The sequence below is a fragment of the Arthrobacter hankyongi genome, assembly GCF_022012395.1.
Lineage (GTDB): Bacteria > Actinomycetota > Actinomycetes > Actinomycetales > Micrococcaceae > Crystallibacter > Crystallibacter hankyongi.
The window spans coordinates 1-55,377 of the sequence record NZ_JAKLTQ010000029.1 but is presented as its reverse complement, the minus strand read 5'-3'; the positions used below and the strand labels follow the sequence as shown (position 1 = coordinate 55,377).

Sequence of the window (55,377 nt, the reverse complement as noted above, 5' to 3'; positions counted from 1 at the left end):
GTTCGTATCGCTTCGCCCTTGCATCAGCACCGGATAGTTTCCGGCCGGGCCGAACCCGTGCCGCTGGCAGGCATGCAAGGAATCTAGGAAGGGCAGGTAGCCGGTTGGGGCCACTTGGGTTAAGCGGAGGTAAGCGCCCCCCTACGTTCTGTTGACAGGCCTTGATTTCTTCCGTGGTGGTGACTAATGACACCTGAATGCAGCGGCGTGTCCTCTTGCTGCCAGGGGCTGTCCGAAACTATGGCCGCGGGCGTACCCTTGCGCTATGATCTGCAGCTTTGGAGGCTGATTGTCATGATCCGTCGACGTTCACGCTGGCTCGCAGCCGCCGTCGTTCCGTTGGCCGTAGGCGCGGGTGCCCTCACTTGGACCGTCCAGGCCAGCGCTGCCCAGGACCTGCCGGCGAAGTCCGCCGAGGAGGTTCTGTCGATGGCGCTGGGCAGCGACGTCAAGACGTTTTCGGGGGCGCTTGAGCAATCCTCGGAATTGGGCCTGCCCGAACTGCCGGATACCGGTCCGGCAGCCGATGTCGGCGTGGCCACGGCGCTGGACCTGTTCACCGGAACGCACACGGCCCGCGTCTTCGTGGACGGTCCGGACAAGGCCCGCCTGCAGGTGATGGACAGGCTGGCCGAGCGGGACGTGATCCGCCAGGGCCGGAGTGTCTGGTTCTACAGTTCACGGGACAATACCGCGGCCCACCTGTCACTGCCGGAACGCACCGGCCCCGGTGCCGGATCCCCGGAGGAATTCGGCCAGCCGGACGCGGTGCAGACTCCGGACCAGTTGGCGCGGCGCCTGCTGTCCGCCGTGGATTCGAGCACCCAGGTCACCGTCGGTCCGGAGACCGAGGTAGCGGACCGTGCGGCCTACGAGCTGGTGCTCGATCCGCGCAGTTCGGCGACCTTGGTGGATTCGGTGACGATCGCCGTGGACGCCCAGACCGGAATGCCCCTGAGCGTCCAGGTGCAGGCGCGCAACCAGCAGAAGCCTGCCTTTACCCTCGCGTTTACCGAGCTGCAGCTGCAGACCCCGTCGGCCGAACTGTTTACCTTTACGCCGCCGCCGGGCGCCAGCGTGCAGGAACGCACCCTGCAGGCACCTGCCCGCGAGGGCAAGGCCCCGGGCGCCGTGCCATCCCAGCAGGACAGCGGCTACACGGTAGCCGGCGAGGGCTGGGACGCCGTCGTCGCGCTGCCCGCCGGCAGCGTGCCGGCAGACGTGGCCGGATCCGAGCTTCTCCGGCAGGCGACGTACGCCGTTCCCAACGGCCGCGCCATGACCACCGCATTGGTGTCCGTCCTGCTGACCAACGACGGACGGGTCTTCGCTGGCTCGGTGCCGCTCGAACGGCTGCAGGCCGCAGCCGAGGCCCGGTGACAGCCGGCGCCCCGACTGCCGGACTGGCGATCGAAACCCGGGGGCTCACCAAGCGCTTCGGGCGGCAGACCGCCGTCGACGGCATCAGCCTGGCGGTGCCGCGGGGAAGTGTGTTTGGGTTCCTTGGCCCCAACGGTTCCGGCAAGACCACCACCATCCGGATGCTGCTGGGGCTGGCCCGGGCAACCGGCGGACGTATCCGGGTGCTGGGCCAGGACATGCCGCACAGCTGGCAGGACGTGTTGCCGCGGGTCGGCGCCCTGGTCGAGGGGCCGGCCTTCTACCCCTTTCTCTCCGGCACCGCGAACCTGCAACGGCTCGACGCCGCGGACGGGCGCGCGCCGTCGTCCACCCGGAGCGCACGGGCGGGCGAGGCGCTCGAACGCGTCGGCCTGACGCATGCCGCCGGCAAGAAGGTCCGGGCCTACTCGCTGGGCATGAAGCAGCGCCTGGGCATCGCCGGCGCCCTGATGCTGCCCCGCGAACTGTTGGTCCTGGACGAGCCGACCAACGGACTGGACCCGCAGGGCACCCGGGAGGTCCGCAGCCTGGTCCGTTCGCTGGCCGCCGGGGGCACCACGGTTTTCGTCTCCAGCCACCTGCTGGCCGAGGTCGAACAGATCTGCACGCATGCGGCCGTGATGAGCGCCGGACGGCTCGTGGCGCAGGGCAGCCTGGACGAACTGCGCGCCGCGGGCCGCCGGCAGGTGCGGATCCAAACGCCGGACGGCGACGCGGCCCGCCGGGTCCTCCTGGATCTCGGACTGGCCCCGGAACCGGGCCCGGGCAATGGCGCTCCGGTCACCGCCCCGCTGGACTACCACCTGGCGCCGGAGCGGATAGTCGCCGCGCTGGTGGCCGCGGACGTGAGGGTGCGCGGATTCTCGGTGGAGGCTACCAGCCTCGAGGAACGCTTCGTGGCGCTGACCGGGGAGGGCTTTGATGTTGCGCATTGATCCAGACACCACGGGGCGCGGACCGCGTACGACGGCGGTGCGCCGCGGCACGGCGGGCTGGGCGCTGCTGGGTTCGGAACTGAAGGTGCTGTTCCGCCGCAGCCGAACCTGGGCCATGCTGCTGGCGCTGGCCGCGATCCCGGTGCTGATTGCCGTCGTCGTGAAAATCGCCTCCTCGGGGCCGGATCCGGGCGAGGGGCCGCCGTTTCTGGACCGGGTGTCCCAAAACGGGCTGTTCGCCGCAGTCACCGGACTGGTGGTATCCATCCCGCTGTTCCTGCCGCTGACCGTCGGGGTCGTCGCCGGGGACACCATTGCCGGGGAAGCCGGCCTCGGCACACTCAGGTATCTGCTGGCGGCTCCGGCCGGGAGGCTGCGGCTGTTGGCAGTCAAATATGCCGGTGCTGCGGTGTTTTGCCTCGCGGCGACGGTGTCCGTGGTGGCTGCCGGCATCGGGATCGGTGCAGCCCTGTTTCCGGTGGGGCCGGTGACGCTGCTCTCCGGGGATACGATCACCCCCGGTGAATCGCTGCTGCGGCTGCTGCTCGTCGCCGGCTACGTCAGCGTGTCACTGTTGGGGCTCAGCGCCGTCGGACTGTTTATCTCCACGCTCACGGTGGTGCCGGTAGGTGCGATGGCCGCCACGGTGGTGCTGTCCATAGTCGCCCAGGTGCTGGACAGCCTGCCGCAGCTGGAGTGGCTGCATCCGTGGCTGTTCAGCCACTACTGGCTGGGTTTCGCTGACCTGCTGCGCCAACCGGTGGAATGGGGCTCGTTCGTGGATAATGCGCTGTTGCAGGCGGGTTACCTGGCGGTTTTCGGAGCACTGGCCTACGCCAGGTTTGCCCGGAAGGACATCCTGACCTGACCCACGGTCACGGCGTCGTTTCGAAGGACTCCGCCCGCGATTCCAGGATGCTTTCGGCCGCCTGGATGGCTTCCGCATAGCCGTCCCAGTAGTCCTTGCCGCCGTCATCCGCGCCGCCCTTCGCATCAGCGATTTCGGTGGCGGCGTCGCGCAGCACCTGGGCGGCCATGGACGGACCTCCGGCAGCCAGGGCCGCGCGGGCCCGGGCCTGGTAAGTGCCCCGCACCGCCATCCCGTCCGGCCCGTCCAGATTGTCCCAGTCTGCCGCATGACCGGCAGACGCATACAGCGCCTTAGCGGCCGCGTCGATGGCTTGCTCGGGGATCATCCCTCCAGCATGGGTGGGCACGCCCTGTCACTGCAACCTGTGCCGGTGGACTGAAGCGCCGGTAGGAGCGAGCGGGGGCCGGCGTCCATGATTTCAATGATGCAGCCTGGGCCAGCGCTTACGGCTTCTTTCGGCCGTTGGCGGCCGGTGCCGGTGGACCTTGTCTGCACGCGGGAGGGGATCGTGAAGAACCCAGTAGACAAGCAGCCATGCGGCAACGGCGATGACTGCCAATAGCAGCAGGGTGATGATCATGAAGATCACATCCATGGCTGCCCCGCTTCAGTGTTGTCGGCGGAGCTTGATCCGTCGTCGGCAGGTACCCGGAGAGTAAGGGAAACGGCCCGGACGACCATGCGCACAGCCTGGCCGCATAACTGCTCCTTCCATTCTCCGCCCGCTTTCCGGCAACCGGGAAGCGTCCGGCAAAATTGCCGTAGGCCAGCACGGCAACCGAACCCGGCCTCAGGCTCGACGACGGGGGAGCCCCGGTCCAGGCGCAATTGCCGTGACCGGTACGGAGGTGGGCGGGAGGCTCCGGCTTGTCTCAGGGCCGGAGCCTCCCTGTCTTGGCATGCCGCCCTCCGGATGAAGGGGGAAGGAGGACGGGATACAGGCGCGGCACTTGGGGGATGGTGCGCCTGCTGCCGGGCTTGAGTCTGCCATTAAAACGAAGTGCTTGGAAATCGGCTGCGACAGGGTGGGAAATCACCGAAGATGGCGTCTGACCTGCGGCTTTGATGGTCCGGCAGTCTGACCCGGGACGTTTGACAGGGGAAAGGATGATAGACCGTGGCGGTGTCGATCAACATATGCCGCTTAAAAGCTGAGCGGCCCTGACTGGACGTTCCGCAGTCAGAGCCGCCTACTCTGCGCCCCGGACAGGAATCGAACCTGCGACCAAGAGATTAGAAGGCTCCTGCTCTATCCGCTGAGCTACCGAGGCATATGGGCCTTGAGGCCGATTCACTGTCAGATTACTGTCAACTTCTCGGCCGACAGCTTCTGACAGCGGCTGCGGACTGTCGGTTTTCTGTCAGTCCGCAGGGCTCAAAATCCACGATTACTCTATCAAGTCATCGAGCGCACTGGATGCGGCGAATAGCGATTCCTCGAACAAATCCGCGTACGTGTCGAGGGTCATCGTTGCCGAGGCGTGGCCGGCAATACGCTGGGCCAGCTTCACATCTTTGGTCCGGTGCAGGATCAGACTTACCGCTGTATGCCTCAAATCATGGAAGGTCGGAGCCGGATCCATTCCCTCGGTCGCAGGACGCAGGACGCGGGCCGCAAAGTTGGAGTGGTGCAGGCGTCCCGGTGCATGGCCGTCCGGTGTGTAGTTGCCAGACTGGAACAGCAGTCCATCTTTGCGCGGCCTGGCCTGGAACACCATGTCGGCCACCTTGGCGGGAACGGGCACAGTGCGCTTCTCACCGTTCTTGGTATTTGGTGAAGGACTGTTGGTGTCACCTGCCTTCCAGGAGCGCACTACGTCCAATAGGTAGCCGTCCGGCATCTTACGGATGTCGGAAGCTCGCAAGGCAGTGACCTCGCCCCAACGAAGTCCGGTCGTCCCGGCCAGCATGACGAGGTCCGACCAGGGGGCGCAGCGTTCTGCGAGGGCCTGCAACTCCGGCATCGTCAGATAGGCGCGTCGCTTCTCGACCGGGGCCTTGGGTATGTATCCGGCGCGGCCCGTGGCATCCTTGGCCGGATTCTTCGGCAGCAGCTCCAGATACACCGCGTGATTCATCAGCCGACCGAACATCTGGGCGACGCGGCGGCGTGTATTGGCGCCGGTCTGTTTGCCGTTTCCTATCTCCAACTCGGTCACCCATTTGGCTACGCCGCGCGGGTTCACCTTCGCCAAGGGCGTGAATGCCCAATGGGGCTCAATGTGCTTGTGCCAGTTCTTGCGGTAGTTGTCCTCTGTGCTGGCCGCAATGGGTTTGCCGCGCAGGCCCTGCGTTGTGAGGAGCTGCATCCAACTGGCGTACAGCTCGCCAATTGTCATCTTCTCGGCTTCGCGGGGATTGATGTAGGTGCCGGCGTTAATCGTTGCCCGTTCGCCCGCTTCGTAGGCTTCGGCTTCGCTCTTGAGCCGAAACGCCTTGCGCTTGCGTCCACCGCCCGGAAGCTGGAAGTCAGCCACCCAGGGCTTTTGAGCCGAACCGATTCCTGCGGATGTACGCTTCTTGCGCGAGTCGTAGACCGTCACCTCCGCAGCATAGCAGGAGCAAAATGTTGACAGGGTTGATGCTGTCAGACATCCTCCCCTGAATTGCTGCATCGCCTGTGCTGATGATGCTTGATGCCGCGGGCAGGAATTACATGGCGCCGGCGCCATGTCCACATTCATGCTCCTCGTACGGGGTTTCGGTCCTGTGCTTCGTTCCCGCGCCTCGCGGCGCAGATATTTCCGTTACCGAAGTCGGGCAAAATTTTTTTTCTGTCGACTACTCGGACGGCATCAACAACATGTACGCTCTATTTAAATCCGGAGCGATCAACCCGATCCGCGGGGAGTGATAGAACTTCAAGAGGGTAATTTTTTAATGAGCAATCTGTTTTCAGCAATTCATAGATGCCGCGCAGCGACCGCTATGTGGCTAACATGAATTGGCGAACGAGGTTCAATAAATTGAAAGAATTGGAACAGCAATACATCAGCCGGAAAGACGCGGCCAAGTACCTTGGGATGTCTGAAAAGTGGTTGGCCCAGACAGGACGTTACCTGGTGCCCCACTACAAGTTCGGCGGTTCCTGCCAGTACAAACTGTCAGACCTTGATAACTGGGCACGCCAGCAGCGGGTGATGCGGTAGGGGAGTGGGCCGGCCGCGACCAAATCGGCAGGTACCCTGCGGTGCGCGAGAAATCCTGTCGCACTGGGAGGTCGAAGAAGCCGCCCGGCACTGGCTAAAGTTGGCCGTGCACCGGGCAGCCTCGTGGAATCCTGCCACCAGCTATGACGAGCAGGAGTACATCGACGCTGTAGATGCTTCGGCCGTGAAACCGAAGGTCAAGAGGTCCATTATCGCCACCGCTAAGGCGGCAGACCGCACCGGCGTCACCACCATCGACCGGGCAATGATCGCAGCGGAAGTCGGCTACCGCGACCCGGACATCATCGCCGACCACCGGCATGAGCGGAGCGATACGGTCCCATGAAGTCCTGGATGCGGTGGAATACGTCCAAGTATCTGCGGCTGACCTTGCCGCACTGGCATGACATCCAAGACGCGCGGGTGCCGGGCCGACGGTTCGCAGGCTGAGTATTCCCTCAACGTGTCGCGCTGGTCAGAAATCTACGAGCCGCAGCATCGAAGACAGTTCACGCATAGGGATGCCCTGCTGTGTTTCCGGTCAGTCTGCCCTACTCCACTGTCTGGATGGCCGGGCAATCCAACCCCGGCCACTCACTAACGCTGGCTCACCGGCACCTGGATCCCAGCTGCCAGAACAGCGACTAAACCCCTGCCCCGGTAATCAAGTACCGGGGCCACATTCCCTGGAGCCCCATCGGGCACCTGGAGTCCATCAAACAGAGGATTTATGAGCCGCACCATGTCCACGGACGCCCCCCGCACCGTTACGCATCCTGCATGCGGAGCGAGCTGGCCGAATCACAATACCAACAGCCACTGCACTCAGTGCCACCAGACCTTCGGCAACCACAAGATCGCCGACCGCCACCGCATCGATGGTCCCGCCGGCCGCAGGTGCCTCGACCCTGCCCAGATGAAGGTCAACGGCCACGTCCCCGTCATGATCGACGGGATCTGGGTCTCCGGCGCGCGGTTCACCGCTGCCACTACCATCTTCCGTCAGACGGCCTAAACGATGGGTCCGACAGCCACTGCAGTGCGGGGCGGGCACGGAACACACCGGCCCTCGCCCCCTGCGTGCCTCTTGCCCGCAGATCCCAGCGCGCCGGGGAACTCCGGAGGGCCGTGATTCCTGAAACCTGGCAGGTAGCCAGGGACTGGCTCACCTACCGCGAATGGCGGAGGCTGTACGAGCGGCAGCGCTGGCGGCAGGTAGAGCAAGCTGCTAATGCCTTCGACCATGAACGGTACCGCGCCGCCTCGCAACTGAAGCTGCCGGTGCAGAAGACGCTGCTGTTTATGGCTGAATGGGCCGACCCTTCGGGCTGGAACCGCATCTCCAAGATCCGTATTGCCCAAGCCCTCGGAGTGTCGGAGCGTACAGTGACTCGCCACTGGAATGCTGCCCGCGCGGCGGGATTCCTGCGGAGCCATGACTATCCGGTCGCACAGCGGCGGACCAGCGACCACTGGCTGGCATTGCCGGACCTCGCCGGCGCGACAGGACCCGACTGGACCGGGTACGCCGCCGCGTTCATCCCCTCACCCGGCCAACCTCCGTTCTGATTACCGCATTTTTGTCACCCAATATAAATAACCAAGGAAGCACTCATGACATGTGAAATCCCAGACTGCGGCCGCCCTGTTTCCTCCGGCCTGATGTGCGGAATGCACCACAATCCGAGCCGCAACCACCCCGGCACCCTGGGCAAGCTCCATACTCCCATCGGGGCACATGGACGGGAATGCTGCCGCTCCGGTGACCTGGAGATTGTGGCAGGGGAGCTGAATCAGAATCTGCTCCCGGCACGGCGTAACGACGTCTTCCAGAACCTGGGTGAGATGCTCCCGGGCGGCAAGCGCGGGCTGCCCATCAACCGGACCAGGAATGTCTCGCTTGAAAACATCTCCTATGTCGGTGGCCAGTGCAGCGGCGGGGAGTGCTGATGGTACGGATCTTTACTCTTGAGGAGGCCATGCAGTTGGAGCAGCCCACCTGGGTTGTGGAAGGCATGGTCCATTCGGCACTGACCTTGGTTACCGGCCAGCCTAAGAGCGGTAAGTCCTCTCTGGTGCAGAACCTGATTGCTGCGGTGCTGACTGAAGCGAAGTTCCTCGGGCGCTCAATAGCCGATGTCGGCCGTGTCGTGGTCCTGACGACGGACGCCGCCGGTGTGCCGGAATACCGAGACCGTGTCATCGGAGCGGGGGTGACGGCGGCAACGGCTGGCGAGCGGCTGAGGCTGGTCGAGGCACACTCCCTCGACCAAGTAGTCCTTGGAGAAATTGCGAACGTGATCGGCCCCGGTGAGGGCGACCTGTTGATCATAGACCACCTGTCCGACATGGCCGGCAGCCTCAATTCCCAGGAGGACGTCACCCGCATCATCCAGCTGATCCTGGAGGCGGCCAACGGGGCTGCCGTCGTCCTGCTGGCTCACTCCACAACCGTGCGCAATGCCAACGGTTCGACCGCCAAGAAACCGCTCGGGTCGACGGTCATCGAGGGCAAGGCCCGCTGGATCGTCCATGTGGAGCGGAAAGGTGACCGGCTGACCGTGACTACCAGGGGCAACGAACTGCAGGGCGAACGCGTCACCGTCGCCGTGGGAGAACGCGCCACCGACATGGCCGTCTCGGATGTCGTCTCCAGCGGAGAACTGTCAAAGAAACGCTCGGGCAAGGCGGAGGCGACCAAGCGGGAGCAGCTTGCGTGGTACCGGGCGAACTGCGGCGGGAAGACCAACACGGAGGCAGCCGCCGCCCTGGCCGCACAGTTCGGAAGTGAGAAATCGACATGGCAGAACAGGCTGGCACCCAAAGGCTGGATGGGACAGGAACTGGCCAAGGATTCACTCACTCACTGACTCACTCTATGTACACCCCCCAGTGAATCGAAGATCCACTTCCCCCCAATAAAACTATAGATTCCATGAATGAAGGATCTGAATGAAGTAATCAAAGCCCTGAACGCGACTGCAGGATAATATCCTGATAGAACCCTGTAGGGTTCTTGTGGAGAATGCAGTACCTTCAGATTGATGATCAGGTCTGGACATGAATTTCCCCAGCATGCGGCAGGAGCCGCGCCAGCGGCGACCACCCGCATGCTGATGGACTCATACGATGAGATACTGAGGACCGCATTCTTCTGATGATGTTTTGCCTGAAAGCTTCCGTTTAGCGCTGAACATTTCATGGGATCCATCTCCGATTCTTCATATTGATTGATGAAGTTACCGTGATAGATAGTCATGGTCTTGGGTGTGGATGGTCGCCGCTGGCGCGGCTCCCTTCCCTGCGGAACCAACGTGAGTATTATTCAGTCAACACCAATCTATCCGATTCTCACTGGAATTGATGATTGATTGCTCCGATATCCAATGAATAATCCTTGGGCGGCTGGCGCCGCCTTGATTCCACATTGGATCCTTAACCGCATCAGTCTGATTATGATGATTGCCATTGATGGTCATGGCTGTGGGAGGTCGCCGCTGGCGCGGCTCCCTTCCCTGTGGGATTTACCCTGATTCCTTTCCAATGGACGTCTGCTTACTTGATTCCTTCTGGAACGATCATTGGTGATCTCCTCAGCGTTGAATGAACAGTTCTTTGGGGCGGCTGATGCCGCCTTTGGTCGTCATCATGGATCCTTCACTAAGGCTGATTCGGATGATGGCATGGGTGATCGCCGCCGGCGGGGTTTCCCTTCGCTGCGTATTCCGTCCATTTGTATCCGGCATCATGGCAGATTTTATAATTCCTGCGGCTGCCGTAACCCGTACGCTTCCCTGGATGCTATGCACCGGCGGGCGCGGCCGCCCGCCGCGCGGGGGGTACCTCCCACCCCGCTAGTGCCGGTAGCATCCCCGGCTCCAAGCCAGGAGCCAGCCCGATGCCTCGGCTGGGATGGCGTCGGTCAGGAGGCCGACGGCGGCATCAATGGCTAGAACTTCATTGATTGTCGTCATAGCGGAAGAGGAGGGGCCGGGAAGACCAGATAATATTCAGGCAACCGCGCAGTGCTCATCGCTTTCAACGCAATGGACCCACAGGATCATCTCATCTGTCTGCAAAGATCGGACATTCAGTAACGATCCTTTGACGTGCTAGACCGATTCCAATTCGTATTCCCGAATTTTTTCCGTCGAAACTTCATCCTCCTCAAGAATTTTCAGCATCTTTATCCGCAGTTTCTGGTATTCTTCGGTCAAGACCTTCATTCGGATCGGTGATACACGACCTGATCCACTGATCGTGTTTCCACCCACTTCATCTTCATCGATGGCGATTTGTCCGCCCAGAGACTCGACACATTCCTTGACGGTTTCATTGTCCACTATCGAACCAGGAGTGGGCGGCGTACCAATAAACCTTAGGTCGGCGGCGACTGACGATTGGACCATTTCTTGGAGGAGCCGCACATACACTCGGTCCATTGGAGTCCCTACACTCCGCAGAATTTGTTCAGTAATCAACTCAACCCGTTCATTGACCTGAGTGAGAACGGACAACGTGTCAACGACCTGAGCTTCCCGCGTTTCGTCCGTCAAGAAGCCATGCATCATACCAGCCCATTGACTACGGAGATAAGACTCTATGTCTCGTGCGGAAACGAAAGGGACCAGCGCATTATTGAGAGTCCGAGACTGCACTGAGTCAATGAACTCAAAGATTTTCACACTATCTGCATTAGGGAAAGAAAGCTGTGAGATTAGCTCTGGCCGGTCCACATTTGCGCGATATAAAGAATAGTCACTATAGGTACCCTGTTCCACCATCGCGAACACGGGAATCTTCCGCTCGACCGCCTTCATAAATTCCCCGTTTGTGACGGATAATTCGGTATTTGGAAGAATGCTGCCGTATCGCCCACCAATTAGCAATACAAATATGTCGGCGTTCGAAACTTCTTTTAAACACGACTCTGCTGCAGTAATGCGGGGGTCATAAAATACTGTTCCCTCTTCACTTAGAATAGGAGTATAACCGAGTGTTTCGATGAACCTCTTGAGACTTTCTCGCGGGTATCGGAGATCGTAAAACGTGGAACTGACGAAGACTGTTGGGCTGGCCATGACCATGATCCTGCCATATCTACGTATGGAAGCAGGCCAATGTGATTCAGTTCTGAAATATTAGACGCCGGCCGGACTGGCAGGACAGGACGAGACCCCGCCGGAGCCAGTAATTAGCACCCGTCCGCAGCGGCTATGCACGGGCGGGCGCGGCCGCTGCCCTGAACAGCGCAAGCCATAGCTACACAACCAACCACTATTATCGGAGCCATGGACAATGAGTGGGCACTCACGGAACTTCGTAGATTCATTCAACTGACCCAACTCCAGCAGCCGCAGTCCGGCGGCGGTGTCGTCTACATGGGCGACTTCGCTACGCCCGTAGGCAACCGTTCCGACATAATCGCCTCTGCGCAGATCGTTGAGCAAATCCTGGACCGAGTCCTCCCCCGGTGGCGTACGGAGATCCGGGACGATGGCAAGAGGCGCTGGACCCTGCACCGTGAGGCTGCACAGCGGGCCGTTGTCCAAATTGAACAGCAGGCCATGATCGCCGAAAAGCTCGGCGACAATGCCCCCATGATCAACACGTCCGCATTCCACGCATGGGCTTGGGAAGGTGCACGGTCACTTTGGCATAGCGGGCACTATCGGGAAGCCGTCCGCGCTGCCTCGGTTAAAGTCAACGCTGAACTCCAGAACAAACTCGGTCGACGTGACGTCAGCGAGCAGACCCTGTTTCAAGAGGCCTTCAGCAATGAAGCACCACAGCCAGGCAAACCTCGCCTGCGCCCCCAAGGGGACGACGATGGCAAGACCGCGAGAAGCGTGCGCCGCGGGATCGTCGCACTGGCGGAGGGTTGTTATGCAGCTATACGAAATCCCGCGAGCCACGACCACCTCGATGAATTCCCCGAACAACTTGCCCTTGAGCAGCTCGCCGCCTTCAGCCTGCTTGCTCGGTGGATTGACGCAGCCGACCTCCTCCGCCACTGAGAGTGTCTTACAACTGATGCATTTCGAGACATAGAGGTTTTGATACGCCGAGTCGGATCAGGAGTGGAATCGGTCCCAAGCAGACGGGACCTCTAGCGAAACGACAGGTGAGAGAGAGCCGGATGGTCCGTGGACGTACGAGAAACGGCAACGGCGACACGTTGTACTTCGCCGCCTCCGAACACCAGCCTGCCAGCCAGCGCCAGGCCAGCCAAGACCATTAGAGAAGCACGGCGATGTGGAGAAGGCCATACAGCGACTTATCGCGATGCACGTTCCCTTCACCTCCAGCACCGGCTTTTTTGGCCGGCTTCGGCGGGCTGACCATCCTACCTGTCACGCTGCCCCTAACTTTACGGCGCTGTGGCTCACCCGGCGGCTCGCTTGGCGATCGCCCATCTGTGCGGGTACGATGTTCGCTCCGGTGAGGTGCGCACTGTCATCTTTGTCTCGCTGGTCGAGTCCTAGGCAACCGAGGCTCTGTCTTAGGTGAACGTCCAGATCGGCACGAAGTCTCCCATCAGCGTCATCTAGCAGGTCTCCGGCCGCGTCCTCATCAAATCACCGAGAAGGTCGGCTTCCGATTGATCGCCAAGGCCGGCACCATGGGCGTCGTAAACCTAACCAAGCTCGCCCCCGTCGGGGCGGGGTAATCGGCGACGGCATCAACTTCACCAGCCCCCGCGCCGTCGATGCATAGGTGAAAACGAACTTCCTGGCCACGGACGACGCACTCGCAAGCGCCCCCTCTGCTCCTGACGACGCTCATGATAAAGCATGACGCGATCAACTATTCAGGTGAAGCGGCTACTGCCGGTGTCTGGCGGGACTCAGCCATCTTGGACCGCTTGGGGGAGGAATGGAAATGCGCGCAGCGGGATAATGCCGCTGCTTGAACCGTTCGGAACGTCGGCGGAGAAATGCATGGGTTAACCGCTTATGATCGCCTGCAGCGGTTAGCAGCGCCCTGTACGTGACTGAGGGCCTAACTGCGGGCCAGACGGCGCCACAGAGGAGCTTCTTAACTATGGCGTGCCTCTTTGCTGCATCTCATTCTCTCCACGTGATGTTGTCGCGTATGCTCGTGATGGTCGAATTGGCTACACCATACTCCCGGGCCAGCCGGTTGATTGTGCCCCGCGGCCCGGGCAACTGAGAACGGATGACCCGCACGATTTCGGGCGTAAGCTTTGCCGCGTGGTGCGCGGTCCCTCGCGGGATGCGGCCGTGCCGCAGCCTGTCGCGACCGTTGTTCTCCAAAGGAGTTGCCCAGCGAAGGTTCTCGGGGGTGTTGTTCAAGGGATTCCCGTCACCGTGGGCGGCGTGCATACCAGGGGCGGGCCGCGTCCCGTGCCACGCTTGGCATACGAGAACATGGACGCCTTGGGGATTGCCCCGGCCGCAGTGGACGACGGCATAACCGGCAGATGTCACGTGAGGCGTCAGGATCCGCATGGTCCGGCCCCGCACCCTGCCCAACGAGCTGACAAAGTATCCATCAAATGCGGTGGGGCGCCATTCCTCGCCGTCAATTTCATCATCGGGGTGCACAACATCGGTAATCTCCGACACCCACAACCGGTGGGCCTCGGCCTGGGCCAACTGGTCGCGGCGGGCAAGTGCGGCAGGAGACGGGGTGCTGGTCGGCTGAGCCCGCAGCGTTCCGTTGGCGATAAGCCGGAGGTAGGACCTGCTGCAACCGAAGACCGTAGCTATCCAAGAGTGGTCGATGCCGTCGCTGATCATCCGGCGCATGTCGGCGACTTCGTCGTCTGTGAAGCGCGCAAATGGATTGTTCAGCCCCCGGGAGGTGTTGTAGTTGCCGCGGGCGGCACGGTCCGCCATGTTTTCGGAATGGTCTCCCAATCGAAGATGCTCGATCGCAACGCATGCCCGGTCGTGGCACGAGTGCAGCAGAAACTCGTTGCGGGATGGGAGCACGCCAAACTCGAAAAGCCAAGCCACGCGGTGCGCCAGCATGGTTCGGCCCCTAAGTACAAACTTTCCATAGCCCTCTTGAGTTCTCCCCGCAGTCCAAATCAAGCATCCGCCGACTCCGGGTCGGGTCTTTGCAAAGTAACGTTCGCGGTCAGCGTTCGTCCAGGACGGAGTAGCGGTGGGCTGTGCGACGATCGGCAGAATTGTCTCGTTGCGCTGTCGCCCATGGACATTGGAGTTGGTTTCCGGCGGCGGTTCTCCATGTCGAGGAGAGAAGTCGTTCTGGTTGCCGGCCACGATTCCAATACCTCCATCGTGTAGGCAGCCGAATTGTAAATGCCTGTATCACTAGTGGAGCAGACAACAGTGTCAATTGATAGTGGCATGATTTCATGCCCACTCGACCGGACCAAGCTTCTGAGGAGCAATCCCTCAGATGGGCGGCCCGGCGCACGCAGGTTGGGGCGCGAATCCGCGAGCTGCGGCTGTCACAGAACCTCTCCCAGGAAGCTCTTGCACTGGAATCCGGACTCAGCCGGAACATGATCATCGGCATCGAATGGGGCAAAAAGAGCGTGGCCTACGAGCGACTCTGGGATATCGCGGAGGTGCTGGAAGTGCCGGTGGCGGAGCTACTAATCGGGTCAGACCAGGCGGCCATCTCAACGCCATACCGTGGCGGCCGACGGCCCATGGGGAGCGCAGGTAGTCAGTCTCGCTGACGCGGCGAAGAGCTCGTGGTGTGGAAGCTGGGCCGGCTCGTCCGCAACACCCGGAACCTGCTGCTGCTCGTTGATGACTTGGAGAGCCGCGGCGTCGGCTTCCAGTCTTTGACTGAGGACATCATCACCGAGGGAACCCATGGGCCGGGCCATGATTACCATCATGAGCGCCTTCGCCCAGCTCGAACGGGACCAGCTCGCCGAACGGACCAAAGCAGGCCTGTCCGTCGCCGCCGCCAATGGCCGGAAATTCGGCCGGCCCGATATCACTCCGGACCACGACGCCGTGAAGCGCGCCCGCCATCTCCGGGGACAGGGCCTCGCCCCGGCAGACATTGGCAAGATTATCGGAGCCAGCCGCGCCACCGTCTACCGATATCTCGCTATGGAAGAGAAGTGAGGAGCGACACCCCAGGGCGCCAAATGACCGAGGCACGGTCTTCCGGCATGGCTTAGACGGATATCGACTCAGCTTGCTCGTGTTGCTTCGGTAAACCCTTCCAGCGCCGTCTGCAGGAGGTCGATCTTGGCGTCACTGAACAGAGCCTCGGGGCCCGACGGCGCGATGTCGCTGAAGGGCGATTCGTACAGCGCACTGATGTCCATAACCCCGTTGCTGGTCAGGTGGGCCACGATCAGGTCGACGAAGTGCAGCTGCGCCGTGTTCAATGTGGTGCCGCCGACAAATTCCGCCAAGGCCTCCTGGACGGCTTCGGGCTCCAGTCCGACCAGGGAGCGAACGAACAGGCCCAGTCCCAGTTCGGCGGCCCGCTGCAGGTCCTCTTCGGAGCCGGCCCCGCTTTCGGCGAGCATCCGTTCAAGTTCCTGCAGGTGCAGCTCGGTGAGCGGCTTGTTCCGGCGCAGGAGCTGGATGACGACGTGGTCCATGTACCCGGTCAGGTAGGCCTTGACCTTCTCCCGGTAGCGGACGAAGTCCGAAACCCCCGAGGTTGTGCCGGTCAGCTCGATTTCGGCCAGTTCGCCGAGCTCGTCCTCGAAGCTGGTGTAGACGATTTTCCGGCGTTTCTTTTCGATGAGGTGGACGATGTCCCGCAGCTGGCGGCGGACTGTTTCCAGCCATTGGGGTGTCACCGTTTCCCACTCGTGCGGGTCCAGTATGGATTGGATGAGCGGCATGTGGGCGGCGATGGCGGGCACGTTGGGTTGGTCCTGGAGCGCGGACGCGATGTCCTGGATGCGGGCCTGCAGGGCGGTCATCGCCCCGGGTTCGGTCATGGCGGCCAGCTGGGCCCGGAGCATGAGCAGGTCGAAGCGCTTGGCTTCCTCGGTGTCCTGCGGGGCGTTGATGGTGGCAAGTTTCGCCACTTCGTTCTCGAGGACGGAGGCGTCGTTGGGGCTCAACGCGTTCCACACGTCGCGTTCGGAGAACCGTTCCACCGCTTCCAGCCGTGGCCGGACCAGGAAGTTGTCCTTGGGCAGGGCTGCCACGTGGGTGCGGAGAAGCTGCCGGACGTCGTCGAGGTAGCCGCTGTCGGTGAAACCAAAGTCGGCGGCACCGGTCAGGAGTTTCACCCGGGTCACGAAGGTCATCTCGGCCAGGGGTCTGCCCACCCGTCCCTCGGCTTGGCCGAGTTCGGCGTTGAAATATTCGGCGTTCCTGCACAAATCGAAGATGAAGAAGTCCTGCTTATCCTCTCCCGGTCCGTAGAGGTCCTCGCACAGGCGGGTGCCGCGGCCGACCATCTGCCAGAACTTGGTCTTGGACCGGACCATCTTGAAGAAGACCAGGTTGACGACCTCGGGCACGTCGATGCCGGTGTCCAGCATGTCGACGGAGACCGCGATGTGCGGGTTCTTCTCCTTGTCGGAGAAGTCATCGATCAGGGTCTGGGCATAGTCAACGGAGTAGGTGATGACCCGGGCGAAGTGGCTCTTGTATTCGGGATAGTTCTGATCGAACCGTTTCGTGATGAAGTGGGCGTGCTCGTTGTTCTTGGCGAAGATGATGGTCTTGCCCAGGCGGTCCCCGCCGGCGACCTTGTGGCCGTGGGTCATGAGCACTTCCAAGGCTTTGTCCACGGTGTCGGTGTTGAACAGCCAGCTGTTGACCATGCCGGCGTCGATCTCGTCCGGGATCGTGCCGTCCTCGTCCCATTCCTTCGAGTCCCATTCCTCCTTTTCGGCATCCGTGAGGTCGTCGTAGCGGATGCCTTGCAGCGGGAACTTCAACGGGACGTCGACGACGCGAGGCGGGACCAGGTAGCCGGCCTCGATCGCTTCGTTCAGTTCGTACGCGAAGGTAGGCACGTCGTTTTCGATGCTGAAGAGGGTGTAGGTGTTGTGGTCGACCTCGCTCGTGGGGGTGGCGGTCAGGCCGACGAGATAGGAGTCGAAGTACTCGAAGATGGCCCTGTACTTCTGGTAGACCGAGCGGTGGGCCTCATCGACGATGATCAGGTCGTAGTGCCCGATGCCGAACTGCCGGGTGGTGATCTGGCTATCGGCGGCGCTGGCGTTGATCAGGTTCATCATCGTCGGGTAGGTGGCCACGTGGATGCGGCTGGTATCAATCTCGGCGTCGCGGCCCAGCACCACCGGGGAGGACCCCGGCAGATGGGTCTTGAAGGCTTTCGCGGCCTGGTTCACCAGGGCGATGCGGTCGGCCAGGAAAAGCACGCGCTTGACCCAATTGCTCTCCTGGAGCAGCTTGGTCAGGGCCACGACGGTGCGGGTCTTGCCGGTGCCGGTGGCCATGACCACTAGCGCCTTGCGCTGATGCTGCTGTTCCAAGGTTTCGGTGACGGCGCGGATTGCCGCGTGCTGGTAGGGCCGTTCCACGATCGCGTTGTCAATCACTGCTTCGGCGAGCGGCTTGCGGGTGGTCCGTCGCGTGATCATCAGTTCGAGCTGGTCACGGCTGTGGAAGCCCTGGATCTGCCGTTCCGTGGAAGCGGTGTCATCCCAGACCCAGTGCTGGTATCCGTTGGTGTAGTACATAACCGGGCGCCGGCCGAAGCGGCGTTCCAGACTATCCGCGTACAGCTTGGCTTGTTGCTGGCCAACGTGCGGTGACTTGGTGGTGCGTTTGGCCTCGACCACGGCCAGCGGCAGCCCGTCCGCTCCCCAGAGCACGTAGTCGACAAAGCCCTTGCCAGTTTGAGTTCCGCTTGCCGTGGGCATGGTGTCGACCGGGAATTCGCGGTCTTCGGGCTTGTCGAGCTTCCAGCCGGCCCAGTGCAGCTCCTCGTCGATCAGGTAGCGGCGGGTGGTGGCCTCGTCGTAGTCATGCTGGTCCGGGACACGGCTGTTGGCCTTCTTGGCCTCGGCCACCTGCCGACGCAGCTCCTCCAGCTCCGTCTCCAGGTCTTGCTGCTGGGTCTGGGCTTCGCGCAGTTTCCGGTCGCGTTCGGCCAACTCCTCTGCCAGCTTGGCGACCTCGTCGGCGGTCTTCGGCTTGGCCGGCACCGGGACCCCGGCCTTCGGGACCGGGCTCAGCAGCGCTGCGTTGAACGCCAGGTCGGGAGACGGTCGGTTTTCGATGTGGCGGGTGTAGCGGTGGGCCAGCCAGACGAGGACGTGGAAGACTTCCCGCAGCACCACTTCCGAACCCTGGGCATTTACCGGCGCATTGCTGTGGACGGCCTTGTTCGTGGCCTTGCGGATCAGGTCCATCTTGTTCCAAATGGTGCCGCCGGCCAAATTCTTGAAGGTGGGCTCGGAGAGCCTGGCGAACAGATCGCTCTTGTAAGGCTCCACCAACGTGGCATCGGCCTTGAACAGCCAGTCCACCAGGAACTCCAGCGTGCGGCGGGAGTACATCAGGGACGAGCGCGGATCGATTCGCGCCAGTCTCTCAGCCCGGACCGCTTCCCCGGCCAGCTCCGGCCATTCGGCCGCCAGGAACCCGAAGTTGCTGTCCAACGCCGCACCCTCCCCACGCACGCTTCTACTCTGGTTAAAGGAACCTATCGGTTTCCGGACGGCGGGCGTAACCACGAGGACCTGGCTCAGTCGAAGAAGTCCTCGTCCAGTTCGACGACGTCGTAGCTCTGCTTCACCTGCACGCCCACCCGGTACTTGATCATCAGCGACACCAGGCGCTGGCCGTTAATCAGGATTGTCCGGGTCGAAATGCCCTTTGCGTAGTCCTGGGCACCTTGGGTGAAGCTGCTCGTGGTGATGAAGACGCCTTTGGAGGCCGCCAGCCCGTGAATCGCGCCGACGAAGGCCTGGATCGCTTCCCGCCCTACATTGTTGCCCTCACCGTAGCGCTTGGCCTGGATGTACACCCGGTCGAGCCCCAGCGCGTCCTGATCGATGACGCCATCCACCCCGCCGTCCCCGGATCCACCAATCCGCTTGCCGCGCTGCTCAGCCCCGCCGTAACCCATCTTCAGCAGCAGGTCGACCACTGCCTGTTCGAAGAAGTCGGGATGGCTGTCCCGCAGGCGGCCCAGCAGAGACTCTCCCACGTCGGCAAGGATACGATTGATGCCGTCCTCGATCTGCTCAATAGGATCAAGCTCCTCAGGCGATATTTCCGCTGGAGCGGGCTCCGCTACGCGGGAAGGCACGCGCGACCAATATGGACCGAACACTATGTGAGCGGTCGAAAAGTCATGGATGCCATCGAGGTTCTCCGCGAGCCACTGCCGGCCGGCCTGGGTGATTCGGTAGTTTGCCTTGGCAGGCCTTTCGACCCATCCGGCCTTGCCCAGATGGGTGATGGCCCAGCCCAGCCGATGCTCCGACCGCAGCGCACCGGAATTGAGCGTCTCGGACCGCGCGGCTTCTGAAAGCCCCGCCAAATCGATCGCACGGCTGAAGATATCGCGCCGGTGCAAGGTCAAGGTGTCGCCTCCGGAAAGCACCTCAAGAACATAACGCACGAACACCGGCCAGATCGGCACTTCGGACTTAACAGCTTCTTCCGCTTGCTGAGTCATGACAGTTCCCCCTTGAATGCCTTGTCCTGCAGGGCGGCAAAGAGCATGTCCAGGTCGGCCAATTGCGCCCGGTGCTTCCCTTTCAAACGCTCGACGGCCGCGACCCGTCCGGCAAATTGCTGCTGAAGTTCAACAGGTGGCAGCAGCACGCGGATCATGGCCAATGCTTCTGCATCAAGGCGCTTTGTGCCGTGAGCGGCGGTCGCGACGTGTGCCAAGACCGAGCTTTTCTGACTCTTAAGATTCGCCAACAAAAAGTACGGATCTAGTTCTACCTTGGGAAGGACTGCTTTAAGGTCCTGATTAATCGTGGCCGGAACTTGCAGCAGAGAGACAGGAAATGAGTGCGCAAGTATCATCCCTCTAACCACGAAGACGACAGTTCCCTCTGGCAGCAACCGAAGGGAAGTTTGCGAAAGAACTTCGTTGCTGATGTGGTCGATTGAATCAGTCAGGTGATCAGCTTTCAGATCTTTCGGGCTGAACCACGGGAGTGAACCGTTCCAATACTCCTTAACATCCTTGGATGGAGTGCCACCACTATAGAGTTTCGCTACGTCTGGCAACGATGCGATCTCCCAGCCCCTTGCATTTGCAAGTGGATCGCCAAACATCTCGTGGAAGATCGACTGGGACAGCGTGTCGAGGCGGGCAAGGGCTTCGCGGCGTTTGGCGCGGAGGGTGTCGGCCTTGTCCAGGATCGAGGCGATGCGGCGCTGCTCGTCGAGTTCCGGCAGAGCGATTACAAGCTCAGCTATGTCGGTCCGATTCACCTGAAGAAAAGTGGCGCCCCTTGCCTTGGAGAGCAACTCGGGCTCGACCGCTCCTAACCAATGCCAAAGGTACCGCGGTTCAAGCTGACTTCCTGCCCGCAAACCCGCGACTCCACGGCCAAGGCAATACGAACCGTCTGCCCAGACCTTGTCCCCGATAGACGCCCTGATACTTAATACGATGTCGCCAGCTGAAGAAAACTTCGTCCCCGCGGTGGTGAACTTCTTGGGCGCGAGACGGCCATTGCCAAAATCTCCTGCCCCGGCAATTAGCGGTACACCCTCACCCGTGTCGTTGTAGGAGTCGCCAGGAGGAGCTTGTCCCATTGTCACTTCACAGACATCACTAAGCGCACCTAGTATCACGCCAGCAGCCCCTTCAGTTCGGCCAAGCGCTTGGCGATCTCCTCATCCAGCTTCTCGACCTCGGCAATAATCTCGATCGGGTCCGCGTGCTCAACCTCGTCGTACTCGATTTCCTTGTACCGGTTGATCGACAGGTCGTAGCCGTTCGCGGCAATCTCCGCCTTGGGGACGACAAACGAAGGATCGGTGCGTGCCCGGGTGGCCTCAGCCGCCGTCCGTTCCTCACCGAGCACGCCCTTGAAGGCCCGCCAGTGCTCGAGTACGTCCGGCAAATCGCTGGAGACGAGCGGGGTGCGCTTGTCGTCCAGGCTGAAGCCGTCCGACTTCACCTCGTAGAACCAAACGTTCTCCGTGCCGCCGGAGTTGGTCTTGGTGAGGAAAAGGACCGCGGTGGAAACGCCGGCGTAGGGCTTGAACACCCCGCTGGGCAGCTTGACCACACCTTCGAGCTGGTGATCCTCGACCAGCATGCGGCGCAATTCCTTGTGGGCCTTGGTGGAGCCGAAGAGCACGCCGTCGGGCACGATCACTGCAGCGCGGCCGCCGGGCTTGAGCAGCCGGACGAACAGGGCCAGGAAGAGCAGTTCGGTCTTCTTGGTTTTGACCAGGCTGAGCAGGTCCTTGGCGACGTTCTCGTAGTCCAGACTGCCGGCGAAGGGCGGGTTGGCGAGGATGAGGTCGTACTTCTCCTCCTCAACGGAGTGCAGGTCCGCCAGCGAGTCCCGGTACTCGATGGCCGGGTTCTCCACGCCGTGCAGCAGCATGTTCATGGAGCCGATACGCAGCATGGTGGAGTCGAAGTCGAAGCCGTGGAACTGCTCCTGGTGGAAGAAATCCCGCTGCACAGCGTCGGTGAACAGGTCAGGCGCGTTCTCCCGCAGGTGCTCGCCGGCCTGGACCAGGAAGCCGCAGGTGCCCGACGCGGGGTCACAGATGACTTCCATCGGCTGCGGATCCCGCATCTTCACCATGAGATCGATGATGTGCCGCGGGGTGCGGAACTGGCCGTTGGTGCCGGCGCTGGCGATCTTGGAGAGCATGTACTCGTATAGGTCGCCCTTGGTGTCCCGGTCATCCATGGGGATGCCGTCGATGAGGTCGACCACCTTCTCCAGCAGCCCGGCGTTCGGGATCGTGAAGCGGGCATCCTTCATATGGTGCGAGTAAGTGGAATCCTCGCCGTTGGACTGCTTGGTCAGCTCGTTGCGCAGGAACGGGAAGATGTGCTCATTGAAGACGGTGAACATCTCGTCTTTGCTGAAGTCCTTAAACCTGCTCCAGCGCATGTCCTGGTACGGACGGCCCTTCAGATCCGGGCCCTCGGGAAACACCGGGTTCTGGATGGGCTTACCGGTGCGGTTGGCCTTCTTCTCCTCACGGGTGTGGTTCTCGTCCAGCCGCTTCAGGAAGAGCAGGTACGTGATCTGCTCAATGACCTCCAACGGGTTGGAGATCCCGCCCGTCCAGAACGCGTTCCACACTTTGTCGACTTGGGACTTGATTTCACCAGTGATCACCTAAAGAGCTTAGTCACCGACGAAGGATAAACCCGCATACTTCAGCATGGCGTGGCACGGCATTGGCATTCGGTACGTCAAACCGCATTGGGGACCTTCCGGCTCGGCTGTAGCCCACGTTGGCAGCAATTCGATGGATGGATGCAGGCGGGGCATCCGCTCAGAAAAGGTTTCACCGGCAGCATATGATGCTGACCAGTACGTTTGATGCTTTCCTGGGGGACAAATGACGATGCCACCTGGCTGGATGCCGCAGCCGGACGACCCTTCAATGCTGCGATGGTGGAACGGTACGCAATGGACCCACCACGTCCGGCCCGCTGTGGACGGGAGATTCACCCCGTCACACGGACCCCTCCCGGGCCCATCCGGTCCCCGGCGGAAGCGACGCCGTTGGCCACTGGTCTTGGCTGGGATGGTCGCCCTCCTGGTGCTCAGTGTAGGCATTTCAGCCCTCATCACAAACGCACGGGAGCAGCAGCAGGCCCAGGCAGCCGCAGTCAAAGTCGAGGCCTGGAACAAACGCCTGGCTGAGGCGAAGGCCCGTTCTGCGGAAGAAGCCCGGCAGTCGCAGGCCCGAGAAGCTGCTCAAGCGGTTCAGGCGGCCGAAGAAGAGCTGGCCGCTGAGCGGAAGAGCATGACAGGCCAGGGCTGGGAAGCATATGGCAGCAGCCGCATCTACTACACTGACCCGGGCGGAACATGCGGCTATTCGGGCTGCATCAGCCTCCAGGTCGTCACTCTTGATCCGTCCGGCTGCCGGCGTGGCATCTACGTGGCGGTGAAGTTCCTGACCGACGATGTCGTCGTCGGCAAGGGCAGCCACATCACCGCACCGCTGGACTCCGAACAGAGCGAGGCCTTCCAAATCACGGATTACGTCGGCCAAGGCGAGGTCTACCAGATCACTGATATGCACTGCATGGGCAGCTGAATCCATGACCGCGGAGGTGCGAACCCGCTCACGATGCAGAATCGCCTAGCCCTACATGAAATCAGGAACACAAGGGTCGGTTCTCTTCAACCCGTCCACCAGACCGAAAACACTTATAGCCGTTTGGTTACAAAGTAACTTGCCACAGTGGGGCCGCGAGCAAGGTTGATCCCATCTGCGATGGCCTCCTCATTGACGTCGCGCCACGCTGGTATGACCTCAAGAGGTACCCTTGTGACGTGTGCCCCATACACGTGTGAACCCTACGTGTGGGCACAGCTGGAAAGCGGGCCGGTGGAGGCCAAGGCCATACGCTGGACCCGTGAGCATTTGCAATTGAAATGGGAGAACGCAGACCCGGTGGGCGCCAGCATCGTGGGTCAAGCGCATCACCCGGGAAGAATCCTCTTGACAGGACCCCTTGGACATAGTCAATGAAGCCGCCGACTGCTAGTTCCCTGACGCCGACGTAGTTCGGTTCTTTGCAATGTCTTTATTTGGCCTTGAGATGGCAGGAAGGTCATGGGGGCTTGGCCGATGAATGCTAAGCATGCATTTCTAGTAGTGAACCACAACAAAGGCGTCGTCCACGCAGATGTCAGGCAGGCCTTGACGGCTACGCAGATATTTCCCGCCATCAGGCTTGCCCCAATCGAGCCTGTGGGCGGAAGTTGCAGCCCTGGCGTTTCCCCCAAGGTGCCGGGGTTGCAATCTACAGGACACAGAAAAGTCGCAGTGCCCCTCCAATTCACCCACTGTGATTCGCGTCACTAGTAAACGGTGGCACCTAGGCACGGTTTCGCATTGCGACACGCCTTCAGGATCCTGAAAGGATTCTGCCCGGCTGGTAACGTCTGTGGCTGTGTCCGGCCCCCAACGGACGCACCTGCGTATCCGATACCCCAACTCGGATACGCACGAAAGACCCCCACCACCTGTCCCTGGTAGTGGGGGTCTCTTGTGTCTGGGCTGCTAGTTCAAGCTTTCGCCGGATTCCCTAGCGTATGCGGGAAGTCGACGCCGAGTATCTCGTCTTGGTGTAGTACCCGGTCTTCGAGCCGGTGACCCGGACCTTGATGCTGCGGGCCCTGTCGGCAGTGGTGAGCCTGTAGGTCCTGCTGTCAGCGCCCTTGATGGCCTTGCCGGACCGGTACCACTGGTACTTGAACTTTGTTCCCGAAGTCCAGGTCCCCACTTTGGCGGTCAGGGTCCGGCCGATCTTCTTGGTGCCGCTGATCGTCGGAGTCTTAGATGCCAGTGTGCCCTTGGCAATTTGGGCGGCGGCAGAGTACCGGGTCGCAGTCGTGTAGCCGGCCTTGGTACCGGTAACCGCGATCGTGATTTTTTTGTCGGAGTCCAAGCCAGTTAGTTTGTAGGTGTCGCGGGTCGCACTCTTGATGACCTTGCCGGACCGGTACCACTGATACTTGAACTCTGTTCCAGCGGTCCAGGAGCCTCGTACTTTACTGAGGGTGTGACCGACCTTCTTGGTCCCGACGATCAGCGGAGCCGTGGTGACCAACGTGCCCTTGGCAACAGGAACTGTTGCTGCCGAGGTTTTGGTGATCGGTATGTAGCCGGTTCCGGAACCCGTCACGGAAACGGTAATCGTTTTCCCTTGATCAGAACCAGTCAACTTGTATGACCTGCTCGTGGCCCTGGAGATTTTCACCCCGGACCTGTACCACTGATAGGACTGTTCCGCGGGCATGGGATCCCAGATTCCGGCTTCGGCACCCAGCCATTTACCAACCGTTGCGGTGCCAACGATGGTCGGGGCAGGGGATGACGTGAATTCCAGCATGGGTACTGATACAGGCTGGGACATCTCTGACGTGGCGAAGACGTAGCCGGCGGCATAACCGCTGACCGTCACAGTAATGGCGTGCCCCGCGTCAGCGGGCGTCAGCATGTAGGTACTGAAGTGGGACCGCCAATGCCGAGTTGGCTTCCCGTCGCGGTACCAGGTGTAGAACCACCGATCCATATATGGCGTGAAGGGCTTGGACATCACTGCCAACGAACCGCCCACGATTGGCGATCCGACTAGTGCAGGAGTCGGCGTTTCAGTGAATTCCTTGCGCCCCTCCGAGGTCAGGACCGTGTCGCTTAGCCGGGTAACCTCGTAGGGAGGGAGGGTAAAGACGGTGGCGGTGTCCTTACTGTCCCCGTTCAGGTACCAGCGCGGCGCGTATGTTCCCGGATCGCGCTCGGTGGTGTAACCGCCGGGCACTTCCAAGTCCTCGCGGGTGATGCCGTTGCGGTCCTCGAAATACAGAGTGCATCCCTCTGCACTTCTGGTAATAACTGAGTAGCGGCCCTGGGCATCTGTGTTAGTAGCGGCGCCAGCGAAGATATCGGAGCAACTCAAGATGACATTGATGTTTCGGATTGGCTTACCCGAAACGTCTACGACCCGACCCTCCATGCTGGCCGTGTCGGCCGCGTTGGCAGGCGCAGCAGCTACGGCCCCTCCCGCTGCCGTCAGGACGGCAATAGCCAATACGGACAGTATCTTTTGAACCTGGCTACGGCTGTTCAATTGTTCCCCCAACTACTTTCTTCTACGCGGAGCAACAGCTCCGGTGAAAGGATACATAGTCGTTGCGTAGTGGTTAGAACATGCCCGCTTGGATTCAACCGTGTCCTGCTCCGAGCGTTCAACGGCGGTAGTCCTAATAGGATGCAGAATGAAGCCGTGAGTAAGGTTGACCCCAGCAGTGCGCGCCGACTGATCGACACGACGCCACGCTGGCATCCGGACTTCGAGAGGTACCTGGTGACTCGTGCCCCGTACATGCGGGAACCCTACGTACGGGCACAGTTGGAGGCCGGGCCGGTGAATGCCAAGGCAATTGGCTGGACCCGCGAGCATGTGCATACGAAGTGGCCGGATGCGGATTTTCAGGTGCATACGCGGTGGGTGCCGGCATCGTGGGTGAAGCGCATCAGCCGGGAGAAGTCGTCCTGGCAGGATCCCTACGACGTCCACGACAAGGCCGGCGCCCGATGGCAATGAGAAGAGGGACCCCGCAAGCCTCAATGGCTGGCGGGGTCCCTCATTCGCTCCGTGCCCCACGGGAGCGTTATCCATTCAGACTGCGTGAGTGGCTTCCTCGGACCCTGGCACGGGGCCAGAATCGATCTTGTCTCCCTGGCCTTCAGAGCTGGGAACAGCGAGAGCGTCGATTTTCACTAGGGCGCGATAGATGCCCATTAGTGTCAGGATCAGCCCGAACACGGCGAAGAGACCGCCGAAGACCTGGCCCATTATGTGTGGCATTTGGCTTGAATATGTGTCTGCGGTCAGCGAATTAAGGGATGCCACGACCCAGACTGCCGTTCCCACAGTCGATAGGAAAATTCCCCAAACCGTAATCTGTGCGGATTCTTGGAAGTTCAATAAATTCCCCCTAGATAAATGTGATGTTTTCACCCTAAACCACGAAGCGTTATTCGTCGGAGGGTTACGTGCAGGACTGCGGCATTGAAATCTCTAGGTTGTTTGCTTGTCGGACCCCATCCCCAAGGAAACCCACCATCCGTCCCACCTGTCCCTGGCAGTGGGGGTCTCCCGTGTCCTGGTGCTGGTTCGGATATCCGGCTGCTGTCCTATCGGATACGGGAAGTCGACGAGGAGTACCTCGTGGCCGTCGTGTACCCGGTCTTCGAGCCGGTGACCCGGACCTTGATGCTGCGGGCCCTGTCGGCAGTGGTGAGCCTGTAGGTCCTGCTGTCAGCGCCCTTGATGGCCTTGCCGGACCGGTACCACTGGTACTTGAACTTTGTTCCGGAAGTCCAGGTCCCCACTTTGGCGGTCAGGGTCCGGCCGATCTTCTTGGTGCCGCTGATCGTCGGAGTCTTAGATGCCAGTGTGCCCTTGGCAATGCGGGCCGTTGCTCCCGAGGTGGTGGTCACCGGGTTGTAGCCAGTTGCCCGGCCGGTAGCCGTTACGGTGAGAGTCCTGCCTGTGTCAGCAGCGGTCAGGAGATAACGCTGCGATGTGGCGCCTGCGATCTTCACGCCGGATCGGTACCACTGATATGTGAACGGGCCAGAGTTTGGCGCCCAGGTATTCGGGAGGGCCCTCAGAGTTTTGCCTACCGTTGTCGTGCCGGAGATTGTCGGTTTCGCCACCTTCGAGTAATTGAGGCGCGGCGCAATGACAGAAAACGATGTGCGCGTCGTTTCCCGGTAACCCCTCTCATAGCCGCTAACGGCTACGGTGATCTTGCGCCCTGCATCCTCTGGAGAAAGAACGTACGCCGACATCCCATCGTTTCCCCAGATCGGCTTTCCGTCCCGGAACCACCGATACTTCGACGACCACTCTCGAAGTTCCGGGAACCAGCTTCCTGACAGGGCATAGATGGTCTTGCCGACTTCGACGGTGCCGCCGATTACCGGCACGGGAGCTTTCTCAAAGTCTTTGACACCCTTGGTGCTCAGGACCATATCCTTTAGCCGGACCACACCCGGTTCGGATACCAAGATCCGGGTCGCATCCGCAGACGTAGACCCATTCAGGTACCAGGCCGGAGCATATGTTCCCCGAGGACGTCCGTCATTGTCGTCCAGCGCGTCCTCGAACTCCAGAATGTATCCGTAGCTCAGAATCGATGCCGGAATCGTAAACCGTCCCTGGCTGTCGGTCCTCCCAAACCCGTCGGCGGGTGTTTTTCCGTGCAGAAAATATGCGATATTTGGTATCGGCTTGCCAGAGGCGTCAATGACGCGTCCCTCGATCAATGCATCCGCGGCATGGGCCGGCATCGCCCCTGCGATGGCCGTGGCGACAGCCAATGCGGTAACCGCCAAGGCGGACAGCACCCGTTGAACCATGTTTAGGCTTTTCAAACTTCCCCCAAAGCTCATATCGTGCGAAGTGATTACTTCGGTGAAAGGATACGTCACCGTTTCGATATGAGTAGTGAGTGCTTACGCTGCCATGGCCGACAGGGAACCAAGAGTCAGAACAAGATTGTGAACAAGGTTGATCCTGGACTGGTGCGCCGCCTGATTGGTGCTGCGCCGGCATCTGGACTTCGAGAGATGCCCGGTGGCCCGCGTTCCATGCAGGCGGGAACCTATGTGCGGGCGCTGCTGAAGTACGGGACCGTGGATTCCAAGGCGGTTGCTGGGCCCACCAGCATGTGCATTTGAAATGGCAGGATGACGACTTCGAGATGCATACCCGCTGGGTGCCGGCGTCCTGGGTGAAGCGGATCAGCCGGGACGAATCATCCTAGCGAGACCCTTACGACGAACTGGACTGAGCCGGCAGTCAGCTACCGACACCAATTCCGTCGGACAAGTGCCCATGAGCCATGATGGTCCTCATGGGCACTTACGTCATTCCGGAATCGGATCCGGACAATCCGGGCATGAGCTTGGAACGCTTTCAGGAGATCGCGGACGCGGAGGAAAACGGCACCCCGTTGGACCTCACCCCCGAGGAACGAGCCGAATACGAAGAACACGTCGAAACGGTGCGGCAGCTTGCCAAGCAGGCTGCCGCACTCGTGAAGGGGCCCAAAATTAAGCCCTCCGCATGGGGCGCCCTCAACAACGGCCCGCTTGCCAAGATTCAGGCGGATATGGCTCAGTCCAAGCTCGAGCAGGACGCGTGGTGGGAGCGCAGGCGCCGGGAACGCGCCGAATCAGAGGCCCAGATGCAAGCTGCTTTGGAGGATGTGACCGAGGCTGCACGCCAGCGGGAAGAACGCGAAAGACTCCGCACAGACGCACTGCAGGCTCTGGTCGATTCGTCGCTGAGTCAAGGGCGGTTCAACTGGTGGTTGCTCAGCATCGGAGCCCTCACGTTGCTGGCAACGATAGCTGGTGTGATACTCGCCGGAATTAGCCTGGCGAGCAGCGCGTCCGACCTTCCCGCAGTATCGCCCTCGCCCCAAGCCACGGTGTCCGCGCCTGCCAAGGCCGGCAGCAGGAACTGACTGACTGCCCTGAACGAAGGAATCCCCCGTCAGCCATCACGGCCGGCCAGGGATCCTGTTTATGGTCAGGCTATCTATCGGACGGGCACCGGAGACGAAAGGCGGTCTGTCCTGGCTGCTGCGAGCTCGGCTGCAATGCGCTTGAGGTATCCGGCGCAGATCATCAGGAGCCCGAAGATTGGACCGCCGGCAAAAATGATGGCGGAGGGTGTTCCGTTCGCCAATGTCATGAACAGCATCAGGACGGTTAGCAGGATGATGATTGTTCCCGCGCCGATGAGCCAGTCGCCTACAAGTTGAGTTGCTTTGGTTGTGTTTTTCCCCATGCACTCATTTAAGCACGCGGAAACGACGTTTAAAGGTTTGTGTCTTTCACCGTTTCGCCTAGTCAGCGTGGCAGAATTGGGTCGTGGACATGGTTGACCTAGCCCGAGCCGTCTGTTTGCTGGACACTCGGGTAATGTTCCGGCGCCCGGCCCCCGACTGATTAGGTGAGCCGTACCGTAGCTGGAAAACTGTCCCTGTTGTCGGCCCTGCATCCCCCCAAATGCCGGGCCGGCGGTAAGAGAAGAAGGGCCCCGACCATTCCCCTCAGACGGTCGGGGCCCTTCCCGTGCCACCGGACACCCCCAGTGATGGCCGGTGCTGCCTTGAATTTTAGCCTTACAGTGTAAGAATTTCCTTTGTGAACGAGGTTGACGTAGCAAATGCAGCCCGCCTGATCGATGCTGCGCCGCGGTGGCACCCGGACTTTGAGCAGTACCCGGTGACCCGGGCGCCGTACATGCGGGAACCCTACGTCCGTGCCCAGCTCGAGTCCGGTCCGGTGGATGCCAAGGCGATTGGCTGCATCCGGAGCATGCGCATTTGAAGTGGCAGGACTCGGACTTTCAGATGCACACCCGTTGGGTTCCCGCCACATGAGTCAAGCGCATCAGCCGGGCACAATCATCCTGGCAAGACCCGTATGACGTTTTGGATTAGGTCCGATATAGCGTGCACGCATAGGCTGCCAGGCGTGAATGAAGAACTGTTTTTCGTCCGATACCTCAGAAATCGTGAAGGCTGGAGGGCTATAGCGCGTGCGGCGTTCGACGAGGAGCTACCCGAAGCCGAGGATCTGCGAATCAATCTGGACGAGTTCGTAACCCGAACGGCTTATAAGCTGTCGGGATTCAACGCATCAAGCGTGAAAAACGGCGGGTACCTTACCTACTTGCTTTACACGTTCGTGCGAACGCACATGGTCGTTTCAGAGTTGGTGCAATGTGGTGATCTCCTAGAGGCCGCTACTCTCCAGCGTAAGCAGATGGAGACCATCGCTCGCCTACATGAGGTGGCGAAGACTGAGAGCGTTGAAGAGCTCCTGCGAAGGACGCCTAACGTCAAGCACCTGAAAAGTAACCTCAGGACCCTGTACGGTCTGTACTCAGAGGTCGCACATTCAGCGTCGGACTCATACTTCTACCTTTTGAGCCGGGGCGAAAACTCACCCTTCCTGTCGCTGTTCCCCAAGCACAGCCACAATTCCTATATCTCATTGACGCATGTCGCTCTCGGCGTCACTGAATTGTACTTCTGGATGAGAGAAAACGCCGAAGAGCTTGGGCTGCCCTACGATTCGGAATACGCCGAAGCTTGGGCGAGTCACATTTTCCCTGTCATTGTGGCGTTGAACAAGTTTATAGGGGAAGACCAGGAGCGCTTCGTCGGAGGCAAGTAGCCCGCTGCTATTTGGTCCAAGCAGAGTGCATGGGGTGTTGGCGTTGCTTGACCCCTTCCCCAAAGAAGCCCGCTGCCCCCGTCTCCGCTTTGCTGCGTTCGCCCACGGCCACCAGACCCGTCCGGGTTCTGGACGTGTCTGACGTCTGGGATCTGGACCGCAGTCGCGTGCTGGGATCCCGTGCGTCTCGGAGCGCGGGCGTAGTTTAGCATTGCCCACATGAATCTTCCCCAGGTCTACACGCTGAAAGATTTCGCCGACATACTCCAGGTCTCCGAGTGGTTCGTAGGGACAGGATCAACCGGGGCGAATGGCCCCATATGAGGATGGGTTCGAAGGTACGCTTCACCGAGGACCACATCAAAGCCATCTACCAGCTCGCCGATAAACAGCCGGCACCCATCATCGACGGCAGGCTCAGGAACCGGATGCTACGGGCAAAGCTGGAAGGATACCGAATCGGTACCCGGCACTAACCTTGTGCCGGTCCGAAGTAAGCGCAGGAACCTCGCCAACCGTTATGGCCGGCGGGGTTTCTGTGCCAGGCGGTTGAGGCTTGTGCTCTGTACGCGCACAGTTGAAGTTCTACGCCGACATTCCAAACATAAAGATGAGTGACATGAAGGTGTAAACCAAACCAAGGGCAACGCCGATGATCCCGAATACTTTGTATCGTGTCGCCATTTCGGGGCCCTGCAGCACCAGCCCAACCCAGGAGAAGAGTGCTGCAGTGATAGACAGTAGAACACCGAAAATCGGGATCGCGAAGAGGAAGAAGGACGCGATCCCTAGGGCGAAGCCAGTTGTTGCAATCGGGTTGGACGGTCGCGTCACTGCCGGTTGGGGAGAGTCGTGACGGGCTGCCTGCAACACGGGGGCTTGCACCTGCACGTGTTCTGTCCAAGCCCGCCCGTCCCACCACTTCTGTCGGGCAGGGTCCGACGGGTCCAGATACCAGCCAGCCGGTGGCAGCGCAGTCTGATTGCCGCCGATTTGCTCAGACAAGGGAATTTGCCTCGCTCTCTTCGATAACTGGATCCACCCGGCTCTGCAATTCACCACTAGCCATGTAGCTTTATCGGCTGATTCTGTGCTGTTGGTAAGTGAGAGGGGAGCTGCAGTAGCGGCTGAGTTGAGGCTAAGGATGGGTTTGACCTGACCCCTTCCCCAAGAAACCCGCCGCCCCCGTCTCCGCTCTGCCTGATTCGCCCGCACACATCAGTCCACAAAAAGTCCGCAAGAGGTCCGTAAACCGGATGTACTGGACAACAACGAACAACAGCAAAAGCCCGAAATCAAGCGGAAGTAAGTGCCTCCCAATAGCGGGCAACACAGTCTCCGGAGTTCTGGATCAACTCGCCGCCGGAGGTCTATGTCGCCCGCGGCGGCGGTTTCGAACCGACCTGCATAACCCTAGCCCAGCAGCAAGTCAGGGACCTGGTGGAACGGATGCTCACGTCCTCAGGCCGCCGGCTGCGTTTTTCCGTACTGTGTTGACGCTTCGCTGTCGGACGGCCCCACGTCCATGTGATCATCCCGGGTGTCACTCTCGGCACAGGGCGGTGAACATCCGCAAGTCAATTGCCCGTACCTCTCCGCTGGAGCATCTGGTCGAACTGGGGTTGCTGTCCCCGGAGGCTGTCTCGTTTCTTGCTGCGACTGTGGCCGGTGGCCTGAACTTCCTGGTCTCCTGTGCGAAGCAGGTTGGAAAGACCACCCTGCTTAACTGTCTTACCTCCAGCATCGGCAGCCGTGAACTGGCTGTCATTGTCGAGGGAATCGTCGAGCCCAGGTTCCTGCCGCGAGCTGTGATCGGGTTGCCATAGCGGCAGCCCATTCCGGACGAGGAGGGGGAGATCCCGCTGCGCCGTGGGTGACTCGGCCAAGGCGGGATTACTGTCAACGAACTGTCAATTTCTCTGGGAATCACAGGGAAAAGAGGGGAATGCACTGACAGTCATTTATGTCAACCATGGGGATCGAGACAACCCTGCATCCCTTTGTTTACAAGGGAAGTGGGGCTGTCGAAGGAACGAGGCCCGCTGTCAGTGGACAGATTAGAAGGCTCCTGCTCTATCCGCTGAGCTACCGAGGCTGGGGCTTGGAATCCGGTCTGCTGTCGAATCATCGCAGTCCGCCGGCTCCAAATCCACGTTTATGCTATCAAGTCCTCCATCTGGTCCAAGAGCCCGTGCCTCAAGGCCGTCCCGGTACAGGCATGCTCCACCGGCGCGCATTGCGTGGGCCTGGAGGAAGACAGGCGCCGCTCGCGGAACACGGACGCGGAAATGAACTGGACAGGACCCGGAGAGTAAATGGAGAGCGCCACCATCACGCTTTATACGCGGCCCTTGGACCGCGCAACGGACAACGGCGCCCTGGCCACCATCGTCCACGAAATGCGACATACCCTCGGCCACGCAAGCTGCTGGAAGCCTTCGGCTCTCAGGCGCGACCTGCCCTCCACAGCAGCGGTCCAGGCCGGGCTATTCACAGCGGGCTAGGTGAGGCTGCCGGCGGTGTCCGCGCAGCCGGACACTGGAGGGGCCGGCAACCGCCCGGCGGCCGGGAGTGGATCCCGATTCCGACAGTGACAGAAGGTGCGGCATGACTGACATCATTACGGTCCGTGGTGTAGTGGCGACCGAGGTTGACGCGGGACTGACCAACGGAGGCCATCCGGCGGCGAATTTCCGTCTGGCCTCCACTGAACGGCGCCGTGACAACGAGACCCAGCAGTGGGTCGACCGATCCACGAACTGGTACACGGTCAAGGCCTTCCGGCATCTGGCGCAGAACATCGGCTCCAGCCTGCGCAAGGGGGACCGGGTAGTCGTCACCGGCAAGCTCCAGCTCCGCCAGTGGACCGGCGACGACGGGCGATCGCGGACAAACCCCGAAATCGTTGCCGATTCCGTCGGCCACGACCTGAAGTGGGGGACGGCCAAGTTCGCGCGGAGCACGGAATCCCGCCCCGTTGCGGAGTCTGGTGGTCAGGCCGGCGGCGCGCCGGAATCCGGAAACGAGGAGCTCGATAGCGTGGACCTGGCGACCGGCGAAGTGTTCGACGAGATGGATCTGGCCGGGGAAGAGCCCGAGCCGGGTGATGATGCAACGGAAGGTTTCAAGCTGGCCGGGTGATCTGCCCCGCCGGGGCCGGCCTGCCGGCGTCGGCCGGCGGCCGCCGCCGGCCCCAAAAATCCGCGTTCGGAATGTGAGTTCTTGCCCCGCAGCCACTAGCCTTGAGGGCATGGCGGAATTTATTTACACAATGACCAAGGCCCGCAAGGCTGTTGGTGACAAGCTCATTCTGGATAACGTGAGCATGTCCTTCTTCCCCGGGGCCAAGATCGGCGTGGTGGGCCCCAACGGTGCGGGAAAGTCCACCATTCTCAAGATCATGGCAGGTCTGGACACCCCGTCGAACGGCGAGGCCCGGCTCAGCCCCGGCTACACGGTGGGCATCCTGCTGCAGGAGCCGCCGCTGAACGAGGAAAAGACGGTCCTGGGCAACGTCCAGGAAGGCGTGGGCGAGATCTACGGCAAGATCCAGCGCTTCAACGAAATCTCCGAAGAAATGGCCAGCCCCGACGCGGACTATGACGCCCTCCTCGAAGAGATGGGCCAGCTGCAGGAGGCTATCGACGCCGCCGATGCCTGGGACATCGACTCCCAGCTGGAACAGGCCATGGACGCGCTGCGTTGCCCGCCGGGGGATGCGGACGTTACGGTCCTCTCCGGCGGTGAGCGGCGCCGGGTGGCCTTGTGCAAGCTGCTGCTGCAGAAGCCGGATCTGCTGCTGCTGGACGAGCCCACCAACCACCTGGACGCCGAAAGCGTGCTGTGGCTCGAGCAGCACCTGAAGAACTACCCCGGCGCTGTCCTGGCCGTGACCCACGACCGATACTTCCTGGACCATGTGGCCGAATGGATCGCCGAAGTGGACCGGGGGCACCTGTACCCGTATGAGGGCAACTACTCCACCTACCTGGAGAAGAAGCGCGCCCGCCTGGAGGTCCAGGGCAAGAAGGATGCCAAGCTGGCCAAGCGCCTGTCCGAGGAACTCGACTGGGTCCGCTCCAACGCCAAGGGCCGGCAGACCAAGTCCAAGGCCCGTCTGGCCCGCTACGAGGAGATGGCGGCCGAGGCCGAGCGCACCCGGAAACTGGACTTCGAGGAAATCCAGATTCCACCGGGACCGCGGCTGGGCCAGCTGGTTATCGAGGCCAGCGACCTGCGCAAGGGCTTCGGGGACCGCGTGCTCATCGACGGGCTGTCCTTCTCGCTGCCGCGCAACGGCATCGTCGGCGTGATCGGTCCCAACGGCGTAGGCAAGACCACGCTGTTCAAGACCATCGTTGGCCTCGAGCCGTTGGATGGCGGCGAGCTGAAGGTCGGGGACTCGGTCAAGATCTCGTACGTGGACCAGAGCCGCGGCGGCATCGACCCGAACAAGACCCTGTGGGAGGTCGTCTCCGACGGGCTGGACTTCATCCAGGTCGGCCAGGTGGAAATGCCTTCCCGCGCCTACGTCTCCGCCTTCGGGTTCAAGGGCCCGGACCAGCAGAAGAAGGCCGGAGTGCTTTCCGGCGGTGAGCGGAACCGGCTGAACCTGGCGTTGACGCTCAAGCAGGGCGGTAACCTGCTGCTGCTCGACGAACCCACCAACGACCTCGACGTCGAGACGCTCTCGAGCCTCGAGAACGCGCTGCTGGAGTTCCCGGGCTGCGCCGTCGTGGTCTCCCACGACCGCTGGTTCCTGGACCGCGTCGCCACCCACATCCTTGCCTACGAAGGCACCGAGGAAGACGACGCGCAGTGGTACTGGTTCGAGGGCAACTTCGAGTCCTATGAGCAGAACAAGATCGAGCGGCTGGGCCCGGAGGCGGCCAAGCCGCACCGCGTCACCCACCGGCGCCTGACGCGCGACTAAGCCGTACAGGCACGAACAAGCCCGAAGGCCGGATCCCATGGGGATCCGGCCTTCGGGCTGTTTCGCGGCCGCTCCGGCCGGGACGGCTGGCCGGCGGACGCTGCCTACCGCTGCTGTTCGAGGACCTCGTCGGGAATACGGATCATGCCTTCCTGGGCCACCGTGGCCACCAGTTCGCGCCGGCGGTTGAAAATCCTGCCCATGCTCAGGCCCCGGGCACCGGAGGCACTGGGGGAGTCCTGCACATACAGCAGCCAGTCATCCACCCGGACCGGCCGGTGCCACCACATGGCATGGTCCAGGCTGGCCACCTTCATCTCCGGAGTCACCCAGCTGACCCCGTGCTGGCGCAGGACGGACTCCAGCAGGGTGAAGTCGCTGCCGAATGCCAGAGCCGCCCGGTGCAGGTTCTCGTCGTCGGGCAGCGGTCCCTTGGTCTTCATCCAGACGGCGTTGGCGGCCACACGTTCGCCCTTGGCCGCCACATACAGCGGGGACTGGACATGGCGGATGTCGTACGGCCGGTCGAGCACCTGGGAACGGGCCGGATGGTCCACCTTGGCCAGCAGTTCGTCAGTGCTGGGCAGCGACTCTGGGTCCGGGATGTCTTCGGGAAACTCCTCCTGGTGGTCAAGACCGAGGGCCGGAAGCTGGAACGAAGCGATCAAGGACAAGATCGGCACACCGTTCTGGTAGGCCTGTGTCCGCCGGGTGGAAAAGGAGCGGCCGTCGCGCAGCCGCTGGACACCGAAGGTGATCGGTTCGTTTGCGTCCCCGGGGCGGAGGAAGTAACCGTGCATCGAGTGGATCGGCCGGGCTGGATCCACCGTACGGATGGCCGCCATGACGGACTGGGCCAGGACCTGGCCGCCAAAGACCCGGCCATGCAACTGCTGCTGCGACTGCCCTACGAAGATTTCCTCCGAAGTGGCCGCGCCGCCGGCGTCGGAGAGATCCAGCAGGGCGAGCATTTGTTGGGTCGGGTCCGCTTGGGTGCGCGGGGTGTCCATGCTGTCTCCTTAAGTCACCTGCCGGTCAAGGCTATCTGGAACACTAGTTCCCGCTCCGGCCCCGCTCAAATCCATCCCGGGCCTGCGAAGCTGCCGGGTCCGGCCCGCCCGCCGGGTTCGCCCGCCGCGTGCCGGACCTGAGAAGATGGCCGCATGCCAGATCCCGCTTCCGCCCGGTTTCCGCTGCAGATTCGTTTCGGCGACATCGATGCTTACGGTCATGTGAACAACGCGACCTACTTCAGCTACTTCGAACACGGCCGGGTCCGGCTGCAGCAGCTGCCGGCCGATCCGGCCCGGCCGGACGGCCCGACGATCCGCGATTTGGCAGGCCGGGAGAACTTCACCTTGGTGGCCGGCCAGGAGATTGAGTACCTGCTCCCGCTGACGTTGCGTCCGGAGCCGGTGTACATCGACGTCTGGGTCACGCGGGTGGGAGGCTCCAGCTTCCGGACCGGCTACAGCCTGGCCGGGCCGGACGGGTCCCCGGTCTACGCGCTGGGTGCCGCCACCATGGTCCTGGTGGACCGGGCCAGCGGGCATCCCGTGCCGCTGCCCGATGCGTACCGGGCCGCACTGCAGCGCTTCGCCGGGCCCGAGGTGCCGTTCCGGCGCGTGACGCAGCCCATCCCGGACCGGCAGCAGGAGGCGTAGCCGGATGCCGGACCCTGACGCCCTGATCCTGGCCGATGCCCAGGTGGTAGCCGACCTGCGCACCTTCGTTGGCCGTGCCCGGGCGGCCGACGACGGCGCGATGCACTTCAGTGCTTCGGGCACCGTCCTGGCGGCCTACGTCTGCCTGATGCGGCCGCGCTTCCTTGGCGAAGCCGTGCCAACCATCCTCGGGATGCGCACGATGCGCCTGGCTGCTCCGGCCGAGATGGAACTGACGGTCTCGCTTGGTTCGGTTGCGGACCGGCTGGCCCGGATGGCCGAAGACGACGTCGTCCTGCCGCTGCCGCCCACACGCGTCACCGAATCCTGGGCCGGCGTCCTGCCGCCGCGCTCGGGCTGGTCGCGGGACGGGGAGCTGTCCTCGGTAGTGCTCGAGAGCACGGCCCGCAACGGTGCCCAGCAGATCGCGGCGGCAGTGCCGGCGGACGCCGGCCGGCCGGTGGTGGAGGGGCTGCGCAGCGCGGTCTGGGGTGCGCCGCTGGAAGAGCCGGCGGCAGCGAGCGAGACGTTGGCTGTGCCGGCCGGCGCCGCCTTCGCGGCGCTGGCCTTGGGCTTCCTGGACGGGCAGGACGTGCCGGTCTTTGCCAGCGGCCGCTGGCTCCGGCTGAGTACCAGCCGCGGGCACGTACTGGTCCGCAGCGGCGCTTCGCTGTAGCCGGCGGCAACCGGCAGCTACATGCTATTGACCATCGAGTGCGCGGCGCGCTCGAAGTAATCCCAGAGCGTGTCCTCGTACAGCTGCGGCAGCTGCAGCGACTTGACCGCCTTGTGCATGTGCGCCAGCCAGCGGTCCCGGGCATCGAAGTCCACCCGGAACGGTGCGTGGCGCATCCGCAGCCGGGGATGGCCACGCTGCTCGCTGTAGGTGCCGGGGCCGCCCCAGTACTGTTCCAGGAACATCCGCATCCGCACGTTGGCCGGACCCAGGTCCTCCGGATACATCGGGCGGAGCACTTCGTCGCCGGCCACACCCTCGTAGAAGGCGTCCACCAGCCGGACGAACGTGTCGTGCCCGCCGACGGCGTCATAGAAGCTGTCGGTCAGCGCCGGGTCCGTGAACGGGCCGGTGTTCGTCGGGCGCAACGTGGCCAACGGCTGTCCGAAGCGGGACAGCTCCGGCGTGCCGGTGCCTTCCGGGGGATTCAAAGTCATGGTTATTCAGCTGCCTGTTCTGCGAGGGCCATACTGCCATGCTCAACGTCTGCCTTGGGCTGGTAATTCCCCTGTGACCGGTTGCCTACGCGCAGGATCTCGCCGTTGCGCAGATACCAGACCACACCTTCGTCATCGATCACGCGGGTGACCCGCAGGCCCACTGCATCCACGCGGCCGACCACCTCGGAGGTGACGATCGTGTCGCCGATGCCGTACTGGTCCTCGATAGTGATGAAGATGCCGGACAGGAAGTCCCGCACCAGCTGCTGGGCACCGAAACCGATGGCCACACCGGCGATACCGACGCTGGTCAGCAGCGGGGCGATCGGCAGTTTGAAGGTGTCCATGACCATGATGATGACCATGCCGGAAATGAAGATGCTGACGATGCTCTTGAGCAGCGAGCCAACGGTGTCGGCCCGCTGGATCCGCCGGCTCTGCTCCTGGTTGCGCAGGATCGGCTGTGCCCAGCGGAAGTGGGGCTTCTTGAAGATGGAGGTGCCCCGCTTGATGCGTTCGGTGATCCGGTTGATCACGAAGTGCGCGGCTACCCAGGCCGTGATGCCGACCATGACGATGACGCCCGCCTGGAAGATGTCGCCGCCGGGGGACATCCGGTCGATGAAGGTCATGGTCTGCTCGGTCACCTGCTGGGTGATCTGCCCCGTGACTTGTTGGGCTTGATCCGATACTGATGGCGTCTGCTGCGTCACGACCTGTGTTGCTTTCTGTCTGGTTCTCGGGACCCCACAAGGCTAGCCGCTCGGTACCGGTCCGGATTCACACAATCTAGTCCCGGAGCCGCCGTACGTTACCCAACCGTTACCTCGATCCGCGGCCGCCCGGGTGTGGTGGTGGGGTTGGTGATTTTGTTCACATCGGCGTGTCGGGCGTGTCCGGCGTGGCGCCCCGGCCGCGTCGGTGGGGCGGGTCCCGGACCAGGCGCCGCGGCTCAGCCGAGGAGGATCTCGGGCTCGTTCCGCACCGGAAAATTCACGCTGCGGGCGATGAAGCAGACCCGGTGCGCCTCTTCGTGCAGCTGCTGTGCGAGGCCGGACTGGGACGGGTCCGTGATGGTGACCTTCGGGTGCAGCGTCACGGAAGTGAACTCGCCGCTGCCGTCCCGGTTCAGGCGCATGGTCCCCTCGGCGTCGTCTGTGTAGGCAGTGACCACGATGCCGTTCTTCACGGCAATGTGGAAGTAGGAGAGCATGTGGCACTGCGCCAGCGCCGTCAGCAGCAGCTGCTCCGGGTTCCACCGGTCCTTGTCGCCATGGAAGGTCGGGTCCGCGGTGCCCGCCAGGTCGGGCAATCCCGCGGCATGGACGACATGGTCCCGGCCATAGCCCCGGTAGCTTGACGTTCCGGTGCCGCGGTTGCCGGTCCAGGCGACGCTCACCGCGTAGTGGTGCTGGCTCAGATCCATGCCCCCATTAAAGCCGACGGCAGGCCGTGATCCGGTAGAGCGCAGCTGTGCCGTGCCTGGCCACGAGGTCGAACCCGTGGGTGTAGTCCACCTTGGTGAAGCCGGGCCATTTCAGGCCCCGGTCGGTCTGCCGCGCCCGGATGGGCCCGTCGTCGTACACGTAGCCTGCCCGCAGCCGGATCAAGGCGATGCAGACCTTCGGGTCGGTCCGGATGTGGCGGAAGTGCTGCCGCAGATAGGCCTCGTCGGCGGTGGTGGGCCGGTTGATCATTTGCGGGAAGACCACCCGGTGGCCGGTGAGGGCATAGATGTAGGGCAGCCCGTTGAACGGATCGCCGATGACCACGGCGTCCTTGGGCAGCAACGGTCCGAGCGAGCGGATGAAGTCCTGCTCGTGCCCCAGCAGGGCCCGGCCCCGGGGCATCGGCGTGACCTGGTAGGGGGTGGCCACCGAGGCAACTTTGGTCTCATAGCGGAAGCCGCCGGAGCTGGCAAAGACCAGGGCAACCGCGGCCAGGCCAAGTACAGCGGTCAGCACCTGCCGTTGACGTTCCCCGGCGCGGCGCAGGGCGCGGGCCGGCAGGCGGCAGACGCGCTCCGCCGCGAGCGCCGCGAACACGCAGCCGAAGGTCAGCACCAGCGGCGCGATCCGGGTCGGGTCCTTGTACCAAAAACCCGCCAGCCAGCGGAACGGATTGTCCGGTCCCGCAGCGAGCATGAACATGCCGGTTGCTGCCGCCATGCCGCCCACGGCGGGGCGGGACCGGTTATAGGCCAGGGCGATGGCCGCACCGGCCAGCATGAGGGCGGCCAGCACATAGGCGTAGGTCTGGGGTGTGGCGGAATGTCCGGCCGGCCGGGTCGGCAGGTCGAAGTACAGCCAGACCAGCGAGCCGCGCCAGCCGGCGTACGGCCGCCGCGGGTAGTCCAGCACCCGGACGAGCACTGACAGCCGGGACAGCCCCGCCGCGGCGGCGGCCAGCACGGCCAGGGACAGCACGCTCACCACTGCGGCGCGGATCCTGCTCAGCCGCCATTGGTACAGGAAACCGAGGATCAGGAAACGGCCCAGATAGAAGCCCCCGAGCAGCAGCAGCGCAAAGAAGGCCGACGGGTGGATCCAGACGGCACCGGCGGCGGCCAGCAGCAGGGCGGCACACCGGGCGCCCGTGCCGGGAGCGGGGGCTTGGACGGCGTCCTGCGGCCGGCGGTGCCAGCTCAGCCGGCTGGCATAGAGCAGGTTGATCCCCAGCGCGAGGATCGCCGGGATCACCGCCGTCGCAAAGCCATTGGGCCACTGCGCACTGCGGACAAGCTGGATGAACGGGAACGCCAGCACCGCGGCGCCGAACAGCGGAGCCAGGACCAGGACCACCGGCAGCCGCGGGAACAGCGCCGCGGCCAAATAGGCCAGCGAGACCGGCCAGATGACGCCGCCGATCAGCAGGCAGGCAAGGTTTGCCGCCGTCACGACGTCGCCGGGCACCAGGGACACCAGTTCGTGCCAGCCTGCCGGATAGAACGACGGCGGGCCGTTGCCGAAGATGGGCGAGATGCTCCACGGGCTGGACTGTCCGCCGTCCTGGATCCAGCGCACCGCATTGACGTGGAAGGTCGCGTCCCAGCTCTGGTTGACCCGGTCCAGCGAGACCATGCCCCGGACCATCGCCGTTCCGATCAGGCCGGCAGCTACCGCCAGCGTGGCGCCCAGCAGCACCTTCAAGTACAGCGGGATGGCTTCCTGGCCGGCAGCCCCGCTGGCAGCTTCGTCGGCGTTCGAGCCGCCGGCCTTGCCGCCGTCGGCCTCCGCGGCCGGCAGCGCGGCCGGAACCTTCCGCCGCGCCGTCTGTCGGACGGACAGCCGGACGGCTCGCCGTCCGGCCACGAAGCACAGGGCGACGGCGGCGGCCGCCAGCGCAGCGGCGCTCGCCGGACTCCAGCGCCAGCCGGTGGCCAGGCAGACCATGCTGGCTGCTCCGGCGATCGCCGCCGATGCTGCGGGGGCCAGGGCCAGGGCGGGAAAAACCTTCAACCGCAAGCCAAACAGGGCGAGGAATCCGGGGACATAAAAAATGCCGATCAGCACCAGCATTTGTCCTGCAACCGCCACTGCGTTCATAGGGCTCACCCGAGACCAGTATTGGGTACCGGTCCGCTGCGCACCAGAGGCTGTTTCATGCGACAGCCGGGCCGCACGGAACCTGCCACACGGCGGCGCGAATCCTTGCTGTCCCTGCCCGCAAGGCCGCAGCTGCCGCCCGGGGCCCGGCTTCAGCGGACAAGTCCGGCAACCAGGTTGATTGCGGTGGCCAGCACGGTGGTGGTCAACAGGTAGGAGATCATGGCATGGCGCAGGACCGTCGAGCGTACTGCGCCGGTCCTGAGGTCGGTATCCGAGACTTGGAAGGTCATGCCCACGGTGAAGGCGAGGTAGGCGAAGTCCCGGTAGCGCGGGGCCGAGTCCTCGTTGAAGTCCACGCCGGCCTTGTCCCGGTAGTAGAGGAACGCATACCGCAGGGTGAAGAGCGTGTGGACGAGGAACCAGGACAGCACAATGCTGACCAGCGCTGTCGCGAGACTGAGAACCTTCGCGGCTCCCTCCTCCTTGCCGGCATCGAGCAGGATCAGGACGATGCCCCCGAAGCTGGCCAGCGTGGCGGCGATCAGCAGCACGTCCGAGGCGGTGCGTCCCGAGTCTTCCCGCCCCGCATGGCTGGCGGTAGCGGCGGGGGAGAGGCCGCCGATGACGGGCCAGACCGAGGCCAGGTAGGTCAGCGACGCCGCAGCCCAGCCCAGCGAGGGGGCATACGTCCAGGACCAGCCGGTGCCGACCAGCACCGCGATGAGCGCTCCGACGGCGAGCATCACCGCCAGCCGGGTCCCGGAGCGGTGGGCACGACTGTCGAACCGTTGCGCCGTCATGGGCACATTCTGGCATACCGACCCGGGAATTCCCGCCGGATTACCGGGCGGCGAAATAGCCGGAAATGCCGCCCAGCCAGGCCAGGGAAGCCCCCACCTGCTGCCGCCAGACGTCCAGCCGGTGGCCGCCGAAGGGGGTGATATTGGTGACCAGGGTCGTAGGGGCCTCGACATGGGGCCGGAAGCTGGCCAGCGACCGCAGCGGCCGCCGGTCCTCGCCGCCGCTGAAGAACCAGATCGCCACGTCCGGCTTGTGCCGGGCGACGACCTGACCCAGGTTGTAGCGGGGATCACCGGCCCGGACCCAATGTTGCCGCGGGCTGTAGTCCGGCGAGAAGTAGCCGGCAAAGTTGATCGAGTTGGCCCACACCTTCGGGTGCCGCACCGAGAACATGGAGGCGCACCAGCCTCCGGCGCTGTAGCCGCTGGTCGCCCAGGCCTGCGGGTTGTCCACGGTGCGCAGGTTCGTCCTGATCCAGGGCACCAGGTCGTCGGCCACATACGATTCGTACTTGCCTTCGGAGCCATTGACGCATTCGGTGTCCAGGTTGGCCGGATACATGTCGGGAACCACCACGATGGGCTCGCGCAGCAGGCCATGGCGGACCTGGTCCATCACGGTGCTGCCGTAGTGCAGGCTCTTGGCGTAGGTGGACGGGCTGCCGGGATAGCCGGAGAAGGCCGTGATTACCGGATAGGCCTGGTCCGGACGGGCCAGGTAGGAGGGCGGCAGCCACAGTTCCACCTGTCGGGTAATTCCGGTGGTTGGTCCGGAGAAGGCAAAGGACACCCACTGTCCGTTCGGGGCCGTTTTCTTCAGACTTGCGCCGAAGGCGGGGTTCGATGCCGGGTGGCGCTGCAGCGCGCTGAAGTGGCCCCTGGCCAGCGGTGTGGGATGGCTTACCTGGCGCAAGGGCGCGCCGACGACGGCAGTCCGGGCAGGACCGGTCGCCCCGTCGGCAAAGAGGTCCGCCCAGGAGGCGTACCACTGGTTGTCGGCGTTAAGCTTCAGGAACAAGGTCCACAGCGTGAGCAGGGAGACCAGCACGATGGCCACCGCCTGGAGCAGATATTTCGCCAGCCCCGGAGTCCGGTGGCGGGGCAGTACGGCCACGGCGACCACCACCGACACCGTCAGGAGCAGCAGGCTCAGGGCCAGTACCGGCCAGGCAGTAAGTTCGTAGAAGGGCATACCCGGAATTGACTCCTCGACCGGACAGTTCGGTGTCGGCCATGATGGTCGGCGGGGGCGCCAGCATAGCACGGGACGGTGGTAGAACCATGGGACATTCGGCGCCGGCACCGGGCCGGAAGGCCGGCAGCGGCCGAAGCCCCGATGCGGCTGTTTCCCGGGCCCAGGAACGCTGGGCGCGGGTGCTGACCTGGCTCTATGCCGTGGCGACGCTCACCGCGGCAGTGCTCTGGTGCGCACGGCTGGTGGGGCTGACCACGCGGTTGCCGGTGCTGGTCTTTGGCGCGCTCAACGTCCCCCTGACTCCGTCGCTGGTGTCGGTGCTGGTCCTGGGCCTGGTCACCGGGGCGCTGCTGCGCCGCCGCCGGGTGGCACTGGTCCTGCTAGCTGCCTTCGCCATCCTCGGGCTGCTGGTCTCGGCCGGGATTCTCGCCGATTGGTGGGGCCCCGATCCCGACGCGGGTCCGTCCGGCCCCGGCCGGGCCGTCGGCATCGGGCTGGAGGTCATCGGGATCGCCGCATCACTGTTGACGCTCTGGCTGCTCTGGTGGGTGCGGCCGGCCTTTCCCGCCCGGACCCGTCCCGGTGCGGCCCGCGCGGCACTGCTGACCTTTGCCGTGGGCGTGGTGGTGTCCGTCGGATTCACCCATATCCTGCTGCTGGTAACCACTGATACCGCCGTCGACGATTGGGGCGTGCTGGCGTCGGCAGTGCTGCGGGCGCTGGGACTGCGGGTTCCGGGACTGCATTTCCACCGGGACGTCCCGGTCGGCATCCCGCTGACCACCTCGATCCTGCTGTCCGCGACCATCATCGCCACGGTCTTCGTGTTCCTGCGCGCCGGGCGGCGTCCCGGGGCCTGGAACGGCGAACACGAGGTCGCCCTGCGTGCCCTGCTGGCCGAGTACGGTGCGCGGGATTCCCTCGGCTACTTCGCCACCCGCCGCGACAAGGAATTGGTCTTCGCCCCGAACCAGCGGGCTGCGGTGGCGTACCGCGTGGTCGGCTCGGTGTGCCTGGCGGCAGGAGATCCAGTGGGGGACCCGGCGGCATGGCCGGCGGCAGCCGGCGCCTGGCTGCAGCACGCCCGCGACTACGGCTGGATTCCCGGCGTCGTCGGTGCTTCCGAGGCCAGCGGGCGGATCTATGCCGCACTGGGGCTGAACGTGCTGGTGCTGGGGGACGAAGCAGTCCTGCATCCGGACCGCTTCTCGCTGGCGAACAGTTCGCTGGCTGAGGTGCGCCGGGCGGTGCACCGCGCCCGCCGGGCCGGGCTGAGCGTGAAGATCCGGCGGCACGCCGAGATCCCGCCTGCCGAATTGGCGGAGCTCGGTAAGCTGGCCCAGCAGTGGCGGGGCGGCGGCCCGGACCGCGGCTTTTCCATGGCGCTCAACCGCTGGGATGACCCCGCGGACGGCAGCTGCGTCGCGGTCACCGCGCATGGTGCGGACGGCGCCGTCGTCGGGCTGCTCTCCTTTGTCCCCTGGGGGCGCCGCGGCCTGTCCCTCGACGTGATGCTCCGCGCACCCGAGGCGCCCAACGGCACCACCGATCTCATGGTCGCCGCCCTGCTGGCAGAGGACACCGGCCGCGGAATTGCCGAGGTGTCGTTGAATTTTGCGATGTTCCGCGGCCTGTTTTCCGAGGCTGAACGGCTCGGCGCCGGCACGGTCACCCGCCTGAACTCCTCCGTGCTCCGCTTCTTCGAACGCTACTTCCAGCTCGAGCGGCTCTACCGCTCCAACGAGAAATACCGGCCGGACTGGCTTCCGCGCTATCTGTGCTTCGACGGAATGCTGAACCTGCCGCGCGTCGCCTTGGCGGCCGGGCAGGCGGAGGGCTTCCTGCCTTTCCCGCTGCGCCGCCACGCACCCCGACGGCGGCTGAGCAGCGAACAGTTGCAGCAGGTCCGGCAGCTTGAGGCCGCCCCGCCGCAGCTCAGGGGTCCCGTCCGCCAGCCGACCCAGCAGACCCGGGACCGGGTCCGGCACGCCCGGATGCTGCGGGAAGCCGGCATCGACCCGTATCCGGTCGGGGCCCGCCCAGCGGTATCGGTGGCAGCGCTGAAGCCGGCCGGGCCGGAGGCCGCGTCCGGTCCGGTCCGGGTGTCCGGCCGGATCCGGGCCCTGCGCCACCACGGAGGCGTGCTGTTCGCCGACCTGACCGACGGCGGATGTACGCTCCAGGCCGTGCTGGAACGCCGAGTGTTCGGCCCGGACAGGTTCAGCCTGTTGAGCCGGGCGCTGGACACCGGGGACCTGGTGGCCATCACTGCCGTGCCGGGTGCGTCCCGTTCCGGGACGCCGTCCCTGCTGGTCTCGGAGCTGGAACTGGCCGCGAAGGCCCTGCACCCGGTACCGTTCACCGGCCTGCAGGACCGCGGAGCACGGCTGCGCCGCCGCTCCACCGACCTGCTGGCCCACCCGGAAGGCCTGGCCCTGCTCGTCCAGCGCTCGCAGGTCGTCGGCACCGTCCGCCACGTCCTGGCATGCGAGGGGTACCGCGAGGTCGAAACCCCGATGCTCAATACCGTCCACGGCGGTGCGGCCGCCCGACCCTTCCGGACCTACAGCAACGCCTACGGGCTGGACCTGACCCTGCGCATCGCCCCGGAGCTGTACCTCAAGCGTCTGCTGGTGGCCGGGAGCGGGCCGATCTTCGAGATTGGCCGCAATTTCCGCAACGAGGGGGCCGATGCCACCCACAACCCCGAGTTCACTTCGCTGGAGGCGTACCGGCCGTTCGCGGACTATTCGGATGTGAAGGAGCTCGCCGAGCGGCTGGTCAAGGCCGCCGCCACCGCCGTGCACGGGGCCGCCCTGCTGCCGCTGCGCAGTAACTCCGGCACCGCCCCGTCCTCAGGCCTGGAGCTTACCGACGTTTCCGCGCCATGGCCTATGGTGACGGTCGCCGATGCCGTTTCCGACGCCGTCGGCCAGCCGGTCTCGGTCGAAACCGACTTCGAGGATCTGCTCCGGCTGGCCCGGCGCCACGGCGTCGCGGTCCGCTCCGGGATGGGGCCGGGCGCCGTGCTGGAAAGTCTCTACGGCGCGCTGGTGGAACCGGCCACGATTTACCCCACCTTCTACTGCGACTTCCCGGTGGAGACCACGCCGCTGGCCGCCGCCCACCGCAGCCGCCCCGGTGTGGCCGAACGCTGGGACCTGGTGGTCAACGGGATGGAGCTCGGCACGGGGTATTCGGAGCTCACGGACCCGCTCGAGCAGCGCCGCCGCCTCACCGAACAGTCCCTGAAGGCCGCTGCCGGGGATATGGAGGCGATGGAGATCGACGAGGACTTCCTGTACGCGATGGAAACCGGCATGCCGCCCGCCGGCGGGCTCGGACTGGGCCTGGACCGGCTGGCCATGCTGCTGACCGGCAGGACCATCCGGGACGTGCTCAGCTTCCCGTTCGTGCGGCCCGGCCTGCGTGTCTGAGACTCAGCGCCGGGCGCCGGGCAGCTTCAGTTCGATCGTGGTGCCGTCCGGACCGGTGTGCGCGACCCGGACATCGCCGCCGTGGCGCAGGGCAGCTTCCCTGACCAGGGCCAGGCCAATGCCGTAACTGCCGGTGGCCTGCCCTTGGCCGGTACCCCGGGCAAAGCGGTCGAAGATCTCGCCCGGATCAATGCCGGTGATTCCTTGGCCCGTGTCCGCCACACTGATCAGGACCTGGCCCGCCTCGGCCCGGACGCTGACCCGGATCCGGCCGCCTGCCGGGGTATGGGACAGGGCGTTCTCGACCAGCGCGGTGACCATGCGGCGCAGCAGTTGCGGCGGGACCATCACCGGTGCGCTGCCCGGGCTGGCCAGCGCGATGCTGGTCTGGTCCGCCACCAGCTGCAGGTCCGCCACGGCCGCGGCCACGGTGGCAGCGGCGTCGACGGGTTCGGCGGCCGGACCGCCGCCTCCGGTGCTCATCAGCAGCAGGTCGTCGATCAGCCTGGCCAGTGCCGCGCTGTCCTGGCGCAGCCGGGCCAGGTCGTCGGCGGCCGGCGAATCCTGGCCGGCCTTGCGCTGGGCCAGCTGCAGCCGCGCGTCGAGGATGGTCAGCGGTGTGCGGAGTTCATGGCTGGCGTCCTGGACGAACCGGCGCTGCCGGGCCAGCGCTTCGCCCAGTGGCTTGACGGCGTTGCGGGCGCTGTACAGCCCGACCGCGGCGGCCAGGAGGATGCCGGCCGTGCCGGCAAGGACCAGGGCCAGCAGGCCTTCGCGTGCGTCGAGGTAGATTCGCCCGGGAGCGGCACCATGTTCAATGGCTTCGGCGGGCATCGTCCGGTAGACGACGAAGGCGACGGCGGCGGCGACCACCACGACGACGACGGCGGCGCACACCGCCGCGATCTGGAGACTGACCTTGCGGGCGGCGGCACGGACGATCCGCCGGTCCGCCTCCGAGAGGCCGGATGCGGTCACGAGGGTTCCCCCAGCCGGTAACCGGCCCCGCGGACCGTTCGGACGACGTCGTGGCCGAGTTTCCGGCGCAAATAGTACACGTACGTATCCACGGAACCGGCCTGGTCGGCCCGGTCGAACACGGCGCCGAGGATCTCCTCCCGGCTGAAGGTCCGGTCCGGTTCCCGGGCCAGCAGGGCCAGCAGCCCCGCCTCCCGGGGGGACAGCACCAGCGAGTCGCCGTAGGGGGAGGCCAGGATCCGTGCCTCGGGATCGAAGGACCACTGCCCGACGTCGAGTGTCCGGGCGGCTGCGCCGTAGGACCGGGTCATCGCCCGCAGCCGGGCGGCCAGTTCGGCGGCGTCAAACGGTTTGACCAGATAGTCATTGGCCCCGGCATCCAGACCGTCCACCTTGTCCGGCACCGAGCCGAGCGCGGTCAGGACCAGGATCGGGGCGGCAATTCCTTTCCGCCGCAGCGCCGTGATCAGGCCGATGCCATCGAGCAGCGGCAGTCCGCGGTCGATGACCAAGGCGTCCCATCCGCGGGTCAGGCCCAGATGCAGGCCCTGCTGCCCGTCCCGGGCGAGCGTGACGTCGAAGTCCCCGGCGAGCAATTCGACGATCAGCGGGCCGAGCTGGTTGTCGTCTTCGACCAGCAGCACGTGCGGTCGGAGCGTAGTACTCATAGCTGCCTATTCTGCCAACACGGGCGTCCCGGCACCTGTCCCTCCCGGCGGCTCAGCACCGGCCGGGCACCGGACCGAAACGGTCCAGCAGCGGGATCCGGGCGAGCACCTGGATGCCGAACCGGTTCCACAGCCCGGTAAAGAACGCAATCGCGGATCCCGCGGCAAGGAAGGAGGCAGCCACATCAGTGGGGTAGTGGACCCCCAGATAGACCCGGGACGCGGCCACCCCGACGGCCACCGCTGCTCCGCCGGCCAGTGCCGGCCACTGCCACCGGGTACCCCGTGCCAGCAGGAACACCGTTATGGCCAGCGATACCGCCAGCGCGGTGTGTCCGCTGGGGAAACTGCCCGTTCCTGGTTCCGCCAGCAGCGGATCCGCCAGCAGGGTTGCGTCCGGGCGGTGCCTGTCCACCAGGTCTTTGAAGACGATGGCGCTCAGCCAGCCAGTCGAAGCGATAGCCCCGGCGGCCACGGCGTTCACCGGGCTCCTGCGCACCAGCAGCAGGAACAGGCACAGCAGCGCGATCATCACCACACCGCCGGCGGGACTGAACACTGCGGCGGCCGTCAGGGCCAGGAAGGTCGCCACGGACGAATGCTCCCGGCTGAACGCCTGGTCGATTCCCAGCTCCGCCGTCGTGAACCCCCGCTGCCGGACCAGCACCAGGCCGGCCACCAAGGTCAGGAGAGCGGTGACAGCCGGCCAGAGCACCCAGTGCCGCGGCTGGGGCAGGACCGCCATCCTCGCCTGGGCCGGCAGGTCCCGCCGCTGGCCCACCGAGGTCATGAGTCCTCCCCGGCGTCCGGCAGCACCCCGGCGGCCTGGCGGTGCCGTGCCGGGCCCGCAGTGTCCGGATCGGCTGCCTGCTGCCGGGCGTGGCTGCGCCTTGCCTGCAGGTGCCGGCGCAGCAGGCCTGCGGCTACCGGAACCAGCGACGCGGCAACGATCACCACGGCGAGCAGATCCACGTTGTCGGCAATGAACCGGACGCCGCCCAGCAGCGACCCGATGGCGGCCAGCCCGGCACCCCAGAGCAGCGCACCAAGGACGTTCCAGGCCAGGAACTTCCGGTAGTTGTATGTTGCCGCGCCCGCGGCCAGGGGCACGAAGGTCCGCACAGTGGGCACGAACCGGGCCAGCACCAGTGCCTTGCCACCGTGGTGGTCGAAAAAGGCCTCGGCCTGTCCGAGGTACTCGGTCTTCAGGACCCGGGCCCCGGGGCTGAACAGCCGGCGTCCAAACCGCCGGCCGAGCCAGTAACCCGCCTGATCGCCCAATGTCGCCGCCGCAACCACCACCGCGATGAGCACCGGCAGGCTCAAACCCAGCCGGACATGCAGCAGGCCTGCGGTGAACACCAGCGAATCACCGGGCAGGAACGGGAACAGCACGCCGGATTCGATAAACACCATGGCGCCCACCGCGGCCAGTACCCAGCCACCCAGGGCCGGGAGCAGGGCCGCCGGATCCGTGATCGAGGACAGGCTGAGCCCGCCTGCCAGCAGCGGGACGGTGTGGGCAATCATCTGCATTCTCCATTTCCCCGGGTGTATGCCGGCCGGGACCGGTGTAGTCCGATGTACCTCAAGGATCGGCCACCGCCTCTGAGGAAGCTCTAAGAAAGGCCGTGGCCGCAGCGATGGTTCGGGTGCCGCGAACGCAGTGCTTGCCGCCGTCCCGGCGCGGTGGCAGGATGGCCCGAGCAGTTCCGGCTGGCGGTGCACTTCGGCAGGCGGCCGGCTGCGGGGCAAAGGGGACCACCATGCACCACCCGACCGCATCCTCCGTTCCGATTCCGAGCCGCGAGCCGGCCGCGGCCCCACCCAGGAAACGGGTCACGGCCGTGGACGCGGCCCGATGCCTGGCCCTGATCGGCATGGTGGGCATCCACGTGCTGCCCGAGACCCACGTGGGCGGCGCGGCTTCGCTGACCTGGGTCCTGTTCGCCGGCCGCGCCTCGGCCCTGTTCGCCCTGCTGGCCGGCGTCTCGCTGGCGTTCAGCGCCGGCGCGAGCCGGCGGCTGCGCGGGAGGCCCCTCAAGGCCGCAATGGCAGGGGTCGCCGCGCGCGCCGTCGTGATCATGGCCATCGGAATGACACTGGCCTATTTTGGCCCGGACGCCGAGATCATCCTGGCCTACTACGGCGTCATGTTCCTGCTCGCGGTGCCGCTGCTGGGGCTGACCCCGCGCATGCTGGCCGTCCTGTCCGTGGTCTTCGCGATCGCCGGCCCGCTGCTGCTCCAGTCGGTACGCGGGGTGGTGCCCGCCCCGGCCGAGGACAACCTCACTTTCGGCATCCTCTTCACCCATCCGCTGTCGACGGCCGGACAGCTGCTGTTCACCGGTGTCTATCCTGCCGTGCCCTGGATGGCCTACATGTGCGCCGGGCTGGCCATCGGAAAGCTGGACCTGAGCTCGCGCCGGACGGCTGCCTGGCTGCTGGCGGGCGGGGCCTGCCTGGCCGCGGTGGCATGGGCGGTCTCCGGCCTGCTGATGGTGGCCAGCCTCAGGCTGTCGCCGGGAACAGCGGCCGGCCTGCTGGCGGCCGGCGAGGATCCGCCCGTGCCGGAGGCGTCCTGGTCCTGGCTGGTGGCCGCCTCGCCATACTCCTCCATGCCGCTGGAACTGCTGCACACCATCGGTACCGGCATGGTTGTCCTCGGGACCCTGATCCTGACCGCCAAGTACATCCACCAGATCATCGATGTGCTGGCCCCGGCAGGCAGCATGACGCTGACCCTGTACTCGGCGCACCTGCTGTTCCTGGCCAGCGGACTGTTGGGCGCCCGGCCCTCCGAGTCCTTCGGGCTGCAGGTCAGCGCCGCGCTGCTCTTCGGCGTCCTCTGGCGGAACCTGGTCGGACGCGGGCCGCTGGAGGCCGCCGTCTCGGCCGTTGCCAAGCAGGCCAGGAACGCGGTAGCCGGCAAGGCCGGCACCGGAGGGCAGGCGCCGGCCCCGGGCAGTCCGGACCGCGGAGCGGCCAAGCCGTCCGTACCTCCGGCCGGGATAAGGCATTAGGCCCGTTGGCGCTGGCGCTGTCTGCCGTATTCATGCCAGGTCAGGAATACAACGGCGGCATCGAAAACGGTCAGCGCGACCAAGCCCGCCGTAGGGGAGACCGCGAGCTGGTAGAGCTGGTAGGCAATGAAGGCCAACAGCACTGCGATCATCCACAGGTAGGCCCAGAGCCTGTTCATCAGCACTGCGGCCACCAACACCACCTTCACCGCACCGTGGGCCAGCAGGTAGACGGCGGCATAGATGACGGCGCTCCCGGTGAGGGTGCCGGCGGCGTGCAGCAGGTGGGTGGCGATGAAGTCCCGCGGGTCTTCGGAAAGTTCGGGCTGCGTCATTCTGATGACGAAGCGGTGGATCTTCGCGGGGTCCAGCAGGAGCAGCATTACGCCGCCGGCCAGCTCCACCAGTCCGTCCAGTCCCTTGATGATGACGCCGACGGCGAAGAGCCTGTCCCACCAGTCGCGGGGCCTGAACCACTCCATGCAGCCTTCCCCGTTCCCACCGGCGCGGGGGCCCCGGCCTTCGGTTCCCCCAGCCAGAGTTTACGCGGCTGGCCCGGCCTCAAGCAGTAACGAACGGCCCTTCCCGCGGCGACGGCCACCGGGGTACATTTGCCGAATGCGGCGGACGGCTCACTTCACCGTCAATACCTTGGCCCTCAGGCGCGGCGGCCTCGTCAAGGCTGTACGTACGCGCGCCAATGCGCTGGCCGCGGCCGGTGCGCTGGAGGAAGTCTGGCTGGAGGTGCTCGGCTTCCAAGCGAGGCTCGACACCGACGTCGTAGCGCTGCGCCGGGGCGGCCACCTTCATCCCAAGGTGAAGGTGCGCAGCGTGCTCTACTCGCTCGACGGCAGCCCCCGGACCGAGCGCCGGAAGCCCGTGCGTGCTCCCGCCGATCCGGATCTGGTGGCGGTAGCGGTTGATGCCTCGGGCCGTAGTATCCGGTACTACCGGGACGGGCTGCCCGAAATGGACATCAGGTTCGGCGGGACCGGCTTGGCGGCGGCCATCGACCGCTTCGATGCGGCGGGCCTGCGGACCCGGCGGGAGGAAATGGACGGCGACGGCCGGCTGGTCAGGATCCTCCACTACAGTCCGGGAGCCGGAACGCCCAGCATCCAGCGGTACATCGGCCGCGACGGCCACTGCTTCCTGATGGTGCGGCAGAAGCCGGGGTCCGAGGTCTGGGCGGACAGCTGCCTGTTCGGAGCCAGCCCGCGTTCCTTCGCAGACATGGGTGATCTGTACCAATACGCCCTCGAACACCTGCTGGCTGTGGAGGACGCGCCGGCCATCTGTTCCGAGTTCAGGGACAGTCTCGACAACATCCCGGGCCGAAACCTGGACGACATCGTCGGGTCGCTGCGCCACCCGAACCTGCTCAGGATTGCGGTGGCGCACAGCAACCACCTGGAAGCACCATACGTGGCCGGCTCCGGAGTCAGCCCTAACTGGAAGCGGCTCATCCTCCAACTGGATGCCTGGGACAGCCTGGTTGTCTGGACCGAGGCCCAGCGGCGGGACTTCAGCGAGGACTTCGGCCACGGCGAGCTGCTGGAGGTGGTTCGGCCGGCGGCCCCGGAGCCCCGCCCCACGGCGTCCCGCACTGACCCGAACCGGCTTGTCCTGGTGGCCCGGACCCATCCGAAGAAGCGGGTGGATGAAGCAATACGGGTCCTGCACAAAGTGCTGGACGGCAACCCTGCGGCAGTGCTGGAAGTCTACGGGCTCGGTTCCAAGAGCGATGAGGAAGCCAAGATCCATGCGCTTATCGCCGAACTAGGCGTCGGGGACAGCGTGCGCTTCATGCCCTTTGCCGAGGACCCGGCCACCATCTACCCCGGCGCCTGCGCCACCGTATTCACCTCCGCGTCCGAAGGCTTCGGGCTGGTGCTGCTCGAAAGCATGGCGTGCGGCGTGCCGGTAATGGCCTACGACAGCAATTATGGGCCACGGGAGGTGATTGCCGACGGCGTGAATGGCTATCTGGCTCCGTTCGGCGACCACGACGCGCTCGCGGCCCGCATCCTGCAGCTCATGGGGGACCCCGGACTGCGCGAACGGCTCGCTGAGGGCAGCCGGGCCACGCTGGCCGGCTTCAACGAGGCCCGCTTCGTGGCCCGGTGGACCGAGGTGCTCAGCCGGCCGGGCCGGCCGGGCCGGGCGGCGGTCCGCGGTACCGATCCGTTCGGCGGCAGCGCCCATTGGGCGGGCGACACGCTCATCCTGCCCGCAGCGGACCAAGTGCCCGAGGGCACGGAACTGCTGGTCCGCAAACGCAGCGAGCAGGACGGCCTGCGTATTCCCATGACTGGGCGCACCTGGCATGTTCTGTTTGCCCGCAGCGGGCCGCAGGACATCTTCGACTTTTTCATTGCTGAGCCCGGACACGGGAAGGAGCAGCGCCTCGCTTTCGGGCAGTTGGACGTCGTCCAGCGGCCGCCGCTGCGGATCTACGCGACCGAAAACGGCAACCTGTCGGTGAAGCACACTGGGCCGGCCAGCCTGACCGGCCGGCTGGGCAGACTGCCTGCCGTGCGCAGGCTGCTGCGCGTCCCGGCAGTCGGGGCCCTGCTGCGCGGCGGCCTGCGGCACGGGCGGTAACCCGCCCGCCCCGTCCCGGCGTCGTCGCCCGCCCCTGTCCGGACCGTCCCGCTGCCCGCCGTCGCCGTCCGGGCCGTCTCGCCGTCCCAGCCTGCCCGCCGTCGTTCGCGCCCATGTTTACCCTTCAAGCTTTGCAAAACCGCA

At 64.1% G+C, this 55,377-nt stretch carries 52 protein-coding genes, 1 tRNA gene and 2 pseudogenes; 28 read left to right on the top strand and 27 right to left on the bottom strand.

The window, feature by feature from the left end:
- Positions 1-294: 294 nt before the first annotated feature.
- Genes LVY72_RS22730 through LVY72_RS22720 form a run of 3 tightly spaced genes read left to right on the top strand, consistent with a single transcriptional unit; the run spans position 295 to position 3,204 of the window.
- Positions 295-1,380 (top strand): LolA family protein, encoded by a 1,086-nt coding sequence (locus tag LVY72_RS22730; protein ID WP_237826984.1) that lies wholly within the window; start codon positions 295-297, stop codon positions 1,378-1,380.
- The gene (locus LVY72_RS22725) at positions 1,377-2,336 is read left to right on the top strand and encodes an ABC transporter ATP-binding protein (protein ID WP_237826982.1); all 960 of its coding nucleotides are present in this window, start codon (positions 1,377-1,379) and stop codon (positions 2,334-2,336) included. The genes LVY72_RS22730 and LVY72_RS22725 overlap by 4 nt, the downstream gene beginning before the upstream one ends.
- Complete coding sequence (locus LVY72_RS22720; RefSeq protein WP_237826980.1) at positions 2,323-3,204, top strand: ABC transporter permease; 882 nt, start codon at positions 2,323-2,325, stop codon at positions 3,202-3,204. Before LVY72_RS22725 ends, LVY72_RS22720 begins: the two co-directional genes overlap by 14 nt.
- Positions 3,205-3,211: 7 nt before the next feature.
- Here LVY72_RS22720 and LVY72_RS22715 read toward each other — a convergent pair whose 3' ends face one another.
- From LVY72_RS22715 to LVY72_RS24825, 4 genes are all read right to left on the bottom strand, one after another.
- Complete coding sequence (locus tag LVY72_RS22715; RefSeq protein WP_237826978.1) at positions 3,212-3,532, bottom strand: hypothetical protein; 321 nt, start codon at positions 3,530-3,532, stop codon at positions 3,212-3,214.
- A gap of 93 nt (positions 3,533-3,625) precedes the next feature.
- Positions 3,626-3,787 carry a hypothetical protein gene (locus tag LVY72_RS22710; RefSeq protein WP_237826976.1) on the bottom strand — a complete coding sequence of 54 codons (162 nt, stop codon included), beginning with the start codon at positions 3,785-3,787 and terminating at the stop codon, positions 3,626-3,628.
- Between the two features lie 618 nt (positions 3,788-4,405).
- Positions 4,406-4,478: transfer RNA gene (locus tag LVY72_RS22705), tRNA-Arg, on the bottom strand.
- 117 nt (positions 4,479-4,595) lie between these two features.
- On the bottom strand, positions 4,596-5,750 hold the full coding sequence (locus tag LVY72_RS24825; protein ID WP_237826974.1) for a tyrosine-type recombinase/integrase: 1,155 nt from the start codon (positions 5,748-5,750) through the stop codon (positions 4,596-4,598).
- 366 nt (positions 5,751-6,116) lie between these two features.
- On the opposite strand from LVY72_RS24825, the gene LVY72_RS22695 reads away from it, so the two are divergent.
- The 6 genes from LVY72_RS22695 (at position 6,117) to LVY72_RS22670 (ending at position 9,226) form a co-directional block, all read left to right on the top strand.
- Entirely contained in the window at positions 6,117-6,356 is a 240-nt protein-coding gene (locus LVY72_RS22695; protein WP_237826971.1) for a helix-turn-helix domain-containing protein, read from the top strand.
- Between the two features lie 106 nt (positions 6,357-6,462).
- Positions 6,463-6,702: a hypothetical protein gene (locus LVY72_RS22690; protein ID WP_237826969.1), complete on the top strand. Its 240-nt coding sequence runs from the start codon at positions 6,463-6,465 to the stop codon at positions 6,700-6,702.
- Positions 6,703-7,086: 384 nt separating this feature from the next.
- On the top strand, positions 7,087-7,371 hold the full coding sequence (locus LVY72_RS22685; RefSeq protein WP_237826967.1) for an FDXHR family putative zinc-binding protein: 285 nt from the start codon (positions 7,087-7,089) through the stop codon (positions 7,369-7,371).
- Between the two features lie 113 nt (positions 7,372-7,484).
- Positions 7,485-7,925, top strand: coding sequence for a helix-turn-helix domain-containing protein (locus LVY72_RS22680; protein ID WP_237826965.1), 441 nt, complete (start codon positions 7,485-7,487; stop codon positions 7,923-7,925).
- 45 nt (positions 7,926-7,970) lie between these two features.
- Positions 7,971-8,306: a hypothetical protein gene (locus LVY72_RS22675; RefSeq protein ID WP_237826963.1), complete on the top strand. Its 336-nt coding sequence runs from the start codon at positions 7,971-7,973 to the stop codon at positions 8,304-8,306.
- The gene (locus LVY72_RS22670) at positions 8,306-9,226 is read left to right on the top strand and encodes an AAA family ATPase (RefSeq protein ID WP_237826961.1); all 921 of its coding nucleotides are present in this window, start codon (positions 8,306-8,308) and stop codon (positions 9,224-9,226) included. Before LVY72_RS22675 ends, LVY72_RS22670 begins: the two co-directional genes overlap by 1 nt.
- A 723-nt stretch (positions 9,227-9,949) precedes the next feature.
- On the opposite strand, the gene LVY72_RS22665 is transcribed toward LVY72_RS22670, so the two are convergent.
- Complete coding sequence (locus LVY72_RS22665; protein WP_237826959.1) at positions 9,950-10,105, bottom strand: hypothetical protein; 156 nt, start codon at positions 10,103-10,105, stop codon at positions 9,950-9,952.
- A gap of 363 nt (positions 10,106-10,468) precedes the next feature.
- Positions 10,469-11,437 carry a DUF4062 domain-containing protein gene (locus tag LVY72_RS22660; RefSeq protein WP_237826956.1) on the bottom strand — a complete coding sequence of 323 codons (969 nt, stop codon included), beginning with the start codon at positions 11,435-11,437 and terminating at the stop codon, positions 10,469-10,471.
- Between the two features lie 210 nt (positions 11,438-11,647).
- Here LVY72_RS22660 and LVY72_RS22655 point away from each other — a divergent pair, with 210 nt between their 5' ends.
- Positions 11,648-12,373, top strand: a complete 726-nt coding sequence (locus LVY72_RS22655) for a TIGR02391 family protein (RefSeq protein ID WP_237826954.1) — start codon at positions 11,648-11,650, stop codon at positions 12,371-12,373.
- A gap of 1,050 nt (positions 12,374-13,423) precedes the next feature.
- On the opposite strand, the gene LVY72_RS22650 is transcribed toward LVY72_RS22655, so the two are convergent.
- Positions 13,424-14,353: an HNH endonuclease signature motif containing protein gene (locus tag LVY72_RS22650; protein ID WP_237826951.1), complete on the bottom strand. Its 930-nt coding sequence runs from the start codon at positions 14,351-14,353 to the stop codon at positions 13,424-13,426.
- Between the two features lie 350 nt (positions 14,354-14,703).
- Between LVY72_RS22650 and LVY72_RS25005 the strand changes: the two genes are divergently transcribed.
- From LVY72_RS25005 to LVY72_RS22640, 3 genes and pseudogenes are all read left to right on the top strand, one after another.
- On the top strand, positions 14,704-15,033 hold the full coding sequence (locus LVY72_RS25005; RefSeq protein WP_372463765.1) for a helix-turn-helix domain-containing protein: 330 nt from the start codon (positions 14,704-14,706) through the stop codon (positions 15,031-15,033).
- Positions 15,034-15,048: 15 nt separating this feature from the next.
- Positions 15,049-15,102: pseudogene (locus LVY72_RS24820) on the top strand (hypothetical protein); the annotation flags it as partial.
- A 94-nt stretch (positions 15,103-15,196) separates the two neighbouring features.
- Positions 15,197-15,433, top strand: a complete 237-nt coding sequence (locus LVY72_RS22640; RefSeq protein ID WP_237826950.1) for a helix-turn-helix domain-containing protein — start codon at positions 15,197-15,199, stop codon at positions 15,431-15,433.
- 68 nt (positions 15,434-15,501) lie between these two features.
- Here LVY72_RS22640 and LVY72_RS22635 read toward each other — a convergent pair whose 3' ends face one another.
- From LVY72_RS22635 to LVY72_RS22620, 4 genes are all read right to left on the bottom strand, one after another.
- Positions 15,502-18,936, bottom strand: a complete 3,435-nt coding sequence (locus LVY72_RS22635) for a DEAD/DEAH box helicase family protein (RefSeq protein WP_237826948.1) — start codon at positions 18,934-18,936, stop codon at positions 15,502-15,504.
- A gap of 65 nt (positions 18,937-19,001) precedes the next feature.
- Positions 19,002-19,940, bottom strand: a complete 939-nt coding sequence (locus LVY72_RS22630; RefSeq protein ID WP_237826947.1) for a restriction endonuclease — start codon at positions 19,938-19,940, stop codon at positions 19,002-19,004.
- Positions 19,937-21,079 carry a restriction endonuclease subunit S gene (locus LVY72_RS24815; protein ID WP_308190864.1) on the bottom strand — a complete coding sequence of 381 codons (1,143 nt, stop codon included), beginning with the start codon at positions 21,077-21,079 and terminating at the stop codon, positions 19,937-19,939. Before LVY72_RS24815 ends, LVY72_RS22630 begins: the two co-directional genes overlap by 4 nt.
- On the bottom strand, positions 21,076-22,596 hold the full coding sequence (locus LVY72_RS22620; RefSeq protein ID WP_237826945.1) for a type I restriction-modification system subunit M: 1,521 nt from the start codon (positions 22,594-22,596) through the stop codon (positions 21,076-21,078). Before LVY72_RS22620 ends, LVY72_RS24815 begins: the two co-directional genes overlap by 4 nt.
- A gap of 226 nt (positions 22,597-22,822) precedes the next feature.
- Between LVY72_RS22620 and LVY72_RS25000 the strand changes: the two are divergent.
- Positions 22,823-22,909: pseudogene (locus LVY72_RS25000) on the top strand (DUF2510 domain-containing protein); the annotation flags it as partial.
- A gap of 102 nt (positions 22,910-23,011) precedes the next feature.
- A complete protein-coding gene (locus LVY72_RS22615; RefSeq protein ID WP_237826943.1) occupies positions 23,012-23,530 on the top strand; it encodes a hypothetical protein in 519 nt (172 codons plus the stop codon).
- Positions 23,531-24,527: 997 nt separating this feature from the next.
- Here LVY72_RS22615 and LVY72_RS22610 read toward each other — a convergent pair.
- On the bottom strand, positions 24,528-26,033 hold the full coding sequence (locus LVY72_RS22610) for a hypothetical protein (RefSeq protein WP_237826941.1): 1,506 nt from the start codon (positions 26,031-26,033) through the stop codon (positions 24,528-24,530).
- A 195-nt stretch (positions 26,034-26,228) separates the two neighbouring features.
- Here LVY72_RS22610 and LVY72_RS22605 point away from each other — a divergent pair, with 195 nt between their 5' ends.
- Complete coding sequence (locus LVY72_RS22605) at positions 26,229-26,549, top strand: hypothetical protein (RefSeq protein WP_237826939.1); 321 nt, start codon at positions 26,229-26,231, stop codon at positions 26,547-26,549.
- Positions 26,550-27,142: 593 nt separating this feature from the next.
- Here the strand turns inward: LVY72_RS22605 and LVY72_RS22600 are convergent.
- Positions 27,143-28,444: a carboxypeptidase-like regulatory domain-containing protein gene (locus LVY72_RS22600; RefSeq protein ID WP_237826936.1), complete on the bottom strand. Its 1,302-nt coding sequence runs from the start codon at positions 28,442-28,444 to the stop codon at positions 27,143-27,145.
- Between the two features lie 425 nt (positions 28,445-28,869).
- Here LVY72_RS22600 and LVY72_RS22595 point away from each other — a divergent pair, with 425 nt between their 5' ends.
- On the top strand, positions 28,870-29,484 hold the full coding sequence (locus tag LVY72_RS22595; protein ID WP_237826935.1) for a hypothetical protein: 615 nt from the start codon (positions 28,870-28,872) through the stop codon (positions 29,482-29,484).
- Positions 29,485-29,558: 74 nt separating this feature from the next.
- On the opposite strand, the gene LVY72_RS22590 is transcribed toward LVY72_RS22595, so the two are convergent.
- Positions 29,559-29,810, bottom strand: a complete 252-nt coding sequence (locus LVY72_RS22590; protein WP_237826933.1) for a hypothetical protein — start codon at positions 29,808-29,810, stop codon at positions 29,559-29,561.
- 359 nt (positions 29,811-30,169) lie between these two features.
- Here LVY72_RS22590 and LVY72_RS22585 point away from each other — a divergent pair, with 359 nt between their 5' ends.
- The 3 genes from LVY72_RS22585 (at position 30,170) to LVY72_RS22575 (ending at position 31,683) form a co-directional block, all read left to right on the top strand.
- Positions 30,170-30,355, top strand: a complete 186-nt coding sequence (locus tag LVY72_RS22585; RefSeq protein WP_237826931.1) for a hypothetical protein — start codon at positions 30,170-30,172, stop codon at positions 30,353-30,355.
- Positions 30,356-30,502: 147 nt separating this feature from the next.
- Positions 30,503-31,207 carry a hypothetical protein gene (locus tag LVY72_RS22580; protein ID WP_237826929.1) on the top strand — a complete coding sequence of 235 codons (705 nt, stop codon included), beginning with the start codon at positions 30,503-30,505 and terminating at the stop codon, positions 31,205-31,207.
- A gap of 326 nt (positions 31,208-31,533) precedes the next feature.
- On the top strand, positions 31,534-31,683 hold the full coding sequence (locus LVY72_RS22575) for a hypothetical protein (protein ID WP_237826927.1): 150 nt from the start codon (positions 31,534-31,536) through the stop codon (positions 31,681-31,683).
- 109 nt (positions 31,684-31,792) lie between these two features.
- On the opposite strand, the gene LVY72_RS22570 is transcribed toward LVY72_RS22575, so the two are convergent.
- A complete protein-coding gene (locus LVY72_RS22570; protein WP_237826925.1) occupies positions 31,793-32,212 on the bottom strand; it encodes a DUF2510 domain-containing protein in 420 nt (139 codons plus the stop codon).
- 557 nt (positions 32,213-32,769) lie between these two features.
- Here LVY72_RS22570 and LVY72_RS22565 point away from each other — a divergent pair.
- The 3 genes from LVY72_RS22565 (at position 32,770) to ettA (ending at position 36,140) form a co-directional block, all read left to right on the top strand.
- A complete protein-coding gene (locus LVY72_RS22565; protein WP_237826923.1) occupies positions 32,770-33,033 on the top strand; it encodes a hypothetical protein in 264 nt (87 codons plus the stop codon).
- 781 nt (positions 33,034-33,814) lie between these two features.
- Complete coding sequence (locus LVY72_RS22560; protein WP_269092822.1) at positions 33,815-34,348, top strand: single-stranded DNA-binding protein; 534 nt, start codon at positions 33,815-33,817, stop codon at positions 34,346-34,348.
- Between the two features lie 109 nt (positions 34,349-34,457).
- Complete coding sequence (gene ettA, locus LVY72_RS22555) at positions 34,458-36,140, top strand: energy-dependent translational throttle protein EttA (protein WP_237826919.1); 1,683 nt, start codon at positions 34,458-34,460, stop codon at positions 36,138-36,140.
- Between the two features lie 104 nt (positions 36,141-36,244).
- Here ettA and LVY72_RS22550 read toward each other — a convergent pair whose 3' ends face one another.
- Entirely contained in the window at positions 36,245-37,150 is a 906-nt protein-coding gene (locus LVY72_RS22550; protein WP_237826916.1) for an acyl-CoA thioesterase, read from the bottom strand.
- A gap of 153 nt (positions 37,151-37,303) precedes the next feature.
- On the opposite strand from LVY72_RS22550, the gene LVY72_RS22545 reads away from it, so the two are divergent.
- Both LVY72_RS22545 and LVY72_RS22540 read left to right on the top strand, forming a co-directional pair.
- Positions 37,304-37,804, top strand: a complete 501-nt coding sequence (locus LVY72_RS22545; RefSeq protein WP_237826915.1) for an acyl-CoA thioesterase — start codon at positions 37,304-37,306, stop codon at positions 37,802-37,804.
- A 4-nt stretch (positions 37,805-37,808) separates the two neighbouring features.
- The gene (locus LVY72_RS22540; RefSeq protein ID WP_237826912.1) at positions 37,809-38,480 is read left to right on the top strand and encodes a DUF8185 domain-containing protein; all 672 of its coding nucleotides are present in this window, start codon (positions 37,809-37,811) and stop codon (positions 38,478-38,480) included.
- Positions 38,481-38,497: 17 nt separating this feature from the next.
- On the opposite strand, the gene LVY72_RS22535 is transcribed toward LVY72_RS22540, so the two are convergent.
- The 6 genes from LVY72_RS22535 to LVY72_RS22510 all read right to left on the bottom strand — a co-directional run bounded on the left by LVY72_RS22535 (position 38,498) and on the right by LVY72_RS22510 (position 44,520).
- Entirely contained in the window at positions 38,498-38,977 is a 480-nt protein-coding gene (locus LVY72_RS22535) for a globin (RefSeq protein ID WP_308190863.1), read from the bottom strand.
- Between the two features lie 2 nt (positions 38,978-38,979).
- Positions 38,980-39,594 (bottom strand): mechanosensitive ion channel family protein, encoded by a 615-nt coding sequence (locus LVY72_RS22530; protein ID WP_237826985.1) that lies wholly within the window; start codon positions 39,592-39,594, stop codon positions 38,980-38,982.
- A gap of 338 nt (positions 39,595-39,932) precedes the next feature.
- Positions 39,933-40,406, bottom strand: coding sequence for an OsmC family protein (locus LVY72_RS22525; RefSeq protein ID WP_237826909.1), 474 nt, complete (start codon positions 40,404-40,406; stop codon positions 39,933-39,935).
- 7 nt (positions 40,407-40,413) lie between these two features.
- Positions 40,414-42,525 carry a DUF6541 family protein gene (locus LVY72_RS22520; RefSeq protein WP_237826907.1) on the bottom strand — a complete coding sequence of 704 codons (2,112 nt, stop codon included), beginning with the start codon at positions 42,523-42,525 and terminating at the stop codon, positions 40,414-40,416.
- A 152-nt stretch (positions 42,526-42,677) separates the two neighbouring features.
- Positions 42,678-43,328, bottom strand: coding sequence for a DUF1345 domain-containing protein (locus LVY72_RS22515; protein WP_237826905.1), 651 nt, complete (start codon positions 43,326-43,328; stop codon positions 42,678-42,680).
- 40 nt (positions 43,329-43,368) lie between these two features.
- Positions 43,369-44,520, bottom strand: coding sequence for an alpha/beta hydrolase (locus LVY72_RS22510; protein WP_237826903.1), 1,152 nt, complete (start codon positions 44,518-44,520; stop codon positions 43,369-43,371).
- 89 nt (positions 44,521-44,609) lie between these two features.
- Between LVY72_RS22510 and lysX the strand changes: the two genes are divergently transcribed.
- Positions 44,610-47,960 (top strand): bifunctional lysylphosphatidylglycerol synthetase/lysine--tRNA ligase LysX, encoded by a 3,351-nt coding sequence (gene lysX / locus LVY72_RS22505; RefSeq protein ID WP_237826901.1) that lies wholly within the window; start codon positions 44,610-44,612, stop codon positions 47,958-47,960.
- 3 nt (positions 47,961-47,963) lie between these two features.
- On the opposite strand, the gene LVY72_RS22500 is transcribed toward lysX, so the two are convergent.
- From LVY72_RS22500 to LVY72_RS22485, 4 genes are read right to left on the bottom strand one after another with little or no spacing between them, the layout of a single operon-like run.
- Entirely contained in the window at positions 47,964-48,938 is a 975-nt protein-coding gene (locus LVY72_RS22500) for a sensor histidine kinase (protein ID WP_237826899.1), read from the bottom strand.
- On the bottom strand, positions 48,935-49,606 hold the full coding sequence (locus LVY72_RS22495) for a response regulator transcription factor (RefSeq protein WP_237826897.1): 672 nt from the start codon (positions 49,604-49,606) through the stop codon (positions 48,935-48,937). The genes LVY72_RS22500 and LVY72_RS22495 overlap by 4 nt, the downstream gene beginning before the upstream one ends.
- 52 nt (positions 49,607-49,658) lie before the next feature.
- Positions 49,659-50,396: a phosphatase PAP2 family protein gene (locus tag LVY72_RS22490; protein WP_237826895.1), complete on the bottom strand. Its 738-nt coding sequence runs from the start codon at positions 50,394-50,396 to the stop codon at positions 49,659-49,661.
- Positions 50,393-51,136: a DedA family protein gene (locus tag LVY72_RS22485; RefSeq protein WP_237826892.1), complete on the bottom strand. Its 744-nt coding sequence runs from the start codon at positions 51,134-51,136 to the stop codon at positions 50,393-50,395. The genes LVY72_RS22490 and LVY72_RS22485 overlap by 4 nt, the downstream gene beginning before the upstream one ends.
- A 236-nt stretch (positions 51,137-51,372) precedes the next feature.
- Between LVY72_RS22485 and LVY72_RS22480 the strand changes: the two genes are divergently transcribed.
- Positions 51,373-52,629, top strand: coding sequence for a heparan-alpha-glucosaminide N-acetyltransferase domain-containing protein (locus LVY72_RS22480; RefSeq protein WP_237826890.1), 1,257 nt, complete (start codon positions 51,373-51,375; stop codon positions 52,627-52,629).
- On the opposite strand, the gene LVY72_RS22475 is transcribed toward LVY72_RS22480, so the two are convergent.
- Positions 52,626-53,111: a DUF2127 domain-containing protein gene (locus tag LVY72_RS22475; RefSeq protein WP_237826886.1), complete on the bottom strand. Its 486-nt coding sequence runs from the start codon at positions 53,109-53,111 to the stop codon at positions 52,626-52,628. The two genes, LVY72_RS22480 and LVY72_RS22475, sit on opposite strands and share 4 nt — an antisense overlap.
- Before the next feature lie 136 nt (positions 53,112-53,247).
- Here LVY72_RS22475 and LVY72_RS22470 point away from each other — a divergent pair, with 136 nt between their 5' ends.
- Positions 53,248-55,233, top strand: coding sequence for a glycosyltransferase (locus LVY72_RS22470; protein WP_237826883.1), 1,986 nt, complete (start codon positions 53,248-53,250; stop codon positions 55,231-55,233).
- Positions 55,234-55,377: the final 144 nt, after the last annotated feature.

Excerpts from the sequence above, each read along its gene's own strand:
- LVY72_RS22685 (WP_237826967.1), top strand. The coding sequence starts at position 7,087 with ATGAGCCGCACCATGTCCACGGACGCCCCCCGCACCGTTACGCATCCT.
- LVY72_RS22545 (WP_237826915.1), top strand. The coding sequence starts at position 37,304 with ATGCCAGATCCCGCTTCCGCCCGGTTTCCGCTGCAGATTCGTTTCGGC.
- LVY72_RS22510 (WP_237826903.1), bottom strand. The coding sequence starts at position 44,520 with ATGCCCTTCTACGAACTTACTGCCTGGCCGGTACTGGCCCTGAGCCTG.
- LVY72_RS22630 (WP_237826947.1), bottom strand. The coding sequence starts at position 19,940 with ATGACTCAGCAAGCGGAAGAAGCTGTTAAGTCCGAAGTGCCGATCTGG.
- LVY72_RS22640 (WP_237826950.1), top strand. The coding sequence starts at position 15,197 with ATGAGCGCCTTCGCCCAGCTCGAACGGGACCAGCTCGCCGAACGGACC.
- LVY72_RS22715 (WP_237826978.1), bottom strand. The coding sequence starts at position 3,532 with ATGATCCCCGAGCAAGCCATCGACGCGGCCGCTAAGGCGCTGTATGCG.
- LVY72_RS22515 (WP_237826905.1), bottom strand. The coding sequence starts at position 43,328 with ATGACGGCGCAACGGTTCGACAGTCGTGCCCACCGCTCCGGGACCCGG.
- LVY72_RS22480 (WP_237826890.1), top strand. The coding sequence starts at position 51,373 with ATGCACCACCCGACCGCATCCTCCGTTCCGATTCCGAGCCGCGAGCCG.
- LVY72_RS22710 (WP_237826976.1), bottom strand. The coding sequence starts at position 3,787 with ATGATCATCACCCTGCTGCTATTGGCAGTCATCGCCGTTGCCGCATGG.
- ettA (WP_237826919.1), top strand. The coding sequence starts at position 34,458 with ATGGCGGAATTTATTTACACAATGACCAAGGCCCGCAAGGCTGTTGGT.
- LVY72_RS22475 (WP_237826886.1), bottom strand. The coding sequence starts at position 53,111 with ATGGAGTGGTTCAGGCCCCGCGACTGGTGGGACAGGCTCTTCGCCGTC.
- LVY72_RS25005 (WP_372463765.1), top strand. The coding sequence starts at position 14,704 with ATGCCCACTCGACCGGACCAAGCTTCTGAGGAGCAATCCCTCAGATGG.
- LVY72_RS22730 (WP_237826984.1), top strand. The coding sequence starts at position 295 with ATGATCCGTCGACGTTCACGCTGGCTCGCAGCCGCCGTCGTTCCGTTG.
- LVY72_RS22590 (WP_237826933.1), bottom strand. The coding sequence starts at position 29,810 with ATGGGGAAAAACACAACCAAAGCAACTCAACTTGTAGGCGACTGGCTC.
- LVY72_RS22675 (WP_237826963.1), top strand. The coding sequence starts at position 7,971 with ATGACATGTGAAATCCCAGACTGCGGCCGCCCTGTTTCCTCCGGCCTG.
- LVY72_RS22660 (WP_237826956.1), bottom strand. The coding sequence starts at position 11,437 with ATGGCCAGCCCAACAGTCTTCGTCAGTTCCACGTTTTACGATCTCCGA.
- LVY72_RS22655 (WP_237826954.1), top strand. The coding sequence starts at position 11,648 with ATGGACAATGAGTGGGCACTCACGGAACTTCGTAGATTCATTCAACTG.
- LVY72_RS22670 (WP_237826961.1), top strand. The coding sequence starts at position 8,306 with ATGGTACGGATCTTTACTCTTGAGGAGGCCATGCAGTTGGAGCAGCCC.
- LVY72_RS22470 (WP_237826883.1), top strand. The coding sequence starts at position 53,248 with ATGCGGCGGACGGCTCACTTCACCGTCAATACCTTGGCCCTCAGGCGC.
- LVY72_RS22490 (WP_237826895.1), bottom strand. The coding sequence starts at position 50,396 with ATGACCTCGGTGGGCCAGCGGCGGGACCTGCCGGCCCAGGCGAGGATG.
- LVY72_RS22595 (WP_237826935.1), top strand. The coding sequence starts at position 28,870 with ATGGGCACTTACGTCATTCCGGAATCGGATCCGGACAATCCGGGCATG.
- LVY72_RS22575 (WP_237826927.1), top strand. The coding sequence starts at position 31,534 with ATGGGTTCGAAGGTACGCTTCACCGAGGACCACATCAAAGCCATCTAC.
- LVY72_RS22485 (WP_237826892.1), bottom strand. The coding sequence starts at position 51,136 with ATGATTGCCCACACCGTCCCGCTGCTGGCAGGCGGGCTCAGCCTGTCC.
- LVY72_RS22550 (WP_237826916.1), bottom strand. The coding sequence starts at position 37,150 with ATGGACACCCCGCGCACCCAAGCGGACCCGACCCAACAAATGCTCGCC.
- LVY72_RS22665 (WP_237826959.1), bottom strand. The coding sequence starts at position 10,105 with ATGATGCCGGATACAAATGGACGGAATACGCAGCGAAGGGAAACCCCG.
- LVY72_RS22530 (WP_237826985.1), bottom strand. The coding sequence starts at position 39,594 with ATGTCCCCCGGCGGCGACATCTTCCAGGCGGGCGTCATCGTCATGGTC.
- LVY72_RS22540 (WP_237826912.1), top strand. The coding sequence starts at position 37,809 with ATGCCGGACCCTGACGCCCTGATCCTGGCCGATGCCCAGGTGGTAGCC.
- LVY72_RS22695 (WP_237826971.1), top strand. The coding sequence starts at position 6,117 with ATGCCGCGCAGCGACCGCTATGTGGCTAACATGAATTGGCGAACGAGG.
- LVY72_RS22560 (WP_269092822.1), top strand. The coding sequence starts at position 33,815 with ATGACTGACATCATTACGGTCCGTGGTGTAGTGGCGACCGAGGTTGAC.
- LVY72_RS22535 (WP_308190863.1), bottom strand. The coding sequence starts at position 38,977 with ATGACTTTGAATCCCCCGGAAGGCACCGGCACGCCGGAGCTGTCCCGC.
- LVY72_RS22495 (WP_237826897.1), bottom strand. The coding sequence starts at position 49,606 with ATGAGTACTACGCTCCGACCGCACGTGCTGCTGGTCGAAGACGACAAC.
- lysX (WP_237826901.1), top strand. The coding sequence starts at position 44,610 with ATGGGACATTCGGCGCCGGCACCGGGCCGGAAGGCCGGCAGCGGCCGA.
- LVY72_RS22615 (WP_237826943.1), top strand. The coding sequence starts at position 23,012 with ATGGTCGCCCTCCTGGTGCTCAGTGTAGGCATTTCAGCCCTCATCACA.
- LVY72_RS22520 (WP_237826907.1), bottom strand. The coding sequence starts at position 42,525 with ATGAACGCAGTGGCGGTTGCAGGACAAATGCTGGTGCTGATCGGCATT.
- LVY72_RS22650 (WP_237826951.1), bottom strand. The coding sequence starts at position 14,353 with ATGCTGGCGCACCGCGTGGCTTGGCTTTTCGAGTTTGGCGTGCTCCCA.
- LVY72_RS22720 (WP_237826980.1), top strand. The coding sequence starts at position 2,323 with ATGTTGCGCATTGATCCAGACACCACGGGGCGCGGACCGCGTACGACG.
- LVY72_RS22525 (WP_237826909.1), bottom strand. The coding sequence starts at position 40,406 with ATGGATCTGAGCCAGCACCACTACGCGGTGAGCGTCGCCTGGACCGGC.